Here is a 57671-nt window from a genome sequence, read left to right on the forward strand (position 1 = left end):
GCTCCGATGCGCGTCATCTGCACGCCCTAGATGTGGCAAAAATTCTGGATGCTATTGATTCACTGCCCGAGATACAAAGAGTCTGGCTGTATTACGCTTTCGCCAATCCAGATCTTAACTGGCTGAGCAAGCGAGATATTGAAAACTTTATAGCTAGCATCCATTCTAAATATTGTTACGTACTAGTTAGTAGCGGCAACATTCCAAGTGAAAAAGTTTTTGCAGGGGTGTACCGGGCTTTGCCAATGTTAATTGATAATTGTAGATCCAAGTATATCTCAGGAAGAGAAAAGTGGAGCGGTGCCGAAATCGTCACGGAGTGTGCACTTAGAACAAGGAATTTCAATAGAGACTACGGCAAACATATAGAAGTGATTGATTCAATTCTTCATGATGTTCATACAGCAGCTTCACTAAGGATTTTGCCACAGTTACCGGGCAATAAATCTGAAATGAAACAAATTGAAAAATAGCAAAACAGGCATAAATGTTGCTGTAGGTATATAATTAGGTAATAGTGACTCAATTTTAACCGCAATATTATGAGGGGGAGTGCATGAACAGGTTTAGGCAAGATTGTTCTGAAGCGCCTGAAGGTGCAACTCACTATAATGAGAATTACGCTTTCCCATTTGAAAAATGGGCAAACGGGGAAAGGTATGTTTTTTTGATGGGGCATTGGGACCGATTAAAAAAAGAGCGGGCAGGAACAAAAAAGATAACTCGAAATATGACAGGTGTTGATTCGCATTAATTTAGCTTTCGATGAAGTAAAAAACAGCCGCGCTTGAAAATTAGAAAGTGTTAAGGAAGACAAATTGAACAAAGAAGTAAATCAAACTAATCAAGTGATAAAAACCTACTCAGGTGAAAGAGTACAAAAAGCGGGCAAAGAACTTCGAAATTTGGAAAATTTGAATGCCGATGAATTTGAAGAAACTTTAAATGTCCTTTCTTATTGGCGCTCAATACACGAAGAGCCCCTTAATCAAGCCTTAGGCATCCTCCAAGACGTCACCAGAGAATTTGATAAGCATGCTTTATTTGCGAAAAGAATGAAGCGTGTTGACTCTATATATTTCAAATTGATGCGTTTTGAGACTATGGGGTTGCATAAGATGCAGGATATTGGCGGGTGCCGAGCGGTCGTTAAGAACAAGGCGGTCCTTTACAGGGTGTTGAATAAGCTCAAGCAAAGAGGTGAGTTCCAAATTAAAAGTGGGGGAGTTAAAATAAATGATTACATTACGGAGCCGAAAAACGATGGCTACAGAAGTGTTCATATCATTGGTAAGTTCCCAGATGCGCATGGAAAGTTAAGATTCATCGAGGTGCAGATTAGGACTCCAGTGCAGCATTATTGGGCAACCTCAGTCGAGATAGTCGATTTATTTACTAGGCAGTCGATTAAAACTAACCAGGGAGATAAAACCTGGACCGAATTTTTCAGGGTGATTGGAGATCACTTTTCAGTGATGGATGAAATTGCACTGTTTCCGACGTTGTTGCGGGAAAAGCAGTCAAAAGTTTACTTAAAACAGCTTATTAAAATGCACGGTGAAAAATTGTTAGATATCAGCACAGACGAATACAGGAGTCTTAGAAGATGCTATCAGTTGAGCGAAGAGCTAGAAGTTGTAACATTGATGGCGGGATTTGCATCGTCCTTGCAGTGGGTTGAAGAAGAGCATAGCAAGTCGGAAAAAGACGGATATGCATTAATAGTCATTAATATAAAGTCTGGCGAAATGACTATGACTATCTTTCCTCAAGAGGATCACGAGAACGCTGAAGCAGCTTATATTGAAGAGGAAAAGAACGCTTCGAAGAACGAAGTTGTTGTGGCGATGGTGGCTACGCCTAATGTTGGAGGATTAAAAGCTGCCTACCCAAACTTTTTCGCAGATTCAACGCACTTTTTAGAACAGTTGATGCATATCAAAACGGCTTTTTTGTTTTTTAGAACGGCCATACACAAACAATTGAATCCAAAAGAAATGCTTAAAAGATACAATCCAAAAAATATCAATTAGTATCGAAGTTTTTTAATTGATAATAGTTGAACAATATTATCTTTGGGGATAAAATAACCCTAAATATGTATTGTACCAGAAAGCCCTCTAGAGATAGCAGGGCTTTTTTTGTTGCCCGAAATAGACCTGCTCTGCTACCCACAAGAACAGCACCCTGCAGCGGGTCACTCAATAACAAAAAAACTATTTCCTTGTGACTTCAAGCCCCTTCATTGGGGCTTTTTTATTTCCGGAATCCCATGAAATTTAAACTATCCGCTACCAGCAAAAAGAGATTGGCAGGTGTGGATAGCGATTGCGTGCGCGTAATTCAAAGGGCTCTTGAAATAACCAAGGTAGATTTTGGCATTCCTGCATCTGGCGGCTTAAGAACGGTAGAGCAGCAACAAGCCCTGTATCGAGCGGGTAAGTCTCAATTAGATGGCGTTCGCCGCAAATCAAGACACCAATCAGGCGAGGCTTTTGACGTATTTGCATACGTGGACGGCAACGCAAGTTGGGCTGAGGATGATTTATTGCAAGTCGCTACTGCCATCCTGGCCGCAGCGAGTGAATTAGGCGTGCCGTTAGAGTGGGGTGGTCACTGGCGCAACTTCGTAGATATGCCGCATTTCCAGAAAAAGAGAATCAATGACTAGTCTGACATCTGAAAAAACCGCAGCAGCTTCCTATGTTGCAAGTGGTGGAAACGTTGCCTACGGCGCCGCTACTGCTCAAGAGATAGGTGTATATGTCGGTATAGGCATAGCTCTTCTGACCTACCTTACAACTCTGTATTTCAACAAAAAGAAAGAGCGTAGAGAGGCTGAATTCCAAAAGGAGCAGTTGGAAATGCAGCGCCGAAGAGACGAGCGCGAGCAGCAAATGCACGAAAAGCTCATGTCACAAGAATCATTCGACACGACAACGATAACCGAACTTGGAGAAACAGAATGAAAATTGCAAATGCAAAAGGCTTTATCACTTTGATGATTCTCGCTATTGCACTATCTGGCTGCGCCATGGTTCAGGAAAAATACGAGGCAATCAAAGCCAAGGTGGACGAGTACTGCGAACAAACACCTGACGAGCGAATTGCTCAACGCCTGGTAGCAACCGGCGCACTGAAAAAACTAGGTATTCACGATAGTGATGATTTAATCGATTACTGCGAAGAGCGAAAAGCCGTTCACTCACTAATCGGGGATTAACTCAGATGAAAACCGCTGTACTGGCCCACGGGTTTAATGTCCGTGACGGAGGAAAGGCAACCGTAGACAAGTTAAAGGGCTGTCTTTCTGGTTTGGAATTCCTTGAAGCTGATTACGGCTGGTTTGGTCCAATTTCTGTTCTACTGTATAACGACAACATTGCTCGCCTGGTTAAGGGCATGACACCCAAAGGCGTTGTCGGCATCGGTCATTCAAATGGTTGTGCGCTATTAGTAAAAGCCGCTCAGTATGGCGCACAGTTCGATACATTGATTCTGATTAATCCAGCATTAAGAACAGATGCTCAATTTCCCGATTCAATCAAGAAAGTCATCGTATTCCACAATAAGGGCGATATGGCTGTAAAAGCAGCCAAATGGTTTAACCGGATAATCCCCGGTAAAGAGTTTCTATGGGGAGAGATGGGCAACACTGGTTACCAGGGTAATGATACCAGGGTGACGAACATTAATACCTCATCATGGGCTCTCGGTCACAGTGCGGTATTTAAAAAAGAAACCATCTACCAATTGAGCCATATCATTAACAGCCGATTGCCTGGGTAAACATTTCAGTTTATCACATCTGAAAATAGCGCAACTGTTTAGTAAGCATAAAACCCCTTACTCAAAAAAAGGGGTTTATTTTTAAAATGAAAATTTGTGTGAACAATAGAGTATTCGCGGCTTGCGGATACCCGATGAAAAGAAAATAGAGCTTAATGCACCATAGGTGGTGCAACATAACAGCGACTTGCTTGCGCATTTCAAAATGTGTGTAAGATAAGTATCCGTAAACGAAAGTTGCGGATGCCAAGATTCTACTTTTACGGGTAATAACCCGCATAAAGAAAAATTAGTATCCGCTTGAACTAACTAAAGGCGGGTACTTATGGAATCACTTTCAGAAATTATCAAAACGACGATTGAGTTAACAGGCGTGTTTGGCGCAGTGGCAATTTTGCTATCTCTCGCGATGGTCTTTATTGCTATGCATCTCCCACAAAGCATTTCAGAAACAACAAAACTAGTTAAGGTTTTAAAAAAGAATGACCCAGACGCTGACAGCTAAACAATCCGCATTCGTTGAGGAGTACCTGATAGATCTGAATGCTAAGCAGGCTGCAATCAGGGTTGGTTATAGCGAGAAAACAGCAGAGCAGCAAGCTTCAAGATTGTTAAGCAATGTTAAGGTTCAAAATGCCATCTCAAAAGCCAAAGTTAAACGCTCAGAGCGCACACAGATTGACGCAGACTATGTATTAAAGCGTCACAAAGAAATAGACGAATTGGACGTGTTGGACATTTTCACTGAAAACATGACTGCAATTCGTCCAATCAGTGAATGGCCCAAAGCATGGCGTACATCGATAAGTGGCATTGATGTATCAGAGTTATTTGAATATCAGGACGGCACCAAAGAACTGTCCGGTTTACTGAAGAAAATCAAAATGCCCGACAAAATCCGAAATCTTGAGTTGCTAGGCAAACATGTGGATGTTGGCGCTTATAAAGAACAAATGCGGATGGAGGGCGAGGTAGACATGCTTTCTCCGTTACTTGCTGCAAGAAAACGATTAGAAAATGCAGGCAATTGAAAACCCGGAACAAGAGCTGGTAAATGATATTGCTCAGTTCTACGCGGATCCGCTTGGATACGTGTTATACGCATTCCCATGGGGAGAGAAAGGCGGTCCGTTAGAAAATGAATCGGGTCCCGATGACTGGCAACGTGAGCAACTGCAACGTGTAGGTGATGCTATCAAGGCTAACCCCGATGCGAATATTCAGGAGGCGATTGCTTCAGGCCACGGCATAGGAAAGTCAGCCGAAACCAGCTGGGTCATACTCTGGGCAATGAGCACAAGGCCGCATCTGGCCGGATGGGTTACAGCCAACACACAATCACAGCTCAAGTCCAAAACATGGCGTGAGCTAAGCGTGTGGCACAAGAGAGCCATTAACTCACATTGGTTTGAGTGGACAGCAACGCGATTTTTCCACGTTGAACATCAAACCACCTGGGGTTTAGATGCAATTCCATGGTCAGAACATAACTCTGAAGCCTTTGCGGGACTACATGCTGAGCACGTCCTGATGATCATGGACGAGGCCAGCGCCGTTGCAGATGTAATCTGGGAAGTGTCAGAGGGGGCAATGACCACCCCTCGGGCAATGTGGTTTGTTTACGGTAACCCCACGCGAAACACCGGGCGATTCCGTGAGTGTTTCCGCAAGTACCGTCACCGTTGGTCAGGCAGGAAGATTGATTCACGTACCTGCAAAATGACTAACAAAGGCAAGTTGAAAGAGTGGGAAGAAGATCACGGCGCTGATTCTGACTTTTTCCGTGTACGTGTACGTGGTGAGTTTCCCAACTCAGATGTAAATCAGTTGATTGATACCGGTGCAATAGAGCGAGCTTCAGAAAACAAAGAGCTTGCTATTGGCGATCTGATAGTCGGTGTTGACTGTGCGCGATTCGGTGATGATGAGATATCTATCATTCGCCGCCGAAATAGAGTGGCATACAAGCTCAAGACATGGCAAAAGCTTTCCACAATGGAGCTTGCCGGGATTGTCGTCAACATCATCAAAAACGAAAACCCCGCTCAGGTGGCAATAGATATTGGTGGTGTGGGCGCTGGAACCTACGACCGCCTGGTTGAATTAGGGTATGGCGATATTGTCGTAGCTGTGAATTTTGGTGCTACCGCAAATGACCCTGAGAAGTATTTCAACAAACGCTCCGAAATGTGGGGCGAGATCAAAGACTGGCTGGAAGACGAGAAATTGCCTGTGTCAATGGTCAATGACGACCAGTTAAAAACCGACCTTGAAACACCGCAATACCACTACGACTCCAAAGGGCGCATTGTCCTGGAGAAGAAAGAGGATATGAAAAAACGTGTCGGGAGAAGCCCGGACCGTGGTGATTCTCTGGCGTTAACTTTCGCCGAGCCAGTTAAGAAAAAGAAAAAGCCATTACTTGTTGATGACTCTGCCATCGCCGACACTGACGTAGGATATTAATGAACACATTACCCCCGCAACTGGCTGAAAACCTGTCTGGTTTCGCTGGCAAACTCTCACGTCTGGCGCAGGAGCAATCCAATGCGCGTTCTGATGTGGAATCTCGCTGGCTGGAAGATATGCGCCAGTACCATGGCAAGTACTCCAGTGCTGAGCAATCCCGGCTGGATAACAAAGAAAGCGGGTCAAAAATCTTTGTCAACATCACTCGCAACAAGACTAAGGCTGCTGAGGCGCGGGTTCAGGACATGTTATTCCCAACGGATGACAGAAGCTGGGCGATTAAACCAACTCCTGTACCCGAAGTCGATCCAAACTCTGTGGAAGCACAGGGGCGAGACGCTGAGGCTATTCGCCATTATCAGGAGCTGATTGCTAAAAAACGCTCCGAAAAAATGCAGGAGCAGATTGACGACCAACTAAAAGAGTCAAAGTATCAGGCGCAGGCCCGAGACGCCATACACGATATGGTGATGTTAGGTCCCGGCATTTTGAAAGGCCCGGTCATTGTCGGACGCAGCAAGAAGCGCTGGCAACAAACAGATGCAGGTTATGTGCTTGGTGTTGAGGAGTCACTGGCTCCCGCAGTTAACCGTGTTAATCCATGGAATTTCTTTCCTGACATGTCTGCCAGCTGTCTTGAGGATTGCGAATTTATCTTTGAGCGCCATTTATTCACGAAAAAGCAGTTGCGTGATTTTGCAAAACTTCCCGGTGTACTGCAAGACGGTGTGCGAGAAATCATCGCAGGCGGTTATGACGGTGCGGACAAGATAGCAAAGAACAATATTCAGGATATACGCGCTATCACAGGCGTGAATAACTTCGACACTCAAAATAAAGGTTTTGAAGTCTGGGAATATCACGGCCCTATCAGTAAGAGCGATTACATTGACGCCATGATGGGCGCTGGTGAAGAGCCTGGGCAGGAAGATATTGACGAGCTAAACGATGAAATAGAAGCCGTTGTGTTCTTCTCTGGCAATACCATTCTTAAAGTTGCCATTAATCCATTAGATACTGAAGAGCGTCCCTATAGTGTCGTGAACTGGGAAGAGGACGAGGTATGTATATTCGGGTTCGGTGTGCCTTATCTGATGCGTAACGCTCAGAAAATCATTAATGCATCATGGCGCATGATGATAGATAACGGCGGTCAGGCGGTTAGTGACCAGGTGGTTATCAATCAGGATAAAATCACCCCTGCAGATGGGAAATACACACTGGGCGGTAAAAAGCTCTGGTATCTCAATGATGCGAACACTCCCATTAACAATGTGTTCGCCACATTCGAAACCCGAAATCATCAGGCCGAATACGCCAATATTTTCCAACTGGCGCGTCAACATGCCGATGAAGAAACCAATATGCCACTCATTGCCCAGGGCGAGCAGGCGGCGCATGTAACAAGAACATCCAGCGGTATGGCGCTGTTAATGAACTCCTCTAACATCGTACTAAGAACAGCAATCAAAAATTGGGATGATGACATTACCAGTCCGCTGATCACCCGTTTCTATGACTGGAACATGCAATTCAACGAGGATAACGCCATTAAAGGCGATTATAGCGTGGACGCACGGGGTTCCTCTGCGCTCCTTGTCAGAGAGAAACAGCAAGAAAACCTGATGGTTCTGGCGAACCTCTCTGCATCGAATCCAGAGCTATCCATTCGTAGAGACTGGCAGGGGCTGGACAAGGAGATGGCGAAATCGCTTGAAGTTCCGTATGACAATATCACGCTCTCCGATGAAGAAATCGAGCAGAAGCGCCAGCAGATGGCCGCATCTGAACAGCCCCCTCAAGAACCGATGCTTGAATTCAGAAAGCAGGAATTGCAGTTGAAGCAGCAGGAGCTTGGACACAAGGCCAAAGTGGACGAGATAAACATTCAGCTGAAGTCAGCAAACGATGAACGAATGTTTATGCTCGAACAAGATAAAGCCATAAATGCCAAAGAGTTGAAACTGGCTGAGCTAAGCCAGAAAGGCGAGATTGAAAACAATAAGATTGCAACTAAGCTGCAAGCTGAACTGGCGAAAGATAAAACTACCAGGGAAACCGCTGCCGCCAATCTTAATCAGCGTCAAGCGCAACTGACATTGCAGGCGCAAAATCTCGTCAAAGGATTCGATACATTCTGATGATTGATACCAATAGCGATACATGGGCAGATATTAAAGCTGAGCTTGAGAAAAAAAGAGACGAGGCACTGTCAAAGCTTCTCAAATCCCGTGAAAACGATGACATGCACCGTGGCACCATCGCCCTTGCTGACCACATCCTAAAACTGCCTGAATCGCAGCGCAACCAGCCCGACATTCAGGTAACCGATAACTACATAGACTAAGCCGCCATTCAGGCCGCTGGAGAAACCTATGCCACAAGATGAGAATGCAGTTGATTCTGTAGAAGAAGATCTGCCCGCAGATAATAGCGAGCAAACGTTTGATGATGCTTTTGCTGAGTTTAACGGGGATAAACCTGAAGAGGTTAGCGAATCAGAATCTGATGACTCAGAAGAGCCAGAGGAAACTGCTGAAGAGGAGCAGGAAACAGAGCAGGCCAGCGAGTATGATGAATCAGCGGACGATGTTGAGAATAATACTGTTGATGACCAGGATGACTGGAAACACAAATATCATTCTAACCAAGGTCGTCTTTCTGCTGCCACTCGGGAAAATGAAGAGCTAAAGCGTAAGCTAAAAGAACTGCAGGAAAGCCCCCAAAAGCCTGAAATCAAAAATGAGAAGTTTCAGCAGATGCAGCAGGACTACCCCGATATAGCCGCAGCAATGCTGGAAATGATGGGTAATCTTGAGGGTACTAACCAGAATCGCTATGAAGAATTATCCCAAAAGCTGAACCCCTTACAGAGTACTGTCACCGATATAGAAGTTAACAGTCAACTTACACAATTGGCGAAAGCGCACCCGGATTACCAGAAGGTGTCACAGTCTCAGGAGTTTGGAGAGTGGATGGGACAACAGCACCCCTCTGTTCAGCAATTGGGCGGGTCGATGAATGCTTATGACAATATTTATCTGCTGGACCTGTACAAGAAAGGTCTGCAGCCTGAGTCCGCCAGCGCAGATACGCAAACGCTTGAACTGCAAAACAAAAGGCAAAAGCAGCTTCAAAGTGCGCAGACGTTAAATTCTAAAACCAGAAGCAAAGGTAACAACAACCCTGGCGCCGATGATTTTGACGCAGCCTGGGAACACTACACAAAAGACGAAAAATAGCCGCGTCAAGCCGCTTTTATAGTCAATATCTAACACCGAAACTGTCAGACGATACCGTGTCAGAAGGGCCGCCGCAGCCGCCTGAAATGGCATTCCATCCTCTGTAATTGGTTATCAGGTGCCATCACACTTTTTAATTAATTCACGGAGTTATTATGACTACCACTACTTATAGCGGTGTTTCACCGCGCACCAACGCATGGGCGGTTAAAAACCACCTGGACCACGCTGAGCCGATTATTGTGCTTGGCAAATACGGCATGACAAAAACCATGCCTAAAAACAAAACGAACACACTAAAGTTCAGACGGCCTGTTCCATTGCCGCTGGCAAAAACCGCGTTGACTGAAGGTGTTCCACCCACTGCTTTAGCGATGCAGTATGAAGATGTCACGGTCACTTTGCAGCAGCTCGGAAGTTACATCAAAATTACGGATGTAGTGAATGACATGGCAGAAGATCCGGTTTTGGCCGATGCCACCGAACTAAACGGTGAGCAAGCCGCTGAAACCACTGAGTCACTGCTTTGGGATACCGTGTCTGGCGGCTCAAATGTGTTCTACGCGAACGGGACAACCCGCGCGGGAGTTAACACTAAAATCTCGCTTGCTAAGCAGCGAGCCATTACCCGTCATCTGAAGAACGAGCGCGCTAAAAAGATGACAAAGAAAGTCGCTTCAACAGCCAATTATGGGACTGAACCGATTGATGCCGCTTTCCTGGGATTCTCACACACCAATATGGAAGCGGATATTCGAGACATGCCGGGATTTGTGCCAGTTGAAAAATACGGCTCAATGAAGGCATTACCTTATGAAATCGGTAAGGTAGAAGATGTGCGGTATATCTGCTCGCCCGTATTTGCACCAGTACTCGACGCAGGGGCGACGCCAACGGGTGTACTGTCTGATTCCGGTACTTCTGCAGATATCTATCCAGTGGTCTATGTTGCTAAGGATTCATTCGGTCACACCGTAATGAAAGGAAAAGAGTCAGTGCAGGTAATGGTAACGCAACCCGGTGTCGCGTCCAAATCAGACCCGTTAGGTCAGAACGGAACTGTAGGCTGGAAATGTTACTGGCAGGGCATGATCCTGAACGAGGCTTGGTTGTGCCGCCTCGAATGCGCAGCGTCAGAGCTGTAATTTAATAAACAGGGGCGAAAGCCCCTTTTCTTTTGGAGTAAACACATGAGTGAATCGCAAGTTAATGAACTGGAAGGAATGGACATTGACCAGTTAAAGCAACAGGCAGACGCTTTGGAGATTGACTATCGCAGTAATATTGGAAGACCTGCGCTACTAACCAAAATCAAGCACAAGATGGGGTTTGATCAAGGAAATACTGAAGAAGTTGCATCATCCGGTGATACTGACATGGTAAGCGTCATTGTTGGCATGGACGAAAATGACAAACAACCTGCTTATGCAGGATTGAATGGCAAAAGCTACAGAGCTGTCAGAGGCCAAAAAGTAACAGTGCCTCGTGCTGTAGTGGAGATATGGCAACGCGCCACGCGCCCCTCTGCTGTTACGGATAAGGAAGGGACAAGAGTTGTACAAGTTCCTAAGTATTCAATTCAGTTTTTCTAATGAACTACCTTGAATTGTGCCAGAAAGTCCGTGAAGAGGCGGGCGTTTCTGGCCGGGGGCCAACATCAGTTACAGACCAAGCTGGGATACTAGGGCGCATTGTGTCCTGGGTGAATCAGTCTGATCTGGAAATTCAAAACGAACCTGATCGGTGGTCGTTCTTATGGTCCCACGTTAGCAGTAGCTTTGTTTCGGGTAAGCAAAGTTATCTCCCGGCTGATTTGGGAATGAACTCCATTGCAAACCATCGTAATTTCGAATCTGTCATTGTTGGCGGGGAACAAATTGAAATCATTCCATGGCAAGCGTTTTACCAATACACACATGGTACGCAGCCTTTACAGGCTCATGGGGTGGATTATCTCTCTGTCGATCCGGCAAGAAATGTTCAGGTATACCCAACACCATCTCAAGCAGTGTCAGTAAATATCACGTATTACCGCCAGCCTGTGCCAATGGCGAGCAATACTGATGTGTCACCTATCCCGGTCGAACATCATTGGGTGATAGTCTGGAAAGCCATCATGCATTACGCAATCAACGAGGAAGATAATGCGTTATGGCAAAAGGCAAGTATTGAATACGCGCGTTGCTTCAAAAATCTGGCTCGTGATTGCTTGCCTCAGTTTCAGTTTGAAGGGAGCGCGTTTTAGTGGCTAACCAGCAAACCGTTCCGATTATATTCAGTGGTGGATTAAACCTTGCTGCCAGTGTACTTGAGTTAAATCCCGGCGAATGTATCCAACTTTTCAACTACGAAGTAAACACCCTCAGTCGCTACCAGCGAATATTGGGTTATGAACGCAGAGATGGTCAACCCGCACCAAGCGAAGTCGATCAAACACTATTGCCAGGCTATCCATTCCCAGATGATGAATCGCGCAACTTAGCCATAAAGACTGAAAGAGAAGCACGACGAGCCCTGATAACAGCATTGCCTGGTTCTGGTCCGGTACTTGGTGTTGTTATCTATCAGGGCGTGGTTTATGGCTTTCGAAACAATGCAGATTCAACCGCTTGCAATATGTATCGTTCAACCGTTACTGGTTGGGAGCAGGTTGCTACACCGGCGCTTGCGCCAGATGGTCGTTTTGAATTTCGCATTGCTAACTTTGGCGCCTCATCTTCGACAATAAAGCTCTATGGCGTTGACGGTCAAAATCCGCTATTCGAGTTTGATGGCACAACGTTTAACCAGATAACCGGACCAATCACAGGCAAGCACCCGACACATCTTGAAGTCCTTTCTTCCCAGGTGATGGTTAATGCCTATGAAGGCGGTACGTTTGTGTTCAGTAGTGTTGGCGATCCAGCTGATTTTAGTATCGGTGGTGGTGAGATAGGCGTAGGTGATGAAATCACGGCGCTTGACTTGCAGGCTAACAATGCAATGGCAGTGTTCTGTCGTAACCGTACTTACATTCTCTACGGCACGTCCAAGCAAGACTTCCAATTGCAGGATTTGTCCAAAACGACAGGCGCTACAGAATGGGCTGTGCAGTCTCTTGGGGACTCAATCTACCTTGATGATAGGGGGTTAACCAGGCTTAACCGCGTCCAGCAGTTTGGTAACTTTGACTCTGCAACAATCAGCCAGAAAGTAGAGCCCTTATTGCAGCGATATATCAGGCGCGTAACAGCCAGCTTTGTCATAAAGGAAAAGAACCAATTCCGTCTATGTTTTGATGATGGCACCGGCCTAATTGTTACGTTCTTTGGGGCAGAGGTTTCCGGTTTCTCGACCTTCGATTATGGCAAGGTGATCCGCTGCGCCTGGTCTGGTGAAGATGAAAATGGCCATGAAGTTGTCTTGTTTGGCAGTGATGATGGTTTTATCTATCAGGCTGAAAAAGGCTTCAGTTTTGATGGTGGAACGATCCCCCATGCTTGCAGGCCCGCCTACAACAATCTGGGGAATTCAGAAGTTAAAAAACGCTTCAGAAAAGTCGTATTGGAAATTGATGCACTGGATCAAGCGCAGCTATTTGTGATCCCAGAGTTCGATTATTCCGATCCGGACCAGCCTTACCACGCAGGTTTCGAGTTTACTGCAACAGGTGGTGGCGGATTTTGGGACCAGGCGGTATTTGATGTAACTGTCTGGAGCGCAGCACAAACCTATACCGCTGACATCTACATTGATGGGGTAGCCCGCAATATGAGTCCGGTGATCTCCGGTGACGCGGAAGAAGAACCCCCTCACATACTTAATTCCTTGATTGTTCATTTCTCTGTTAAGGGCAGGCGTCGATAATGTCTAATTCATTCTTTAACCATTCAGAACCTGTTGCTGCTGGCTCAACCATCCGCGCAGCAAAATACAACAGCGACTTTCAGGGAATTGAGACTGGCTTTGAAAATGTAGAATATTCGCTGGGTTATTGCATCAAGTTTCCCGCTTCTTTTACGGGTGAGAGCGCCATCCCGGAAAAAACGCTCACCAACAGCATGATTTACATTAACGTTGATGGAGACGTTGATGTTTATTCGATGGATGACTTTGACCAGAAGGTTCTGGATGTTGCTAACAATGCGCAGGCGGCACAGGATTCCGCGACTGACGCGCAAGATCAGGCCGTTCTATCGAACTCGTACAAGCAACAATCACAGCAATATGCCATTGCAGCTGGCGAGTCTGAAACAAATGCCGGGACAAGTGAGCAAAACGCGGCTCAAAGCGCACAGGACTCGCTTACTTATTCCCAAAACTCATACAACTCAAGTGTCGTGTCAGGTCAGGCTCGGGATGAGTCCATTACTGCCAAAGATGCGAGCGAAGCAGCCATGCTGGCCGCGATGCAAAGCGAAACGTTAACTGCTATTGATGCCGCAAGCACTGCAGAAGACAGGCAAGTCATAGAGTTGTTATACGATGAGTTAGGTGATCAGTACCTTGGCCCCAAAGATGAGGATCCGACCACGGATAATGATGGCGACCCTCTTCAGATAGGCGCGAACTACTGGCACATTACCCTGAAACAACGCCGCTTCTGGAACGGGGTGGCATTTGAATCGCCGGAAGCTACCGCTAGCCAGGCTGCTACAGCCGCGGTCAATGCGGCTCAGAGTGTCGCTATTGCAGAAGTGGAGGTAGAAAACGACAGGCAACAGGCGGAGACGGCGGCATTGACAAGTGGTAATCATGCTACAGACTCTGAAAACGCTCGACTGGCATCAGAGTCTGCCCGAAACGAATCAGTTGCAGCCAAGGACTATATTGAAGGCATTGATATTGATGCAAAAGTCACCCTGGCACAAGATGGAGCGGTCCGAGCACAGAACTCTGCCAATGATTCCTATTCAGAAAGATTACTATCAGAACAAGCCAGACAGGCGTCTGTGGACGCGCAGGAATTGAGTGAAACCGCCAGAGATGAAACGGTTACAATAGAAACCGCAGTGGCAAATCACGCTGCTCAAGTGGCGCTACATAGAACAGCGATAGAGGATTTCTTTAACCAGTATGGGGATAGATATCTTGGTGCAAAAAGTGCGGACCCAACGCTGGATAATGACAGTAATCCACTTCAGACTGGTATGGTTTACTACAATGATGTCGCCGATGAGTCGCGGGTCTGGAATGGTATTAGTTGGGAGTTACCGGATACAGCGGCAAGTACAGCAGCCAGTAATGCGTTACTGAGTGAACAAAATACGGCGCAGCATGAGCTAGATACCATTAACGCTAAAGAAGCGGCTGAGAGTGCCAGAGATGCTTCTCTCGATGCTCAAACAGCCACAGAAGATGTCAGGGATGAAGTTTTACAAACACAATCACTTGTTTCTGGACTCGCTTCACAAGTTGCATTTGATAAGCAAGCAGTTGATAACATATTTAATCAGTATCTGGACTTACATCTTGGGGCATTTACTGAGGATCCCGTTTTAAATAATGAAGGTGGGGCGCTAGTCTCCGGAAACTCATATTGGAATACGAACTACAATCAACTCAGGTTTTATAATGGCAGTGTCTGGGACAAGCCAGATGTCATTGCAACGCAGGCAGCTAACGATGCGGCATACAGTCAGGCTCAGTCAGCAAATCATGCAACCGCTTCTGAGGGTTTTTATCAGGCAGCTGAGTTAGCAAAAAATGCGGCTATTGTCGCACAAGAGGCCACAGAGGATGCGGCCACTCAGGTGGCAGAAGATAAGGCTCTAACTGAAAACTACAAGAATCAGACGATCGCCGCCTTATCTTCGGTTAGCGTCTCTACTATCACTCACACCAATCAGCCCGGTGGCACGGCTACCCGAACTGCACAAGAAGAACATTATGTTCATTCCAACGGTGTCGATGTAGCCTGGCAAATTGACAATAGCACCTTTTCAATCGGTGACAGGCAGATATTTTCAAACAGTGGCGATCAGCTCATCACGATCACGACATCAACCGGCAATATCTACCTCAATCAATCCAACTTCGACACTTCCGTTAGCTTTTCCCTGAAACTCCTTTTGGTTCTGGAGAAATCCGCAAACGATAGATGGGACGCGTTTTTAATTAAGGCGGCATAAAACATGACAGTAAACCTTAACGAACTTATTACCGATGCGACCAAGCAAGATTTAACGGACGCAGAAACGGCAATTCTTGATGAAATAGTACGGACCTCATCTGGCAGTTTATATCAACTGCTTCATAGCGCGTTGAGCTCTGTTATTTACAGCCGGGCTACACCCGAAAATATCACTGATGCTAAGACAAGCATTAATGGTAATGTGAGTGCAGAAGCTGAATCGACTCGCAATGAAATCATCAGAACAACCACCGGGAGCCTGTATGCTTTGCTGGTTGCCGCTATTACGGATGCCATAAATCAAATTACGGGAAACACTAATAGTAAGTCCAGTGATTTGACCAACCATGTGGACACTAAAACGGCAGAGGTAATAGCCGAGATACTGAAAACAGGCACGGGTAGCGCCCATAATCTACTGGTTGATGCGCTTTCTCCTTTAATCACGGCAAGAGCAACTCCGGCAAATGTGACAAATGCGCAAACTGCCATAGTCAATTCTGTTACATCAGAGGGGAGTGCTACGCGAGATGAAATCACCAGGACAACCACTGGTAGTTTATTCAATCTGCTTGAAGTTGTTGTCAATGATGCTAAAGACATTTTGAATGTATCTATCGGTAGTGAAAGCTCCAATATTCAAGATGCAATAACTGCTGCTAGAAACGTCCTTGAAGGTGTCGACAACAGGACGTTGACAGAGCTTTATGATTTAGTCGTTAGTCGCGCAACCCCTGCCCAAATCACAGCAGCGAAAACCGAAATTGAAACTGCCATCACAACTGCCCGTGAAGTGCTGGAGGGTACCAGCAACCGGGACTTAACAGATGTTTACGATCTGGTAAATGGTCGCGCAACCCCTGCCCAAATCACAGCAGCGCAGAACAACATTAACGGGCATACCGATACTGAGCGGGCAGTAATTATCAATGCAGTCAATGATGCTCGAGATGCGGTCAACGGTGAAATGATCCGGACAACTGCCGGTAGTCTTTTCGCGTTACTAAGCGCTGAAATAACCTCTGCAAGGGACTACATTCACAACAATCGGGAATTTACTGTCAGTAAGCCAATTCAGCGAGGCAGGCTGGTCACAACAATAGCGCAAAACGGTACGCGTGATCTGACTATTTCGGCAGTGGATATGAACAATGCAAAGCTGAATGTGCATTTAGGAGCGTATGCCGGCACAGCCTATTCATCCGATTTGAGCAATTGGATCACGTATGAACTGATTGACAGTACAACAGTCCGATTTTTCAACACGCATGGCGCATTTGACACAGTGCAATTAAGAGCATCTTGGGAGGTAGACGAAAATGTCTGAACGTTTTTACTATGCAGATTTACAACCAAATGAAAATGGTGTTTTGGTTGTTGAGGGGGAATCTCAGTTGGCCGGTGAGGTTGATGCGCCGAATATGGTCCGGGTTTCTGCCGATCTGTATGGCTCACTTATCGGTAAGCATTATGTGGATGGTCAATTTGTTGATGCACCTCAAGAGTAAGCGGAGTGAATATGAACATAACCACCACCAATCAAACATTTAACCCAAACGGTAAAAAGCCCAAGACACCACAAATCAGTCCCGGTTCAAGCGTAGAAAACCGCATTAGTGGATTAATGGATCCCAATCGGGATATCAACAAGCGTTTGAAGGTTCAGGCAATGAACTCCTCAGCACAAAGAGGGCTTCAATCATCGTCAATCGCCCAGGAAGGGGCGATGAACGCCATGTTTAATCATGCTATGCCAATCGCTCAACAAGACGCTGCACAATCATTCCAAATGGACCTGGATAATAAGCAACACAAAGACAAGGTTGGATTGATGAATCTGGAATCGTCAAACCGAATGAAAGAAAACAAGTTCAGCACGGATCAGAGTTTACGACTACAAGATGACTCACAAGCTTTTGAATCTGGGGAAAGAAAGCTAGATCGTGACCTGCAGACGTCTTTACAAAATAACCAGCAAAACTTTCAGGCCAGCCAAAACCAATTAGACCGAAATCAACAAACCACCTTACAAGATGATCAGCAAGCATTCGCCGGAAGCGAGTCCGCGAAAGACAGAGATTTTCAATCAACTCTGGAATCATCGCGACAAAAGCATGATTTAAATATGCTGGACTTAAGTACTGCGGGGCAACTGCAACTTCAAAACGATCAGCAAGCTTTCCAAGGGGAGCAAGCACAAAAAGACAGAGTGTTCGCTAAAGAACTGGAAGACCTGAAATTCAAACAATCTCTTGGGTTGTTGGATGCTGAAGGCCAGCAAAGATTAAGAGAGCTGGAAGCTCAAACTAATAGCTCTCTTCGTCTCCAAAACGATGCCCAAACACACCAGTCCAGTGAGTCGGCTTTAGACCGGCAATCACAAGAACGACAAGCAGAGCTGGATCGGGATCTGACCAAAGAGCTTGAAAACCTTCGTTATGCCAACTCTTTAGGGCTTATTGACGCGGAAGGCAAGCAGCGTCTTCAGGAGTTGGAAAGTCAGCAGCAATTTACAGCAGGGCAAAGTGCACTTGACCGCAAGCAGCAAACCGATATCCAGAAAAGAGATATTGCCGCTCAGAAAGAACTGGAAGACTTACGTGCTCAAAATCAGTCAGGCTTGTTAAGTCAGGAAGGAAAGCAACGCCTTCAGGAGTTGGAAAGCCAGCAGGAATTTTCTGCGGATCAAAGCGCACTTGACCGCACACAACAAACGAACCTTCAAAAAAGAGACATTGCCGCCCAGAAGGAGCTGGAAGACCTGCGCGCCCAAAATCAATCAGGTTTATTAAGCCAGGAAGGCAAGCAGCGTCTTCAGGAGTTGGAAAGTCAGCAGCAGTTCGCCGCAAATCAGCAGGAAGATGATCAGCAATTCAGAACTGAGTTTCAGGGGCAACAAGCCGAACTGGAAAAGCAGATGGAAATGTTGCGAGCGGAGAATCAACAAGGCTTATTAAGCCAAGAGGGAAGTCAAAGGCTTCAAGAGTTAGAGAAACAGCATCAACAGAACTCTGCACAAATTGAACGTAACGCGGTGATACAAAAAGACCGTGACGAACTCATTCAGGCGCTTGAAGAAAAAAATATCAACACTCAGTTTGCCAATCGCTTTCAGGAGATTGAAAAGCAAACGCTTGGCCAGATTGCCATTAATAACTCGACCAATGACTTTCAGGCCCAAATGGAGTACCGCAATAGTGTAAGCAATGCAGTATCGAACGCTATAGCTGCATTGGGTAATGCCATGGCAAACCCGGAGATGGATTCTGCCACATTTGGTAGTTATCAGCGACAAATGCAGCAATTTCTGACTCAGGAAATCAATAACTTTAATACTATTTACGGCTTTGATGTGGATGTGCCGGATGCGAACGTTAACCCCGGCAACACCGGGGCAGAAACGGGGACGACTACCGGAACAACTGCGCCGGGAGGTTCAGGCTCTGGCGGGGGGTATGGTGGAAGTTATCCCGGTAATCCTGGTACCGGCACAACGACTACACCGAGAAACGGTAATAGTAATGTCAGCGGCTTGATGTCTTGGGCTCCTGGTAAAGTCGCAACAAAAGATACACCTGTATTAGGTGGTCAATGGACGATTAAGGCAGGCGAAACGATGGCGGATTTCGAAAAAAGAATGAATTCTTCAGGTAAGGGGATCAATCCAGATGTATTCGCTGAGATGTTCGCCAAAGCAGGAGCGTTTAACTAATGGGAGTTCGCCTGGCAAAATTCGAAGATGTGAATGAGGCGCTTGAGATAGGGCGAGAAACATTGTCCCGCAGCACTTACGGCTCAACCCTAGATGATGCTGAAGCAAAAAAAGTCATGAGAAAGTTTATCAATGATAAACGGTGCATGATGTTGGTAGCGCTGCACAACGGGAAAATCGTGGGTTTCTTCATGGCCATGATTGATGCTCAGTGGTTTAGCAAGGATCTTTATGCTACCGATGTGTGCTTTTGCCTTGATCCTAAACATGGTAATTACGCTCCGCCCATGATCAAACGATTTGTGAAATGGGCTCGCGCGAATGAAAGGGTGAAGGATATTATGCTGGGCATATCGTCTGGTCTGGATAAGGATGAGCGAACAGGACGAATGTATCAAAACCTCGGATTTAGCAAAGTCGGGGGTATTTACTCCCTGCTACAAGACAACTCAGAAGCCCGCAATTAGCGGGCTTTTTTATTGGAGAAGACTATGAGTGGCATAGTGAAAAGCGTCAAAAAAGTATTCAAGAAAATCACCAAACCAATTAAGAAAGTTTTTAAAGCCGTGGGCAAAGGGCTTAAGAAAGTGATGAAGTCCAAATTGTTTAAAGGATTGCTAATTGGTGCCGCGGTGTTTTTTGGTGGTGCCGGCATTGCCTCAATGGCATCGGGAGGGAGCTTTGCAACCGGGGTGGGGTCAGCCTGGGGGACGTTATCTTCCGCCGGGAGTAGCTTACTATCTGGGAACTTAGGCACTGCAGCTTCAACATTTGGAAATGTCTGGAGTACTGCGGGCGCTGCAGGTGCTGCACAAGCTTCCGGGGCCATCGCTGGCGGTTTGAGCGCTGGCGCGTCATTTGCTGGTGTCGGTGGCTCCGCTTCTACGGCGGTTTCTTCTACCTTGGGTGCTACGCAGGCGGGGTATACCGGGCAGGCTATGCAAAACTTTGTCGCTACAAATGCTGGTGCTGCAACCCCCGCAATAAGTGCTGGTGCCAGTACTGGCACTATGGCGAGCATTGCCCCTAATGCCGGAGATGCATTACTGGCCTCGCACGGTGGTGGTTTAATGGGAGGAGCTGGTGCAGCAGCTAAAGCGGGCGCAGCAGCCGCGCCTGCCATGTCCACCGGAAAGGCAATGCTCTATGGTGCTGCAATTAATGCTGGTACCCAAATGATAGGCGGGTACATGTCAGCCAAAGCTCAGGAAGAAGCCGAAGAAGAGGCCCTGGAGCGAAGACGTCAAAACATGAGTGACCGACAGGTAAACTTTACCACAGACAATCTTGGTTTGATGAATCCCGCTCGCTCTCCCATTAACTCAGGGAACAGTCGTTTAAGACAGTTTATGGATTATCAATACACCCCTCCTATTGGCAACGCTTAAGGTTTAGTCATGCAAGAAGAAATCAACGCCAACATTAATTCCGAACCTGCCAATGAGCAGGAGCAAGCCCAATACGAAGAAGCGGTTCAGCTCGCCATGAAAACGATTCATGAAGGCAAGTCCGCTGATGCTATTTTCCAGAATGTCGTCAATGCTAAAACGCCAATAGAAGGGATTGCCAAAGCGGCTTTTGTTGTCATTCGGCGAGTTGAGGTATCCCAAAAGGGATTAGATGATGCGGTTAAGCTGGAGCTGGCAGAAGACATCATTGATGAGCTTATTGGGCTAATGATTGATTCTGAACGGTTGAGTCAAGGGGAAGTGGACGAGGCTTTCTATGAAAAGGTCATTGGCAGAACTTATGCCTTGTATCAGGAAGATGCTGAGCAGCGAGGAACGATTGACACCGATGTCGTTGAGGAAGATTTAAAAGCCCTCGGTATATCCCCGGAAAAGCCCCAGGGCATGAATGTGATGTCCAATCAGGAAGTGGAGCGCCGAGGACTAATGAATGTGGGAGGTCATCATGAGTAAAGCTGCTTTATATGCTGGATTAGGTAGAGGCTTGATGGCGCTGGGGCAAGGTGTCGGCAATGCCATTACACAAGAGGCGCTGGAGCGAATGAGACAACAAAGTCTCAATCAGCGCTGGGCAATGCAACAAGCCGAACGAAAAGAAGATAGAGACTTTCAGGCGCGGCAGTTGGACAAGCGTCTTGATGCTCAAAATGATGCAAGAGTAGATGACCAGAACTTCAAAAGGGACTTAGCTACGCAAGAACTTCAAGGTCGTAAGGATCTGGAAAATCTTCGTCATGAAAACAACTTGAAAGAGTTGGCGGCTAAACCGTTAAATAATGTCAATACCCCTGCAAAAGTAGCGGAAGTTAAACACATGGCGAAGGCTATGAATATAAGTGAGGGTGAGGCTTGGAATAGGACTTTGCAGGCCAAAACTGATCCCGAATTTAAGCAGAAAATGCGCTTTGACTATATAAATTCACAAATGGAAGGATTTATCAGCGAAGATCCAAAAGCAAGGGAAAAGCATCAAGAGTTACTTGGTCAAGAGTTTGAGCGATTATTCAATGGGGAAACACCTTCTGCTAATGATACCGAGACTAAAGGTGCAGAGGGAAATGCCCCTCAAGCTGCACTTGATGCCCTTGAGAAAGACCCCTCACGGATGCCTGAATTCGAAGCTAAATACGGCTACAGACCTTGGTAACAAAGCATGAGTAATTATTTTGATAAGTTCGACCAGCCTGAAACACAGAATTTCTTTGACCAGTTCGATCCCATCGAAGAGAGCCCGGTTGGTGCATTTGAAAATGCCTATCAAGGTGGGAAAGGCCTATTACTGAGCGCTGCCAAAGGTCTTACTGGCCTGATGAAAAGCGGCGGTCAGGCAATTGAGCGCCGCCATGGGTTAAACCCTGGTGGTTCAAGTAATCTTAGTGAGCAAGAAGCACAAATTCACGATGAAACAGTTGCCAGAAACGATCTGGCTGTAGCGGCTTTGCGTGGTGCTGCCCAGGAAGGAATCGACAATGCAACTGCAGAGCAGGCAAAGTTTGAGTTTGGGCAAGAGTCCTATGAAGACGTACATGACATTTCCTCCGCTGCTCAATATGTAGGTGAAAGGATTGTTACCTCATTGCCCTACATGGCTGCATCAGTGATCCCCGGTGGTGCTTTGGTCATGGGGGCTGGTTTATCTCAGCAGGCTTATGACGCGCAGCCCGAAGATAAGAAGGATCCTGCACGGGCAGTGGTGTCAGGTTTTGGCCAGTCTTACCTTGAAAAGCTGGGTACGCTTTCATCTGTCGGGAGAATGGCCACGCCCAAGAAAGGGCTTATGAAAATCCCTGCTGCTGCTATGGGGGAAGGGCTGACAGAAACCGGTCAAGAGGTGCTGTCTCGTTGGGGCGCAGGAAATGACCTTGACGATGCTAATACGTATCGTGATCTTGATGAGGCTTTTGTGGGCGGCGCAGCGGTCGGTGGCACAGTAAGAGGTGTTACCGCTGGGGTTGATAAAGTCGCTGATGGTTTGTTTAGCAATGCCTTTGACAAGTTAACAGGGCAAGCTGATGCAAGACGTCAGCAAGTAGCCGAACAGGGCGGAGATGCCCTTGAACAAACACTAGCCGCATCTGAAGAGTACACCCAGCTTGGCGAAGCGGTTAAAACACTAAATGCCCTGAATACTATCGCCGGACAAACTGCGCAGGACTGGCAACCAAATTGGGTAATGCCGGATGAGGCGCAACAACCTGTTATTCAAGATGGTGAGTTTCTCGGCCCGGAGGTAAATAGCGTTCCGCTTGGGCAACAATTGGAGTTTGACCCGGCCATCAACTCACTTGAGCCAGATCCATTCCCCCAAATTGGCAATACGATCCATGCGCCGGACATGCGTGAGTCACAGGCTGATATCGAGCAGGAGCCCGCACAAGCTATACCCGAAGGTGTGCGCGTAAAGCCTAACAATGAGCCATATCAAACTGAAAAGTCGATGCTCATCAGCAAGTCCTATCGAGACGCACTAAACAACGGATTGAACCCGCAAGCGATTGAAGTGCCTGGGGGGTACGGTTTTACAACAAGTTCAATAGTGGATAATGCGGCTGATCCATCTGTGCCAGTTCAACAGGAAGTAAAACCGCAAGAAATTGAAACTCCAGAAAGCTCGATGTTCGATGTTAGTGAAGCGATTAATGCACCGGTTATCGGAACGGCACAAACCGAAATTCTTGAGCGGCCAGATTCAACCAGAGTTGATTTAATTGAATCGGAAGGAACTCTGACTAATCTGCAACAGTATGACAATCTCTGGGAAAGAGTAGAAAAAGGTGATGAAGCACTTTCGGTCAATGAACTACGAACTCAGTTTGAGTTGCTTAAGTCTCAAGAAAACCAGGTAAAGGAAGAGCTCAGCAAGCTAACTAAAGACGAATTGATTCGGAAGTATTATAACGGTTACCGCGACAATACTATGCGCAAGAGTGACCTTGTAGAAGCGTCTTATGACGACATCATGAAAAGCTACAGGTATCTCGCAACCAAAAACGATTTTATTACGGAAACCATCGATCCGTTTGCTAAGCGGGATCCGGCTATGCGTTTCTCTTCGGTTGAGCGAGATTTAAATAGTCTGACAGATGAGTCCTTACAGGATGTTATTCAGACCAGAAAAGCAAAAAATGATGAAGCCTTAGCAAAACGTGATCAAAAAATCGAAGGAATGAAGTCTCCCAAAACACTTGAGGACTTCAGAAACGCTACCCGATACGGGCTTTCGTCAAAGTTCACCAATGATCAGTGGTTGGAGTACGACCGACTTCATGCTAATGACCGGCTCGAAAAGCTGACACAGCGCAACACCAGGAAAGTTGAGGCTTTTGATGGGGATGCGAAATACACCCTAAACCAAACTACTCATTCTCAAAAAGGGCATGAGTTATTTATTGTTTCCTTAGATGAACGTTTGGACAGGGAACAGTATCGAGAATTAAACACTAAGGCAAAAGCACTCGGTGGTTATTATTCTTCGTACAGCAAACAGGGTGCAATTCCTGGGTTCCAGTTTAAGACGGAAGAGTCTCGACAAGAATTCCTCAAAGTGATTAACGGAGACGATGTAGAGAAAACGAAAGAGCGTAAAGATAAAACCGACACATTGATTGAAGTGGCGGATAGATTGGAAGCCAAGGCCAATGAATCGCTTAATCAAGATCGGAAAACCAATACTGCACGACGAGCAGGTATGGCGGCTGGTGCTATTGCGAATGCAGAAAATGACCTTCATGTTGCAAGTGAGCTTAAAACTATTGCCACCGCAATCAAAGACGGAAAAACCAAATACCTGTCAAACCTCAAAACCAAAACTGAGCGCGACCTCATAGCCAGTCTCTGGAACGATTTATTTTATAAAGCAAAAAGAGACAAAGGGACACGTGAAAATCTTATTGAAGAAGATGGTCGTGGCGATTGGGGTAAAAACTACAAATGGAAGGCAGATGTCTCAACATCGGATAAAGTGCGCCTCGCTGAATACCCGCTAACATCTATGAGTGAACATCAGCTTTCTGAAATATCAAAAGGAATGTTAAACACCAAGGGTTATGCCCTGGCAGGCAAAGCATTTGCTAAGCTGGCTGACAAAGCTGCAAATTCGAAGCAAAAAGTTTATGTCAAAGATAATAAGTATTTTGACAAAATGATTGAATTTGTCCGGCGCCACAGTGATAGAGAATACATTCAGGAAGTTGCCAAGGATTTCCAACGACTGCAAAGAATGGGGATAGAATCGCTCCCCATGCTTCGCGCTGCCCTTGCTGAGTATGACCAGATCAAGTCTACGGTAAAGGTAGAAAAAACCAACAACGCGACAACAGAAAAGCTTAAATATGCTGAACTAATGGGCAAGCACAAGGATAGTGATTTTTTCAACTCCACGAAAGTGGTTGTGGATCAGGTTCTAGAATACGCGAACCTCGATAAAGGCATGAAAGTACTTGAACCCAGCGCTGGTGTTGGCCACTTGGCAGATGGTGCAGCAAGTGTTGTGGGAAAATCTAATGTAGATACCGGCGAACTAAAACATGAGCTTCAGGGCTTTTTGAAGGATAAGGGCTACAACGTATCGGGTGGTGACTTTTTGGAAAGAGCCCCTGAGCCCATTTATGATTCAGTAATAATGAATCCGCCTTTCTCAAAGGATCAAGAAATCACTCATGTAGAACACGCTTATAAATTTCTGAAGCCCGGTGGCAGATTGGTTGCTGTCACTTCTAACATGGCAGGGCAACGCTCTAATCGTCGAAATCAAGACTTTAGGAATTGGCTGGACGAATTAGGGGCTGAAGAGGTGAACTTACCAGAAGGTGCGTTTAAGGACGCTATTAACCCGACATCTGTTAACGCCAAAATAATCATTATTGATAAACCCACCGAATCGCCTCTCTTCAACAAGACCGACAAAAAGGTTTTAGGTAAAGGTGTTCCACTTGAAAAAGCACAGCAGATGCATGATGATTTCATCAAACAGTTTAAAGGCTTGGATGATGGAATTTATCAAGCGGTTGTTACGAATAAGAACCCCTCAGACTTCTTCGGAGAGAAAGCGGCCGATCTCAATCGCAGTATCAAAGGAGGATTCGACCCCGGTAGAAACCGTGGATATTTCTTCGCTCAAAATCACAAAAGTGAAGCTGACCTCAGAGCCACAATAAACGAAGAGTTGCTTGTTCATAAAGGGCTGGGTATTTACTCAGAGTCCGAAGTAAACGAATTACTCTCGTCTATCAGTGATACGCGTAACTCTAAAAGCAAAAAAATCCAATCTATCTGGGACAATATCGACCGCAACTATGATGGTGAAACCGACCTTGTAAAAGCGGAAGAGTTTCTTGGTAAAGTTTCTCATGAGCAGTTGAACGTACCTGATAAGTATTTCAGAAAAGTGGTATCTACCATCCAGTCTATTCTCCAGAAACTCGGTATTGTCAAAGACTCAATTACTTATTCCCAGATGCGCAATGAGGTTTACAAAATAGCTGATGCGCTTAAGCGGGGCGAAACCGCGAGAAGGGATTTAAGCGGCACCTCAAGACAAAACCATGTTTTTCTGAGAACAGAGCATGGCAAAAAAATACAGCTCAATGATGAGGGGAGATTCGAGCGCTACCAGCGGAAATTTCAGGACCGCTTCAATCGTGTAAAGGCCACTCAAAAAGCGGTTGAAGAGGCAGGCGGAGATATCAATAACGATACTGATACTTACCTGGCGGAAGAACTCTACTACGGTAAAACGGAAGAAGATCTGCGGGTTATCGAAGATGAGTTTTTCAAGCCTCTTGAGAAGAAGCTGGCAGAAAGTGACATTGAGCGTGAAGAGTTGGATTTATTCTTGTATGCCAAACATGCTGAGGAGCGAAACAAGCACATAGCCTCGAAGCGAGAAGATATGCCGGACGGTGGTTCAGGCATGAAAACTGCAGAGGCAAATCGAATCCTTGCGCAGTTCGAGTCCGAGGGAAAAGCCGCAAAACTGGAAGAAGTAGCAGAGCTTGTCTACAGCATGACCAATCGCCGTCAGAATCTTTTGAAAGAAGCCGGTTTGAGCAATGACATCAAGGACTTTGACGGGGTAGAGGATTCCAACTTTGAATACTATGTTCCGCTAAAAGGCTTTGCTCATGATCCAGAGGGGGAGCAGAAAGCCCGAACTGGTCAAGGTTTTAGTATTCGTGGGCGTGAAGATATGCGCGCAATGGGTCGCCGCACAATGGCTGAATCACCAACGCTTCACGCAATGCAGGATTTGTCTGCCTCTGCTATACGAGCCAGAAAAAATGAGGTCGGTCAAACATTCCTCAAAATGGTAGAGGAGAACCCAGAACCGGCAATGTGGCAGGTGTTTACCGACAAAAGTCCAGACACCCAGAAAGTGGAAGTTGATGGAAAGATAGTAGACAGGCCGGTTAGCATGAAGCGCCACCAGGATTACTTCGCTGTGAAGCGTGGCGGAACTCAACACTATATTAAAATTTCTGATACTCGCTTGCGCGAAGCCTTGCAGAATACCGGTGCGGAAGCGCAGCAGTCTATGATTAACGGCATTGGTAAATACACCCGCTGGTTGGCTAAGGTAAATACAAGCCTTAATCCGGTATTTATGGCAACTAACTTTGTGCGAGACTTGCAAACGGCTTACCTCAACGCCAAAGCAGAGCAAAGCATTGAAGGTGGAAAAATTAAGGGTGCCGATATTGCAGGCAAGATGGTAAAGGGAACACCTGCAGCCATTCTCACTGTCAGAGATTTTTACCGGGACGGGAAATTGAGAACTGATGCCGAAAAAGAAAGAATGCGGTATTTCAAAGAATTCCTCGCAGATGGTGCAAAGACCGGATATTTTGACAGTAAAACCGTTGAGCAAATAGCCAAAGAGATGGCGAACAACCTGGACATTGAAAAGGGCTCCCTAAAAGGCAAAGCGCTTAAAGTCAGGAAAAATATCAGTGATTTCATTGAACACTACAATACAGCGGTAGAGAACGGTGTCAGATTATCAGCCTATATCGAAGCCAGAAAATCAGGCGTTGACCGCAAGCAGGCATCATCATTTGCCAAAAACCTTACTGTTAACTTTAATCGCAAGGGGGAACTAAGTAACGGTCTAAACTCGCTGTTTATGTTCTTCAATGCCTCTGTACAGGGTACGGCTAACTTTTCCAGGACTATGGTTACCCCGAAATCGGGAGATATTTCCGATTGGAAAAGCCTTAATAGACTGCGAGAGGCGGGGCTTAGTGATGCGCAGAAAGTGGCGGGTGGTATTATGGGATCAGCGTTTGCGTTGGCCCTGTTAAATCGGGAAGCTGCCGGAGAAGATGAAGACGGCGTAAACTATTATGACAAGGTGCCCTCCTATGTTCGTGAGCGCAACCTGGTAGTGATGAAGTCATTACTTGGTATTGGCGAGCCAGGAGAGTATTTTACGTTTCCTCTTCCTTATGGTTACAACATCTTCTATAACATGGGTGATGCCGCAGAAGCTTTTGCGCAAAGTGATTTTAACAAGCGTAAGGCCGCTATCCCCATAGAGTTTGTTAAAGCTCTGGCAACCTCGTTTACACCCTTTGGAGTCCACGGAAGTGATAGTGTTTTTGACTCTGCGCTGTTTGCCGCTTCTCCCTCAGTGTTATTACCCATAGCTGAAATAGCGACAAACACCAATCACTTTGGTGGTCGTATATATCGTGAAAACTATGATCATGGCCCACAAAAAGCCGAAGCTAATCTTGCAATGCGCTCTACCAAAGAACCATACAAACACCTTGCAAGCTGGCTGAATGAATTTACAGGCGGCAGTGAGTACCAGGAAGGGTTAATAAACATTAGTCCTGATAAGCTAGAACACATGATGGAGTTTGGACTTGGTGGCCTTTACCGTACTGGTGACAGAACCATTGATACCATAACCAAGAGAATTCAGGGTAGTGAAGTTGAGGCCTCAGAACATCCTCTCAGAAGGGTTGTGGAAGGCGAGGTGAAGCACTACGAAGATGTGCAGCAATTCTACGAAGCTCGTCAGGAAATAATCGACATTAACGCAGAATTAAAGACTCTGAGGGGGGAAGAGCGGAAAGCATTCCTGAAAGAATTTAATCCTAAGCGAATGTTAAGAACAAAAATGGAGAGGATTTACGACCGCCTCCGCACTCTCAACAAAAGGCGAGATCGAATTGAAAGTGACGATACACTGAGTGAGGCTGAAAAGGAAAAAAGGCTCGACGCAATAGAGGAGAAAAAAGCGTCACTGGTCATGCAGTTCAATAAACGCTGGTATCAGGTGGAATAAAGAAGGTTCCATACAAGGTGGTAGAGCAGTGGAAAAGAACCGAGCGCTATAAGCACTATCCACCCGTAGGCATACCACCAGTCCTGAAACTTATCCCAGCTTGTCGATTTTCTCATTCAGTTACCCTTAAACAGATTAACGACATTGTTCGCTGTAGGCGGCTCATAGTTTGGGTCGCGCACAAAAAGGGGTAAGTCGTTCAACTCAACGAGCCACGGTTTACCGTCTTTAAGCACACCTTTAACTTTATTTCCTACACAATATCCAACGAGACTACTATTTTTACCAGTTTCAATCCAGTCAAACATTCCGGCGCTTTCTAATTTGTACGCGCCGCCGCCTTTGAAGCAGGCAAAGAAACTGTTTTCGGTTTGGGTAGCCAATGCTTCTTCAAGTTCAATAAACCCCATCCAGTAGAAATGCTCCCAATTTGATTTATTGAGTTGTACAGCGCAAGTCTCCCTGGAATGCTGAGAGTGTATTTTGTGACTTGCTGAGTAGGCGAGGCGGTATTGGTACACTACACTTCGGCTTCTTTACTGTCACCTGATGATTTACTTTCGGGATGAGCTTCTATCTCGTCCACCATTGTTCTGGTTGGCCTAATTGACAATGCCCGTTGAATAGCCCGAAAGTGCTCAATATTGCTGTCGCTAACACTTCTTAGATATGCCAATTGTGTTTCGTCAGTGTTTCTATTAAGAGTTTTCAATTTTTCTATCTGTGCTTCAATAAGTTCAACTTCGGAAAGCTCTGAAGGTGATACTGACGATTCTCTTTTGTCTGATATATCACTATCTTCTATTTTGCGGGCGCTTTGGTGTTGTTCCAGCGTTTTAGAGAAAATGAACTTGTCATAAAAATAGAATACTAGGCCACCTAACCCTACCGAAGTAAAGAAAATAAAATATTCAATTGCCATAAGTTTCTAACTTTTCCTCGTAATAGGCTAGACGTTCTGTATATGCAAACCCAAGAAACCCAAAAAGCACTATCAAAAAAATCAAGGCTCCGATAGCTGCCGATGAAACAGGCTCTGTACGAAAAATGAACTGTACAATTGCTGCGACTGAAAATCCAGCGCTTATTGTTCTAAATAGCTCGTACAAGCATTTCATTAGGTTTTGCCTTTTCCTTATCTGCAGCCGATCCATTTACCTTCCTTATCTCTCAAACGAACAGCTGCTCAATGTATCCAGAATAAAATCATGCTCCTTCTTATCCATAGATAACCCCCATTCAGCCTTAATGCCTGTCCATGTTATCACGTAGGCACAGTGAAATTGTTCATTGGGTGGCATCCACTCAGCAGGGTCTTTAAAGCCTTTGCTGGCATTAGTGCCGCCGCGAACCGCGATAAGATGGCCGTAATTAGTCATGTCGTTGGCAAACTTAACTCGCTGTGCTTTGGTCCAATCTTTGGCTCCAGATTGCCACGCTTCTTTTAAAGGAACGATGTGGTCTATCTGGAGAACGGCATATTTAGAGCCCGGACGATTAGGGTAGGTGAAATTTTTTCCGGTAAATGGGTCATACCAGAAACCACTCACAACCTTATCACCATCATAGGTTACCGGTATTAGAGATTCCTGTTCTAATACTTCCTGCCTGGTACTAAAGCCATCGTTATCCTCATCGGTCCAATCCCCAAAATGTGAATCTCTGTCGTAATCATCACCGACTATCTCATCTTTAATCGTTATCTTGGCCAGCAAGTCCTCGATTGAGGCATTGGCAACCGCTGGAAGTGCCAGCAATGATAGTAAAGCTAAACGTTTCATATCCATGTCCTGTGTTGACTTTATGCGATAAGTAGGTAAAAAATAGCGTCAAGAAGTACACTTATCAAGCAAATAAGAAAGGATATCTTTAAATGAAATACTTAGTTTACTTTGTATCCGTTGTGACTGTATGTTTTATGTTGGCTGGAGAGCGGCCCACTGGACCAAGACCTGATAGTCATGACACTGCCACAAAGCCGAGAGGAACGGATTGGAATGCTATAGGGACTCGTCCTAAGCCGGGTGAATGGTAACGCTAAAACCCAAAATAATGATTAATAGATGCCTTGAAAGAGGCTTGGGTTTGCGGCTTGGCCTTATGCCGTGTTTCTCCCCACCAGGCAAAGACTGTTTTCAGCTTTAAAAAATCAACATGGCTCGCATACGCATTTTCTATCGCGCTGATATCTGACCGGTCCCATCCCAAATAATCCGCTAGTTCTTGTTGAGTTAGGTTGTTATCCTTTCTCAGAGAGCCTAATGCACTACAGATAGCAATTAACTTTTTGTCAGTTGTTTTCAATCCTCTTGGCATACTTCACCTCTTGCCAGCCTGCGTGAAAAATACACAATCCGGTCAGATGCAACAATTAGACATTGGGTTGAGAAAAGAAAGGATCGGGTAAGAAAAATTAATGGTTAAAGTAGACTATTAAGCGTCCCAATATACAGTAGTTTGAATTTCCAAGTTATTGATTTGCCTATTCTTTATTTTCCCGAAATGCGCAAGTTTCCATAAATTTTCAAACAGGAAATACCGCAGTAAAGTATTGTTTTATATAGATGTTTCGATAATTTAAGCCGTTATCTTGACATGGTAGAGGTCCCCTGTTCGAGTCAGGGTAGACGCACCAATATTTTTCTTTTGCATTTCTTGTTTTTGAACATCTATAACATCATTTAAATCGGCTTTGACCCCAATTATTCCGCTATAATTTCTTTCGTTTCAAGCGTCACAATGTGTGTAACATCAAGAAGTCTTGAGAACGTTTCCGGCAGTGGGGACACCTCAGGGTCAGAGCCCTTTTAAATTATTAAAATCATATAACAAGGAAATTTAATGAAAAAACTAAATTTGACAGCACTGTTTTTATTGTTTTTTTCAGGCTTTACTCATGCAGATGTGGGGTGCTCCGGGACAATTCAAGATATATACAAATGGGATACATTTCAGACATTTTCAATTCGCTTAAAGTTGCCTGATGGCAATACCAGTAATTGGTTAAGTTTACCGACAAATTCCGACGAATCAATGGCGTTGTTAGCTTTTGCTAGTAATAGAAATGTTTATCTTTATTATGTTGGTGAACAAATTACTACTTGCTTTGGCGAGGGTAACTGGGGGCAAAATGCACGTTTGACAGGATACTTTTTGTTAAAGGCTGACTAGCCAAATAAAACTAAATGAGGTCAGCGTTAAATTAAATGCCGTTAAAATCTTTTACCCATTCTTTTAGCGCTGCAAAAAATTCTTTGCATTATAAAGAACAATAATAAAAAGGCCCGAATCGATTGATTTCGGGCCTCTTTGGGATTTGGAAATAAAAATAAATGGGGTCAAAAATAAATGGGGTCAAAGTCAAATTAAATGCCGTTAAGCTCTTTTATCCATTCTTTTAGCGCTGCAAAAAATTCTTTGAATTGAAAATAGTAAAAAGGCCCGAATCGATTGATTTTAGGGCCTCTTGGGGATTTGAAGTTATAAGACTTATTTTTATCGAGCTTGCGAGGGACTGGTTCGATTGTCCTGTTTCGGCTTTTTCTGCCACGGACTGTTATTGCCCTGTTTATTTCCACCGGTTTCAGTCTTAGCCTTATTCGGGCGGCGGCGTTTTCTCGCTGAAGGTGAGGCTTTAGCTGCCTGATTGCCATTTTTCCCATTAGGTTTGGTATTTTTCGAAGGACTGGCAGGTAACGCTTGGCCGGGCTCGAAGCCTTCTATCACTTGCTTCGGTATTCTTAGTTTAATGAAGCGCTCAATGGCGTGCAGTTGGTCGTTTTCAGCATGGCACACGAAAGAGATAGCGCGACCGTTTTTACCGGCGCGTCCGGTTCTGCCAATGCGGTGCACATAGTCTTCACAGACATTAGGTAGGTCGTAATTAACCACGTGAGGTAACTCAGCGATATCAATACCTCGGGCGGCGATATCGGTGGCCACCAAGACTTGTATTTTGTTGTCTTTAAACTGGGCCAGCGCTTTGGTTCTTGCGCCCTGGCTCTTGTTACCGTGGATAGCCGCTGCTGGAATGCCTTTTTTCACCAGATCAGTGGTCAGGCGGTTAGCACCGTGCTTGGTACGGCAGAATACCAGCACCTGAAACCAGTTTTCACTTTTTACCAAGTGTACCAATAACCGTGTTTTTTTGTTTTTGTCCACCGGGTGAACACATTGTTCGATTCTGTCTACAGTAGAGTTTTCTGCCGCGACAGACACTTCAACGGGGTTATTCACCAGGCGTTTTGCCAGCTCTCGGATTTCTTTGGAAAAGGTGGCTGAAAACAACAGGTTTTGACGTTTCTTAGGCAGTAACGCCAGTATCTTTTTAATATCGTGAATGAAACCCATATCCAGCATGCGGTCCGCTTCATCTAACACCAGGGTTTCTAGTTGTTGAAACTTGATGGCATTTTGTTGATAAAGGTCCAGTAAACGGCCCGGTGTTGCGATAAGCACGTCTGTACCTTTGCGCAACTTCATCATTTGCGGATTAATTTTAACGCCGCCGAACACGACGTTGTAGTTCAAGTCCAGTTGCTTACCGTATTTCATGACATTGTCGGCAACCTGGGCGGCGAGCTCGCGCGTTGGTGTAAGTACCAAGGCTCTCACCTGATTGTGGCTGGCACGCTTTTTACTGCGGGATAAATTGTGCAATAAAGGCAAGGTAAATGCCGCCGTTTTTCCCGTTCCGGTTTGAGCCGCTGCCATCACATCTTTGCCTTCCAATACCGCAGGAATAGCCTGTTGCTGAATTTCTGAAGGCGTTTTATAACCGTGTTGCTTGAGAGCTGAGAGGAGCGGGGGGCAAAGTGCCAGTGAATCAAATGTCATTATATAAGTATCTAACCAAGGTAAATGAACCAAAATTGTTTTGGTACCGTCGCAACGTGCGAAGGGCCGGGGAGAATACAGGAGTCAGCACATAAAAGCGAATTATTGTTTAATATTTCGGCAAATAATTGCATGGGCTGCAAGTATTGCTCTCACTAACCAACGACAAAACTGCTATCATTGGTCATTGTGTTCGTTATCCGGAATTAAAGCGTGAGTATATTGATACGTAATTTGCCAAAAACTTTTACAGAGGCTGAGTTAGAAGCTCTGTTCACGCCCTATGGTGAGATTAGCAAGTGTGACCTGGTCATGGATAAGGTGACTGGCCAAACCAAAGGCTTTGGCTTTGTTGAGATGGCAGATGCTGACGCAACGGATAAAGCGATAGCAGCGCTTAATGCCACTGAGATAGATGGCCAACGCATCCGTGTTAAATGGTCGAATCAGGAAAAGAAAAATGCAACAGAAGGTCAAGAAGAACCAGCTGAAAACACGGTGGTAAAAGATTACAGCAGTGTTTGGGAAAATGCCAAAAGCAGAGTGAATATTGAGGATAACAATGAGCAGTAATGACCCGTTACATGGGGTTACGCTAAAGATGATGTTAGAAGAGTTGCATCAGTCTTTGGGCTGGGATGGCTTAAGTGCTCGCATCAATATTAATTGTTTTAAAAGTAATCCCAGTATCAAGTCCAGTCTTACCTTTTTGCGCCGTACGCCTTGGGCGCGAGAAAAGGTGGAAAGCCTGTATCTCAAAAGCAAAGGTGCGAAAACGAAGCAGAGCAAATCCTCACATCACACCGCGACGGCAGATCCTTGGGCGAAAGCCAAACAAGCCATCACTAAATAAAACAAGTGCTGATTGTCTAATCAGTGTTGCGGCATCCATTACTACAACGGCCGCTTTAGTGGTGATTATTTCTGATTTTATGAAGATTGATGAATTTCCCTGAAACCAACAATCGTACTGAGCATCAGTATTTTAGGTGAGCATCTTGCAAATTAATCGCCGGATTGCTTGATGAATTATCTAAGTCATTGAATTAAAGCATTAAATCTTATTTGAAATGTGTGTTTTTATCTGCATTTTTTCATGATGTTTCATGTGTCTCCAGTCATTTAAGATCATCTTTTTTTTCCCCGATTTTGGCCCGTTGACTGACTGATTAGCTGTCCCATAATGCCTTGAAAAGCCATCAAGGATTTTGGGTTATGTCACATTTTCAGAAAGTCAGCATAGATGATCTACAAACCGGTATGTTTGTAGAGGCTGTTGTTCGCCAAACTGGCAATCTGAAAATAACCAGTCAGGGCACCATCAAAAGTGCCAGTGTTGTACAGTGGCTCAAAGACAAAGGCATTTTGGAAGTGGTGGTTGATACCAGCAAATGTATTCGCCAAAACAATTCCTATGTAGCCAATGATGAGGTGGAAGATTCAGAGCCTCAAACAGCTTCAAATGGTCCTGTCGATTTCAAACTAGAAATCAAACGGGCATCATCTTTATATAAAAACGCCAAAAATATTCAAAAACGTCTTTTCTCTGCAATCGATAAAGGCCTTGAATACAACCTCAACGCTACCCAGAAAATTGTATCTGCTGTCAGCGACTCACTTGATCGCAATGCTAACGCTTTATTGTGCATGACTCAGATGCGAGAAAAGGGCAGTTATTTATATGAGCACTCCGTAAATTGTGGGGTGTTGATGGCGGCTTTTGCCAAAGCAATGGGCTTTGATTCAAAACTTGTTCAGGACCTTACACTAGCCGGTTTATTGCACGATGTTGGTATGGTGAAAATTCCCTCTAAGATCATAAACAAAGAAGGCAAGTTAAGCGCGGCAGAGCAAAAAGTGGTGCAGCAGCACGTTAAAGTTTCAGTCGCTTTATTGTGCCCGTTTAAAGAAGTCAACGAAACGGTGCTTGATACCATACGATCTCACCATGAACGCATGGATGGTTCAGGTTATCCCCTGGGGTTACATGGCGAAAAAATCAATTTATACAGTCGCATGCTAGCGATTGTTGATGCTTATGATGCTATGGTTTCTGAGCGTGCTCATAAGAGGCCCATTCTGGCCGCCAACGCCTTAAAATTGTTGCTTAAGTACTCTGAGTCTAAGTATGACAGGGAATTAGTGTGCAAGTTTATTAAGTGCATAGGTGTTTACCCTATAGGTTCACTGGTAAAATTAAAAAGTGAAAAAATTGCGGTAATCACGGACCTCAATAGTGATATGGTTTTCAGACCCAAAGTCACGGCTTTTTACTCTACGCGTTCCAACCATTTTTTGGCCAAAAAATATATTGATCTTGGTTTACATCGTTCCGAAGAAATTTCAGAGCCCACCTCTGCTCGAACTTATCGCATTGATTACGAAAGATTTTTTGTAGAGCAGCTGCAAGCAGTCTAATTTAACAGGTAAGTTTTCAATACAAATAAAAATCATTGATGTTGTTGCCCAACCATAACTGGGTCCTTGTGAAACAAAATATCCATGTCCTGAGTACAAATTGTTACGCAATATTTATTCTTTAAAATCAAATAAATATCTCATGTACAGGCTTTAAAAAGTACAGTTATCCCTAATTGCTAGTGCAATCCTTAACAAAGCGAGCTAATATTGGTGCTCGTAAGTTGTAGCGGGGGCGAAAGTTATGGCAGTCATGGATGAAACAAAACAAGATGAAGTGCTCTATCGCGAATATATTAAAACCCTATCTGTTGGCACTGCGCTAAACAATTACCTTAAAGCACTTTTCTATGAGCCACTCAGCCTTGTACACGTAGGCTTCGTGTTGCTGATCAAAACTCCATTAATGTTATCAGTGCCAGGCAAAGTTGCCTTATCATGGCAAGTCTACTGTATGGGGGTTAAAGCGCTCCCAATGAGTTATTCGGTAGCAAGAAAAGAGCTATTTCTGAAACTTTTTAAACGCTGGTAACTCGCTTTCTGTAATCCAGCGACTATCGCTTCATATATAGTGGTTCAAGAGTCACTTTAATAGAAAATAAAGGACTCATTGTCTTCCTGAAGTAATTGCTCAGTTTTATTGGTAGCCGCTATTTTGCAATAAAAAAGCCTGATTTTAACCAGCGCACTTTTACTTCACTTTGCCACGATTGATAAACTTTGCCGTAAGGTTCTCCGGTCAATCGACTGATATGCTTTAAGGAGTCTGATATTGAACTTGATTCCTGAAACTTTTGCAGAAATTCAAAATGGACTTGGGTAAGCGGATAAGTTGTTACATAGAAGTCTTTCCGCACAAGTACAACCCAGGAGTGTTCTTTAGCCGGAAAAGCACAATCAGGGGCTTGTTTGCAGTTGTGATAGTACCAACCTACCGGATATTGGTAATGGGCTAATGCCAGGCAGGGTTGCAAAATCAGCTTTTCGTCTGGTGTATCTTCTGCTGGCCAGTCTTTTCCTTCATGTCCGGGGGCGTCAAATAAGCTAAAGTGCAACTGTTCATATCTGGCCAGTTCCACCATAAAGTCAATCCAGCTTTCCTTTTCCGTTTGCTCCTTATCTGGTCGATTCGCTTCCAGAAACAATGAAAAGCGTTTTCCTAAATCGTAAAGCGTGTAGCTATTGGAGGGGTACTCTTTTAAAAACAGTTGGGCGAATTGCTGGAACAATGATTCACCTAATGCGGTATTGAGGGCTGGAAATTGCTCAGCAAGACATTTTGTTAATCGGGTAATGTAACCATTTTGATAAATACCCAAACATTGAGCCGGGCTTAAATTGGCCCCTGAGGCTATTAGACGTTCTGTTTCACCAGGAGAATTGGCATCTGGATGAATGAGTGCTTTTAGCATCCACTGCTGTAACGCAGAATTCACTGTGGAGTTATTTGAGTTCACATCCTACCTATGAAGCTTCGTAGTGACTTTGTGTTCTGATTTCCTCTACCAGAAAATCCACTGGGTTGGAGAGAGCACTCTCGGACACTGAGCTGGTATCAGACAAGCAATCTTCTCTGATCTCGCCTTGCATGAAGGCTTTCGCTTTGTTGATTTCATTATGCACAACCTCAAACCCGGGCACATCGCCATCCCATTCTAAGAGGGTAGAGGTCCCTTGTGTTTGTTGCCATGCGTAACGAAACAATTCCCAAACCTGAGCTGAAACCGGTTTGTCGTGTGTATCTATGATATGCGTACCACAGTGTTGGTGACCTGCAAGGTGGAGTTGCACAACACGTTCAAATGGAAAAGCGGATAAGTATTCTAGTGCTGAGTTTCCGGCATTAAAACAACTTACGTAAACGTTATTCACATCCAGAAGTAATCCGCATCCCGTTTGCTCGGTTAGCGCCCGTAAAAAGTCCGGCTCACTCATCGTCGAATCTTTGAAGCGCAAATAGGTGCTTGGGTTTTCAAGGATTAGCGGTCTTTCAAGCATATCCTGCACCTGCAAAACTCTTTGAGTAATATATTTGAGGGAGTCTTCATTTAACGGCACTGGTAAAAGGTCATGGCTGTTAATGCCTAGCGTGCCAGTCCAGCACAAATGGTCACTGACCCAAACGGCATTGACCTCATTAGCTAGTTTTTTTAACTTTTTCAGATAAGTCAGATTTAATGGATCGCTGCTACCGATAGACATGGATACGCCGTGCAGTACCACCGGGTACCGTTCGGCAATTTGCTTGAGCACATATCCGGGACGTCCACCAGAATCCATGAAGTTTTCTGAAATCGCTTCAAACCAGTCCACATCTGGCCAATGCTGAGTTATGTGGTTGAAGTGACTGGAGCGCAGGCCTACGCCCAGCCCCAGTTTTGGTAAATGCTCAACGGTCGCGCCTTTCACTAAGCGCAACTCCCCGCACCACTCATACCACTCGCGCCACAGGCGGTCATACCTGCACCGTCGTTGTCATACTCTATCCAACCTATGGTTGGCCCTTGGGCAAATAGGTTTGGATTACTGTATGGGCCTTTTACCTTTGGTAGTTCAGCGGGTAAATCTGGGTTTTGTGCCCTTAAATCTGGCCACACTTTTTCTTTAAACACTTCGCGTGCTTGCATCCAAACACTTTTACCGCGATTGTCACCGTCAGTGAGAAAGCGCTCTGCATTAATTGGCGTTGCGCAGGAGCCTTGCGATTGGCAATCGTTGTGTCCTGGTTCTGCCAATTCTGCTTCAGTTCCATATAAGCCGCAGCCCCCTTGATTGCGACAATCATTTTTCACGTGACAAGTGTGATCATAGCTGTTGCCTTCAAAGGGATTGGCCGGGTTATAGGCTTGTGCCGTTGAGCAATAACCTTGCCCTGCACAGTCGTTGCTTAGCGTTCTACCCTGATTTTTACAACTGTTAAGGCCCATGCAAGCATGCCTTACGGCACCTTCAGGTAGCTCTGCGCTACTTGGTGGGTTTTGCGGCCACAATGGCGTTCCGGCGAAGGGGCCTGCGTACACCATAGGGGTGGCAGGCGATGGTGTATCAGCGTTGCTGCCAAGTCCTTGTAAATCATCTGGCGTGGAGAGATAAATCGGCTCTTCAGTGCAGCCTGTTGCGCGCCAGTATTGGCTCACATCTGGTAAGTTGAGTATATCATTGAGGTAACTTTCGATGTCACTATTCATCCAGCTGGCTTTAGTATCACTGGCATTCCAATAAACCTGTTGAAAGTTAATGACCATTTGGCACATAGTGCCATAAGCCTCATCCCTTGCACCCAAGTCAATATTGGAGAAGGTTGGGCAAAGACTGTATTTGCCGTCTTCTGAAGAAACTTCGCGCATCGCCTGAAACAGTTTATCCATCACCCAAATCATGGATTGGTGCATGGTGCGGTAAAAGTATATCTTTTGTTTTTGAGCTGGTATTTTATAAATGGTTTCAGTCATGACCAGCATGTATTGAAACAGGGCATCGGCAATATTGACGAGATCTTGTCGGCCTTCACCACCGAACTGTTTAACCTTCGGATTAACAGGGGTAGAGTAGACGAACTTAGCAAGGTCTTTTGCACTAAATTGTTCCGCCGGTTGATTGGGTGCCTCAGGCGAGGGAGCCACATTGTTAAATCCAAGCTTCCCCATCTCTTTATACACATCGGTGTAGCCTTCCAACTGACTTAACAAGGTCAAAAATTTATAATAATGAGAAAGCTCTTCGCCACTGTCATCATCATATTTACTTTGGGCAAAGCCTTCTCCCTGAAAGCAAATAGTCGTGATTGCCTGGATAGCGGTTTTCTTATCGATTATTTGCATTAATTGGGTTTGACCCACATGGCTGTCTTCGTCACTGCCATAACCTGCTACGGCTGCCGCAGAACCCGGTTGCTCTGCGGGAATGGGGTTTTGATAATTAAAACCGCTTTTGGCGTAAACCGTATCAATGTTATTTGGAGAATATTCTCCTGAGGATAGTTGCTGACCGTTATTATTGGCTTTATTGAAATCGTTGTCTGAAATCCAGTTTGATTCAATGAGACAGCGTACATAGGAATAGATCTGACCTATGGTATCCCAGTCATCACTTTCAGGCATAGCATCGGCGGTTTCAGGGTACTCAATGGCTAAAAAGTGACTCAGTTGATCAAAGGAAAAACCCGCAAGAGGAATAGGTTGATTGCGGCTATTATCTTTTGGGTTATCTGCCTGATTTGCTCTGTGGCCGGGTAGTGCCGCGGGATAACTATCAGGCGCATGCTTGTATAGTAGTGGTGGCTCATTACTCACAGCGAACAGGACGTTGCAGGCCAGTGACATGTGCAGCATTTCTTCCACGGCGACACTCATGATCAAGGCACCAGCCTCATTAGCGTAGCGGCTTAAATCCGTTTTGGGAAAGGCATGGGGTAATCCTGGATTGTCTTTCCCGGGAGTGCGATTGATTGTGTAATAAGCACCCAGGTAAATGGGGATAGTAGCGAGTTCGACTTCTGCGGCGGTTTGCAGTGTTTGTTGCAAAATTTTCAGAGCCTTACCGCCACCGTAGGTTTGTTCATCTTTGTTGATTTTATCTATCGTGGCGATTTCATTTGGGGTTAACGCGGGAACCTTATATTGCACTTTCATCAGGGATTTCCTTTTGGCAGAAGTCTTACCGTGGAATGTTAGCTATGGAGCGTTCATTGCCACAATTACACTAGATTACACTGCACGGCTAACGACTGCGGCTCAGTGTGACATTGAAGGTAATAAAAATGCTTATGTTCCGCAGTGAAGAAAATTACCTTCGGGTAAAAGCTAGGTAAGAAAATTTAAATCGTCAAATGAAAACATGAAAAATAATTTGCGCATTTTGAAAAGAAGGAACTCGGTAAACAGGATGTCTTAACCGAACTCTGGATACGTATTCATGGTTTGATACAGCAGTTTTAAACAATAGTTTGAAAATTGTTGTTTCAAGCATTGTCCAGGGAATGCAATGTCTGCTAACTTAAGCGCTATATAACCACAATGAAGCGATTAATCATGCCTTTTGCCCTACGCGTTGTACTCTACAAGTTTGTCATGGTGATGTTAAAACTTGTCACTGTCTTTATCCCAGCCCCGAAACCTACGATTTATTCTGGTTCGGGCTCTTCATTAAAGTTGTGTGAATCCCTTAAATTTATGGGCGTCACGCGAATATTGATTGTCACTGATGAAATGCTGTCCAAGATGGGCTTACTGGATGCGGTCAAAAAGCAGCTAGAAGAGCTCAATATTGGTTATGTGGTTTTTGATAAAGTGGTACCGGATCCGGGCTATCAAATTGTGGAGGATGGTGTCACGCTGGGACAGGATGAGCATTGTGATGCAGTCTTGGGCTTTGGTGGAGGCTCGTCTTTAGATGCCGCCAAAGTGATAGCGGCCAGAATGACTAACGCGGTAAGTATAAAAAAATTGGTAGGCGTACTAAAAGTCAAAAATCCCCCGGTTCCTATTTTTACGATTCCCACCACGGCTGGAACGGGATCTGAAACCACGATTGCTGCGGTGGTATCGGATCCAGATACCAATCAAAAAACACCGGTAATCGATCCAAAGTTAGTGCCCGTAGCAGCTTCACTGGATCCTGATCTAATGACAGGGTTACCACCGCACATAACCGCGGCTACTGGGATGGACGCACTTACCCATGCAATTGAATCCTACATTTCTCGACACGCTGCACCAGATACGGATGTTTATGCATTGAGTGCGGTAAAAATGATCATGAAGTATTTGCCTGTAGCATACGAAGATGGTGCAAACCTTGAAGCTCGAGAGGCAATGGCGCTGGCTTCATTTTATGCGGGGGCGGCATTTACCAAAGCCAATCTAGGTTATGTTCATGCTATCGCCCATCAATTTGGCGCTTTTTATCACACTCCACACGGCCTTGCTAATGCGATTGTATTACCGAAAGTACTCGATTACTCCTTACCTGCGGCGAGCGAGCGTTTAGCCCAGTTAGCCAAAGCGACTGGTTTGGGCAGTGATTCAGACAACGAGCAAGCGTTGGCACGCAAGTTTGTAGATTCAGTGAAAGAACTTAATCAGAAAATTGGTATTCCGGTTACCCTTGATAAACTCAAGCAAGAGGATATTCCGGCTATTGCAAAAGGCGCTTTGAAAGAGGCTCACTATCTTTACCCCGTACCAAGATATATGAACTTTAACCAGTGTACACAGATGGTGTCTAAAATGTTGCAGCAATAAGTTTAAGCTATTTGCATTATTTGATATAAAGCCTCGCTAATTGAGGCTTTTTTTATGGCGAAGAAAACGATTTGGGCATGGCACATGGAAAATCCAAGGTAACGTTGAATGGCGATATTATCGAGGTTAAGCTTTCAGGAACTTTTAATAAGGAAGGTATCCTCAAGTATTGTGAGCAAGTAAAGTCGCTGGTGATTTCCTTAAAGGATAAGCCTTTTGCGATGCTGGTTGACGATACCAAGGTAGAAGGTGGCACGCCCGAGGCGTATGAAGTGTTACAACAATACAACTTGTGGCTGAGCGGCCAGCCGATAATTGCCAAAGCCATTGTAATAGATGATGTCGTCACGGAGTCTATACTCAAACAACGTACGCCGGAATTAGCGAAACAAAACACCCGTTATTTTAACCATATCGAAGAAGCCAGAGATTGGTTGATAAACTCTCTTAACCTGATTCGAAAACCCATTTAGACTAAAGAATGAGGGGACTGAGGTTTATCAGGCGGGATGCATTGTGTTATTTTGCTAACGAGAGCTTAATGGACACCGAGTATTCCTGGCCGTGAAAAGAAATTCCACCATTAACCACACTATTGTTTTCTGCTTCGGCACACTGCTGGCGGCAATCGCCAACTATTTTCCTATCGATTTTTTCACTGGCTCTCAGCTTATTCTCGGCAATATTATTGTGGTTGCACTAACCCTGTTATTAGGTCTGCGTTATGGCCTGCTGGCTTGTATTATATCAGGGGCCGTTACCTGGCTTAACTGGCAACACTTCTATGTTTTATTGCCCTTTATCGGTGAAGTTTGCATTACGGCCTGGGCCAGGGAGAAAAACAAAAACGCCTTTCTGTACGGTATCCGATACTGGTTATCCATTGGCTGGGTGATTGTCGCCATACAGTATTTTAGTTTTAGCGATTATTTCGCCATCACTAAATTCGCCATCACGGTTAAGTATGTGGTTAATGGCGTAGTGAATGTCATGTTTGGTTATATCCTGGCTTACTTATGCCGCCCCTATATCGTTAGCAGCTGGCGAGAAACAATCAACTTTAGTCGCATTATCGCCATTGCAATATTCATATCTCTAACTAGTGGCTTGCTGCTCAATACGTTTTATTGGTTAAAGCGTTATCAGTCAGAATCATTGACTTTCTTACAAGAAGAGCTGCGCCTGGAAAGTGAGATCGCTGCTTCGGATCTACAAGATTATCTCAATGAACATGTTAAAGCCTTGCAACTGGCGGCAAAGTTTAATCATAACGATAACAGCCAATGGTTTTCATCTTTGAACCATCTCGGTGTGAATTACCCAGATATCCTGACGTTATTGGCAACTGATGCACAAGGCGATATTAAAGCGACTTATCCCGAATCGTTGATGGCAACGGTGTCTAAAAATGATGAAGCGTTTAGTGTCGCTGACCGACCATATTTTTATGAAGTGAAACGAACAAATCAACCCTATGTGTCGGATGTGTTTCAAGGGCGGGGGTTTGGGAATGATCCTATTGTCGCGTTATCGGTGCCTAAATCAGATGACTCTGGGTTTGTGGGTATAGCTGAAGCATCTCTAAATTTAAACCGCTTTGCCAGTTTAGACAGAAAGAAAATGAATTCGGAGCAGGAACTACTTATTCTGGATGGCAGGTCACGGGTGATTTTTGCCTCTGACAAAGAGCAGTATCCCTTTCTAAAAAATGTTGCGGGTTCTGCTATTCTGGACTTTCTTGAAAACCGTCCATTTTATTCCTTCGTCAATGAAAATGGTGCCTATCAATTGGCGGAGAGCAGTCTGGTAGAAGGTGCTGGATGGCGAGTGATCAGCATTTTGCCTCGCAGTCATTACGATCAAAAGATCGCGATGGATTTGGTGTGGTCTTTGTCTATCTTAGCCCTGGTATTGCTATTGTGTTTCTGGGGGGTGGAAAAACTCGCGCGATTAATCAGTCAACCTATTGTTGGCTTTTCGCGTGCGCTGGCAAAGATCAGTGACTCGGGCGATTTTCAAAGTCTGAAGGACATAAAGACCAGCTCTAACGTCGAAGAGTTCCAGCGAATTGTGCCAATCGTCAGACGATTTGCCATTAAATTGCAAAACAGTTTAGAGGAATTGGAAACCGTCAGCAAAAAAGCGGTATTGGCTAACAAGGAACTTGAGGAGCTTAATCGCAGCCTTGAGGATGTGGTTTTTGAACAAACCAGCGAACTTAAAATCGCTTTAAAAGAAGCGCAACAAGCAAATAAAACCAAGTCTGAGTTTCTCGCCACCATGAGTCATGAGATTCGAACACCGATGAATGGCGTGCTGGGCATGCTGGAATTATTAGAGCTCACCCCACTGAATCAAGAGCAAATAAGCAGGTTGAGAGTGGCGCGCTCAAGCGCGGAATCACTAATTAGTTTGATTAACGATATCCTAGACTTTTCCAAGGTGGATGCCGGTAAAATAGAATTCGAAAACATTGAGTTTGATATGGTGAAGCTGCTCAGTGATGTCACCGAAGCAATGGCCGTTACTGCCGTCAATAAGAACAATCAATTGGCAATGGCTGCTCACCAATTAAAACACGATTGGGTTGTCGGTGATCCCGGCAGGATACGGCAGGTGTTAACCAATATTTTAGGCAATGCCAATAAATTCACAGACGACGGTGACGTTTACGTTATTGCGAGCAGTGAAGCAGTCGATGGCAATGCCATGTTTACAATTACTATACAAGATAGTGGCATAGGGATCCCCGAAGACAAATTGAAAACGCTTTTTGACCCTTTCACACAGGCCGATGCCAGTACCACGCGCAAATTTGGCGGAACAGGCCTTGGGTTGTCTATTTCCAAAAAGTTGTGCCAGATGATGGGCGGAGACATCCGCGTAGAAAGCGAAATTGGCAAAGGCAGTAGGTTTATCATTGATATGCCCTTATCAATGGCAAAATCACCTGAAGAAGGATTGGACTTATCGTTACTTTATGAGCGAGTCATTTATCTTCACGATAAAGTCAAAACCCCATTTTTACTGGAGTATATAAGTTCTCTCAATGGCAAAGTTTTAGCGGCAAAACCAGCCATGCTGGAAAAAGCACTGGCAAAAGTCAGAGAGCTTGCACAGAGTGATTCTGGTCTGCTGATCCTGGTAGATGAAATGGCCATAACCGAGCAAACGGTTGACATACTCAAAACCGCAAATGATAGTGGTGATCAAGTAGTATTGCTCAGTTCTATTGCCGCGACCAAGTCTTCCAGAGCGGCACTGCCATTCGAAGTAGACAGGTGTGTTAAACCTATAACCCCCATCAATTTTAAAAATGCTGTCTTGGGTATAGAAAGCATTCTTGCTGACGATGCCCCCGGTATTAGCCAGCAGATTGATATATCCGATAAACGAGCATTATTGGTGGAGGATAACCCCATCAATCAAGACATAGCCATTTATATGCTGCAGGAGCTTAATCAGTCTGTGGAAGTTGCCAACAATGGCCTTGAGGCTATAGAAAAACTGAGTAACTCTGCAGTGCGCTACGACTACGTATTAATGGATTGTCAAATGCCGGTAATGGATGGCTTTGAAGCTACGCGGAAGATAAGAGAAGGCGAGGCAGGGGAGCGCTATCTTGATGTGCCTATCATTGCCTTAACCGCAAATGCCATGAAGGGAGATAAAGAGAAATGTCTCGCTGCGGGAATGACGGACTATCTGTCAAAACCTATCTCACTGGATGCCTTAAAAGCCAAAATCTGGACGGTAGCAGAGCACGCTGAAGTTTGGGATGAATTTTGAGTTGTGAATTTTAATGCTTTCTAATTTGGACGGTAATGTAATAACTCACCTTACTTCTGCCGGTGTTGAACTTGATCAAAAACAACAGCTTGTAGTGGTGAACGGCAAGATTTTGAAGTTACCGTTTTTGAGCTTCAAAGTGTTACAGCTGTTATTTCTCAACGCACCTCATGCCGTTTCCATTGATGAGCTGATAAAACAGTGTTGGAGTGGTCAGGTGGTGGCAGACGAAACGGTAGTACAGCGAATTGCATTACTTCGGAAGTCGCTGAGCAGTGCTGGCGTTGCTGAAAACTGCATTGAAAATCGTCGCGGCGAGGGTTATCGCTGGATGTTTGAAGTTGTCGAGTTACCCAAAGCTAAGCAAAAAAATCACTTTACCATTGTTGCCTGTGGAGGATTGGCACTTTTAGTTTTGCTGCTTTACTTAGCGTTACAGCCCTTCAAAAATAACATCGAAACATTAGCGTTTCAATCTGAATCATTGCAAAAAGCACATCAATATCGGCAGCAGTTTACTGAACGCTCGTTGCAACATGCCGCAGAACTTTATCGTGAGTTATTACTGGTGCATCCAGACAATGTACCGGCTTTGGCGGGTTTAGCTATGACCTTGGCACATCAGGTCTCCAAGTTTGCAGCCGACGATTCTTTATTGGATATAGCAGCAAAGCACGCTCAACATGCACTTGAGCTGGCACCGGATGATCCGTTTACATTGCAAGCAACAGGATTAGTTCAGGATGTCTCTGGAGATATCTCTGGGGCCTTACAGTTCTATCGAGAAGCATTGCAATACAGCGATAGTGAACTATCGCTGTACGGTGATATTGCTTATTTGCTGACAATCCGCGGTGAGCTCGTAGAAGCTGCTGATTATCATTTACGCAGTCTACAGGGCAACCACGAGTTTCGATATTCGCAACTTGCACTATGGTATGATTTGCTGGGAATGTCGGCTAATGCAGAGCTTTGGTTTAAGCAAGCTGTTTTATTAAACCCGCACAACCTGACTGAGCAATTCGCTTATGTCGATTGGCTTATAAAGCAACAGCGGTTTCAGCATGCGCAGACGCAGTTAGAGCAAATTGCCTCGTGGTCTGAGCAGTCTTGTTCAAGTTTCCTGTACCAGATAGTTTTAGCCATACAAACTGGCACACAGGTTTCTCAAAGTCAGGTACACAGTTTTTGTCGCGACAATCAACCAGAATATTTACTGGCACTGCTTTGGATAAACCAGCAAGCTGTGCAGAAGCCGGAGCAAATTTCGCATCAAATGCGCATAATTGAATTTAAACAGTGGCACTGGCCCAATGATTATGTACTGCTTGCACTGGGCGATTTTGCATTGTCTGGGGAAGCCTACCCTAATTATCTCAAGCAGGCCTTGATTACTGGATATCGCGATAGTGAGAAGCTAAGCTTTTTAATAAAGAGCGGGCTTCTACCTGATAACCAGCATACCAAGGCAATTTTAAAAGAACTGCAGATAAGTCAAGCTCAGGCCCTCAATGAACTGAGAGCTTCATCGGCTTTTGAACAATTGCAGGCGATTAGTCAGAAGCGTCAGTGACAAGAGATGACATCTTGAGCAAATGGTCGCTAAAAATCGCCTGGCTCTGTCGGTGCATGTAGGGTTGATTGAATGCCGTGCTGGTGATCACCGCGGTGAGGTTGAGTGAGGGCACAATCCATAAATAGTTTCCCCCGTTGCCTGATGCAGCCCAAGCCGTTATGGTTCTACCTTCTAAATTAAACTGGTAGATCCAAAGCAAATAACCATATTGAATATTACGCTCGATATCGATGTCGGCGCGCGGCTGCATCATTTTCTCAACCCATTGTTGAGACACCAATTGTTGGCCTTTCCAGCTACCTTGATCCAATAGTAATTGCCCAATTTTAAGCAGGTCTCGAGAAGTAATGCGCACACCACCACCTGTTTGGGCGTGTCCTTTGGGTGAATAGTGCCAACGCAAGTTGTCGATTTTCATTTTTTTAAACAGATGCTCCTGCAAATAAATATCTGCTCGTTTACCCGTGATGTTTTCCAGGGCTTTGCCCACCAGAAATACACCACCTGTACAGTAAGAGAAAGCTATTTGATTAAAGCGCTCTGCTAATTTGGATTCCCAAGGAGGAATGCCTCTTTCAGGTAAATTGAGCATAAACTCCGTCCAGTCAGCCCGCAAATACATGCGCTCCTCATTGCCGGCTGAAAAACTGTTCCAGTCGTTGCACTCCATGGGGGGATTCATGGTCAACAAGTTTGCATAAGTCATTTCTTGCTTGCCTTTGAAATTATGCTGTTGCACTTGATAAGGAGATAAGTGCGGCATTATTTTTGTGTGCTCAGAAGCTAATAAAGCATTGTCAATTGCCAGTCCTACCGCTAAGGAAGTAAAGGTTTTACTGGCAGAGCGAATATCATGCAGGCTATCGGCATTAATTTGATTGCCATAGTATTCATAAATACGTCGGTCATTAACCTGAACCAGGATACTGGTAATTTGTTTGAAGTGGTCGTTGCTGAGCTTTTTCTCAAGTTCTTTTAGTGGTGACTGACTGGTCGTTGTTGAATAGGCATTATACGAAATCAGGCACAGTAGTATTAGTAGAAGTTTGTTCATGTGTTGCTGCTCTTAATTAACATAGCTCCGTTATATCGCAGCCAGACTGAAGCAACCTGAATTTGCAAAAAACTTTAATAAATATAAATAAAGCTAAGCATAACAGATGGTTACATGTTTATATTGAGGGGAATGTTGAATTTCTGACTCTGCGTCAGTTGCCTGGCACCATATCACAGCGCTTGAAAAACACCTGCCACCGGGCAACGTGGTCCTTTATTGCGAAGACAAAATGTTTGTGTAGTGATTTGTTTAGCGTGTTGTCTTCATGCTCGGTAATATCCAACGCATCAAAAATCACAGAAAGTTGATAATACCAGTCGTTTATTTTGCCTGCTTGTGGTTGGATTTCCTGAATAAAAAACAAGTTAAATACATTGCGTAAATACTCTGCTTTGATTTTGTCACCGGGATTGGATTCACAATTGAGTCGCGTCATATTTGCCTCCAGGTAAGTTGTAATTTGAGGCAGGGTGGAGATGAGCATCTGCATGTCGTTACGCAATTTAGCTGGAGTTTTAAATTTGCTGATGGATTGCAGTAAGATTTCCAGCGAGCTTTCATTTGCTAATTGATAACGTTTTTCTTTTAATTCTGGTGGTGAATATCGCAACAGAGAATGCCAGTTTTGGATGGCTGAGCGGTGGTCTTCTTTTTTATCGAAATGAGCCGAATTATTAAAGCGCGCACTGTTGATTTCATCACTGTTAAAAATCAGATTATTCCAACTCTCCACTACGACTTGCTCTTTACGGCTGATTATTGAACGCAATTGCTGCTGCGACTCGTCATCAACTATCAACATACATTGATATAATGCGCCCAACAAACGAGCTTCATACAAATAGCGTTGTGATGGTGCCTGCAGTTTTCCGAGGGTAGTGTTGCGCTGGGCAATAATGGGTTTAATACCGCAGTCGGGTAAGTTGTAAAATTCTCTTAGTTTTATGTTAAGTGGCCCGGCGCTGCTCTGTGGGTAATAGACCTGCTTCGGTGTCGCGGAAATCACTGTCGAAGCAATTAACGAGGGCGGATCTACTTCCAGGATATTGGCAAGTCTGGACTGATACTCCTCTAAGGTATTGTGTAACCAAGGCTTTTGAGCGCATGCAGCCAAACCCAGCCACAGGCATACAAGTGCTGTTAAAAAAATATAGGTTGGCGCTTTGCGTTTTCTAATAAATCTGTTCGTTATCTGAGCTAACACTGAGCTCCAATGTTCTATTGATTTCATTTAAATGCAAGTTTAAATGAATGGGGTTGCAGCAATTGGCGCAATCTTCAATATAGTCCTGATCGCCATTGCTGCAATCTAAATCAAGGTGAACCGGATGCCCGCAGTGAGGGCAGTTTATGTCGGTGTGTTTTAATGTATGGTCGTTAAACATGTTAAGCCTCGTTTGATAAATATCAGATTAGTTCCTCTTTGGTGTGCTCTGTTAGTGCTTTTGTATTTGTTTTAATGTTGCCTTTGCTGAGTCCATATAATGGCCGCCAAACATCAGGGCATGGTTTAAAATGTGGTACAGCTGATATATGGTTTTGCGCTGTTGGTAGCCGTCTGGGAGTGGCCAAACAGCTTCATATCCTTGATAAAACGGTTTTGGAAATGCCCCGAATAGCTCGCTCATGGCAAGATCGGTTTCCCTGTCTCCAAAATAACTGGCTGGATCAAAAATAACCGGCGCATGTTTGAAAAAAGCCACATTACCCCGCCACAAATCGCCGTGTAATAATGAGGCTTTGGGTTGGTAGCCTTTCAATAGAGTATAGATTTGCTCTCTGGCTTTATCGATATTTACAAAGTGGATCCCCTGGCTTGCCATCAGCTGCAGTAATTTAGCAATTCTAAATTCGCTGAAAAAGCCTGCCCAATCATCAGTCCAGGAGTTAACCTGAACGGTTTTGCCAATATAGTTATTGAAATGGCAGCCATAGTGTTGCTCGGTGTGCAGGTGCAGCTTTGCCAGTTGTTTACCCATTTCATACCAATCTGTGCTCTCACCATCACTCAAGTTGAGATGCTCCAATACCAGATAACTGTTGTTATTGGCTATGCCGCTACAGATTACTCTAGGGATTTTGACATCGGCAGCATTTTGCAAAAGTGCCAGGCTTCTTGCTTCAGCTTCGAAATGGGAGAGAGAGGACTCGTTGTCTATTTTTACAAAGAAGCGCTTACGGCCATCGGATATTTTGAAGGCGCGATGAGAATCTCCACCGGATACTTCTCTTATGTCGTCACAGATGAAGTCATGATGGATGCAGTCACTAATCTTTTCACTAATAAAGTGCCACATTTTTGCTTACTCAAATCGATCAGTTGATTGCCGCATTACTGACCAGCTTGTCCTGCCCACGCCCATTTAAACAGGAAGTGAGTGTTTTAATTATGACGAAAAATCCACTTATTTTTAGTCTTGTTTCAGCATTTTTACTGGGATAATAGATAAGCTGATGGTTTGTCTTGATATTTTTTTTCCGAAATTTTGTCCCTAAGTGCAATAAAGGTGCGATAGGTGGACTTCTTCATCTCAGATCTGGCTAGCCAGCTGGGAATGTTGCCACCGGGCTTCGCTGTACCAGTCCAAATAATTTTGCTCTCATTCTGGTTTATTTTTGTTGCCTGCCAAACGCCTTCCACGTCTTCCATCGCAACTAATTTTACATCTGAGAAAAGTGCAGGGTGCTGCACAACCTCAATGCTGAGAGAGGTTTGTATTGTGTCAAAGTTTAACGTTGAGCGGGTACTCATCATGCGATTGCGAAACGGCCACGGAGCGTAAAATTCGGTGTGCACCAGATCGACAAATGGATCTGACTGGGGTACTACCTTGACTGCAATCACATTGTCTATCCAGGCCACAGCGCTATCCGTGTCTCGTAACAAATTCAACAAACTCCACCAAGAGGCATTCACCACTGTTTCGGCTTTAACCCATTGGTTATTATTATCATCCCGAGCAGTCCAAACCTTGACTTCATGCTTGTCAAATTCGATGCGCCATTCCAACTCCGGGCTGGTTGCCAAGGCTATGTTTGATGCAATCAATAAGATGATTGAGCAGCAAAGCAAGAATAGTTTTTTAAAAAAGTTTGGCGTTGCTGGATTTGTCCGGCTCAAACTGATACTCCAGGGTGGAAAATTGTCTAGGCAGTTGGTAGACTCGCGACGCGTTCTGACAACTTCTGATGGATGTCGTTATTTCATAGAGTGAGACAGAATGCAAAACTTACTATTAAACTGAAATCGCAAGTGGCGTTTGGTAGGCGTCACCACTGTAAAAGGAAATCTCATGCCAGTTATTACTCTTCCCGACGGAAGTCAGCGTCAATTTGATAATCCACTTTCCATTTTAGATGTCGCTAACGATATCGGTCCCGGTTTAGCCAAAGCCACCATTGCAGGTGCAATTAATGGTGAACTGGCCGATGCCAGCGATATGATCACCGAAGACGCGGATTTACGCATTATTACCGCCAAAGATGACGAAGGCTTAGAAATCATCCGTCACTCTTGTGCACACTTATTGGGGCATGCGATTAAGCAATTGTGGCCAGATACGAAAATGGCGATTGGCCCGGTTATCGACAACGGTTTTTATTACGATGTGGATATGGAGCATTCTCTGAGCCAGGAAGACCTGGATAAACTTGAGAAGAGAATGTTGGAGCTGGCCAAAACCAATTACGACGTCATCAAGAAAAAAGTTGACTGGCAAACTGCAAGAGACACTTTTGAAGGTCGCGGTGAAAGCTACAAAACCACGATACTTGATGAGAACATCGAAAAAGACGACAAGCCCGGTTTGTATCACCACGAAGAATACATCGATATGTGTCGTGGTCCGCACGTACCCAACATGCGTTTTTGCCATAACTTCAAGATTATGAAGGTGGCCGGGGCCTATTGGCGCGGTGATAGCGACAATAAAATGCTGCAACGTATCTACGGCACAGCATGGGCTGATAAAAAGCAATTAAAAGGCTATTTGAAACGCCTGGAAGAAGCTGAAAAGCGTGACCATCGTAAAATTGGTAAAGCGCTGGACTTGTGGCATTGGCAAGAAGAAGCACCAGGCATGGTGTTCTGGCACAACGATGGTTGGGCTATCTACAAAGAATTAGAAAAGTATGTTCGCGAGATGTTGGTGGACTACGTTTACGACGAGGTTAAAGGTCCTTTAATGATGGACCGCTCGTTGTGGGAAAAATCCGGTCACTGGGATAAATATGCAGAAAACATGTTTACCACCCAGTCAGAAAACCGTGAATACGCTGTTAAGCCTATGAACTGTCCGGGGCACGTTCAGATCTTTAATCAGGGATTGAAGTCTTATCGTGACTTACCACTGCGTATGGCGGAATTTGGTAGCTGTCATCGCAACGAACCCTCGGGTGCCTTACATGGCCTGATGCGCGTACGTGGCTTTACCCAAGATGATGCTCACATCTTTTGTACAGAAGAGCAGATCCTGGATGAAGTAAGCGGTTGTATTAAAATGGTATACGAAGCCTATAAGACCTTTGGCTTTGAAAACATTGTTGTGAAGTTGTCTACACGCCCTGAAAAGCGTGTTGGCGATGATGAAATGTGGGACAAAGCGGAGAAAGGCCTGGCAGATGCCCTGACCGCAAACGACATCGAATACGAAGTGCTTCCCGGTGAAGGCGCTTTCTACGGACCTAAGATAGAGTTTACGTTATACGATTGCCTGGAAAGGGCATGGCAGTGCGGTACTATTCAGTTAGACTTTTCAATGCCGGGCCGTTTAGGCTCAACTTATGTAGCTGAAGATGGCGAGCGTAAAGTACCGGTAATGATCCACCGTGCTATTTTGGGTTCACTGGAGCGTTTTATCGGAATTTTAACCGAAGAATACGCAGGACAATTCCCAACCTGGTTGTCTCCAACTCAGGCGGTTGTACTGAATATTACCGATAATCAGGCGGATTATGTGAAAAAAGTGACTGAAAAGTTACAAAAACATGGAATTAGAGCCAAGTCTGACTTGAGAAATGAGAAGATAGGCTTTAAAATCCGCGAGCACACAATAAGGCGTGTTCCGTACATGCTGGTTATTGGTGATAAAGAGGTGGAAGCTGGAGAAGTGGCTGTCCGCACTCGAAAAGGTGAAGATTTGGGTAAATTTGCAATAGATGACTTCATCAGCAAAATATCCGAAGAAATACACCAGAAAAAGATTTGCTAATTTTCTCGGAGGAATAACCTATTAAAAGAGGTAACAATAGAGCGGACAGCAGTAAAGAGCGTATTAATAACGAAATTACTGCAAATGAAGTTCGTCTGATTGGAGCTGACGGAAGTCAGGCGGGGATAGTTTCCCTAAACGAAGCTTTGGATAAAGCTGCGGAAGCGAATTTGGATTTGGTTGAAATCAGTCCAAATGCTGAGCCGCCTGTCTGTAAAGTAATGGATTACGGGAAGTTTATCTTCGAGAAAAGTAAAGCTCAAAAAGAGCAAAAGAAAAAGCAGAAACAAATTCAGGTCAAGGAGATTAAATTTCGCCCTGGCACTGATATAGGCGACTACCAGGTAAAACTGCGCAACCTGCGTCGCTTTTTAGAAGGTGGTGACAAGGCTAAAGTAACTATCCGTTTTCGCGGACGTGAAATGGCCCACCAAGAGATCGGAATCGATCTTCTTAAACGGGTTAGAACCGATTTAGAAGATATCGCTGTGTGCGAGTCCTTCCCCAATAGGGTGGAAGGTCGACAGATGATCATGGTGTTAGCACCTAAAAAGTAGAGGTTGTAAGGCCTGCAAGTAATTCACCGGGTTTTCCCGGAGGGTTCGCCTTGCGACTATGTAGTAAATTGCTGTTACGCATTTAAATGTTTTAGCGTAATCAGCCTAAAAATGCGGAGTATGTAATCATGCCCAAAATTAAAACTAATCGCGGTGCCGCGAAGCGTTTTAGAAAAACCGCTTCCGGCCGCTTTAAAAGCAAACAGTCTCACCTGCGTCACATTCTGACTAAGAAGAGCTCTAAGCGTAAACGTCACTTGCGTGGCAAAAAGCTAGCTCATGATGCAGATACTGCGTTGATCCAACGCATGTTACCTTACGTGTAAGAGAGGAGACTGAATAATGGCAAGAGTAAAACGCGGTACTATCGCACGTGCTCGTCACAAAAAAGTATTAAAAGCTGCAAAAGGTTATTACGGTGCACGTTCACGTGTATATCGCGTAGCCTTCCAGGCGGTTACAAAAGCAGGTCAATATGCTTATCGTGACCGTCGTCAGCGCAAGCGTCAATTCCGTCAATTGTGGATTGCACGTATCAACGCTGCAGCACGTTCTAACGGTATGTCGTACAGCCGTTTTATTAATGGTCTGAAAAAAGCTTCTGTAGAAATCGATCGCAAAATTTTGGCGGATATTGCGGTACACGATAAAGCAGCTTTCACAGCATTAGTAAACGCCGCTAAAGGCGCATTAGCTTAATTTTTTAACAAATTTAGCTTAAGTTCTTATATGGGAAACGGGATGCAGGATGCATCCCGTTTTTCTTTTTGGGCTGATAAAACTTTAGTATAAGTCGATACAAATCCGCTTGTGTTTTCTGCTTCCCTGTTTAAAACTCGGGGTATGCTTTCTTTTCAAGTCAATCCTTTCTCTGTATCCAGCAAAGTTGTATTGAAATTACATCTTCTGCTGTTTGTCTGTTATTTCGCGTTTCCTGTTTATTCCGATACCACACCTCATCCTCTAAAGGTTGGTGTTATCGATGTTACCTTTAAACCCTACCACATGGTTGATGATGGCCATGCCAGTGGCCCTGATATAGACGTTATTCGCGCTGTACTAAAGCGCATAGGTGTAGACTTTACCGTTTTGCTACTGCCACAGAAGCGTGCCACCGAATACTTATTTAAGGGGCGGATAGATATAGGTGTGTTGTTTAAGATGCCGCGCTATGCACCTTATGTAGTGTTTGGCGAACAGCCTTTACACGCATCAACTTATCGGCTGGCTGTACGCCGCGATAGTGAATTTCACTTTGATTCGATTGAAGATTTATACGGTCAAGGGCACATTGGGGTGGTCTATGGCAATTCCATCGGGCAAGCGTTTGATAATGCAGTTTCATCTGGTGATATCGTGCCTGTGCAGGTTAGTGAAATAAAGCAGTTAACTGATTTGTTGCTGCTTGGACGCGTTCAGGCCGTTGCGGCAAATCAACGTATATTTTACTATTATCTGAGTCAATCAGAGCAGGCAGACAGTGTTAAGTTTCTACCAAAACCGCTCAGTGACAAACGTTTTTTCCACATGGCGATTTCACGCAGAGTGAAGGGCATAGAGTCTGAAGTCTTGGCATCTAAACTGGATAAAGCATTAAGGGAGATGCTCAACAGTGGTGAACTGGCAAAAATTTACCAATCCTATGGTTTATCAATGCATTACTACGATCCCGACTGGAGCTCTGCCTCTAACCAATACTGATTTATTCTACAAAATAAAATAAATCTTGTGCTTTTGCTAATATCCTCTACATTATAGATGAAATGGTGTGGAGCGCTTATTGGTGAGTGAACAAAAATATCTCGGTGAATTTGAGCAAGTCATATTATTAGCTGTGATGCGTTTGGGCACTGATGCCTATGGAAAGACCATCAGAGAGTTATTGTCCGAGCAACTAAACCGAGATGTTACCGTGGGCGCTTTATACGCGACACTGGAACGACTCGAAGTTAAAGGCATGGTTTCATCCACTATGGGTGAGCCTACCAAAGAGCGGGGCGGACGTGCCAAGAAGTACTTCAAAATTACTGCTAAAGGGCAACAAGCGCTAAAACGCAGTAAAGATGCATTGACGCTCATGTGGCAAGGCTTGTCCTTGAGAGGCAGTCTAATGGAGGTTAGCCATGGATCTTAATCCGCAGTCTTTAGTGGCTCAACCACCAAGATTATCAGAGCGATTTTTAACCTGGTGTCTGCCTGCTTCACTTAAAGAGCCGATAGTCGGGGATTTGGCGGAAGAATATCAGCAAAAAATCGAGTATGAGAATGTATTTACAGCCATCATCTGGTATCAACGCCAGGCGTTTAAAACAGCCATTCGTTATTTATGGCAAACCAAACGAGGTGTACTGATGTTTATTTTGGGACTACTGACTTTCATAGCAACACTGACAATGGCTTTATTTTGGAGCGGTGAATTCAGCATGTTTATCAATGTGCCTTCATTTTTATTAGTCATACCGCCCGCTGTATTCCTCACCCTAGGTATTTGTTCTGCGCAAACCTGCAAAACAGCCTTCAGGTTACTTTTTGACAATGAATTGAAATTAACAGTCACAGAGCTCCAGGCCGCCAAGCACGTTTACGCCATATTAGGCAGTAGTTGTTTGTGGCTCGGGTGGTTGGGATTACTCATTGGAGCAGTTGCTGTAGCTATAGATGTAAATGAAATCATTATGGATAAAATGCTGGGGCAAGCAATGGGCATCTGTTTTCTAACCCTGTTGTATGGAGTGATACCTAAGGTGTTTTGCTACATCGGCGAGCAAAAAATCCAGCACCTCATGATACGTAGCGGCGAATAAAGATCTCGCACTCAAAGCCAAAAGGTTGCACGCAATGTGCAACCTAAACTGCTCTTTACTACTTAATTCCTGTGTTTTGTGAATTCTTTCACGTTAAAG

55 protein-coding genes (1 of these 55 running past the window's edge) are annotated in these 57671 nt (G+C 44.8%); 42 read left to right on the plus strand and 13 right to left on the minus strand.

From position 1 onward, the window contains the following. The 25 genes from ACXAGP_RS08260 to ACXAGP_RS08380 all read left to right on the plus strand — a co-directional run. Positions 1–473 carry the 3' portion of an OmpH family outer membrane protein gene (locus ACXAGP_RS08260; protein ID WP_475260703.1) on the plus strand. The gene continues 352 nt to the left of window position 1, outside the view, so only the last 473 of its 825 coding nucleotides appear in the window; the start codon falls outside the window, past its left edge; it ends in the stop codon at positions 471–473. A gap of 345 nt (positions 474–818) precedes the next feature. After that, complete coding sequence (locus tag ACXAGP_RS08265; RefSeq protein WP_475260704.1) at positions 819–2033, plus strand: RelA/SpoT domain-containing protein; 1215 nt, start codon at positions 819–821, stop codon at positions 2031–2033. A 239-nt stretch (positions 2034–2272) separates the two neighbouring features. Further along, complete coding sequence (locus ACXAGP_RS08270) at positions 2273–2671, plus strand: M15 family metallopeptidase (protein ID WP_475260706.1); 399 nt, start codon at positions 2273–2275, stop codon at positions 2669–2671. Beyond that, complete coding sequence (locus ACXAGP_RS08275; RefSeq protein ID WP_475260708.1) at positions 2664–2969, plus strand: phage holin family protein; 306 nt, start codon at positions 2664–2666, stop codon at positions 2967–2969. Before ACXAGP_RS08270 ends, ACXAGP_RS08275 begins: the two co-directional genes overlap by 8 nt. After that, positions 2966–3223, plus strand: coding sequence for a hypothetical protein (locus tag ACXAGP_RS08280; RefSeq protein WP_475260710.1), 258 nt, complete (start codon positions 2966–2968; stop codon positions 3221–3223). The genes ACXAGP_RS08275 and ACXAGP_RS08280 overlap by 4 nt, the downstream gene beginning before the upstream one ends. A gap of 5 nt (positions 3224–3228) precedes the next feature. Beyond that, a complete protein-coding gene (locus tag ACXAGP_RS08285; protein ID WP_475260712.1) occupies positions 3229–3789 on the plus strand; it encodes a hypothetical protein in 561 nt (186 codons plus the stop codon). Between the two features lie 325 nt (positions 3790–4114). Beyond that, positions 4115–4294 (plus strand): hypothetical protein, encoded by a 180-nt coding sequence (locus ACXAGP_RS08290; protein ID WP_475260713.1) that lies wholly within the window; start codon positions 4115–4117, stop codon positions 4292–4294. Further along, a complete protein-coding gene (locus ACXAGP_RS08295; RefSeq protein ID WP_475260715.1) occupies positions 4272–4820 on the plus strand; it encodes a terminase small subunit in 549 nt (182 codons plus the stop codon). The genes ACXAGP_RS08290 and ACXAGP_RS08295 overlap by 23 nt, the downstream gene beginning before the upstream one ends. Continuing rightward, positions 4807–6255 (plus strand): hypothetical protein, encoded by a 1449-nt coding sequence (locus ACXAGP_RS08300; RefSeq protein WP_475260716.1) that lies wholly within the window; start codon positions 4807–4809, stop codon positions 6253–6255. Before ACXAGP_RS08295 ends, ACXAGP_RS08300 begins: the two co-directional genes overlap by 14 nt. Then, positions 6255–8399 carry a portal protein gene (locus ACXAGP_RS08305; protein WP_475260717.1) on the plus strand — a complete coding sequence of 715 codons (2145 nt, stop codon included), beginning with the start codon at positions 6255–6257 and terminating at the stop codon, positions 8397–8399. Before ACXAGP_RS08300 ends, ACXAGP_RS08305 begins: the two co-directional genes overlap by 1 nt. Next, complete coding sequence (locus ACXAGP_RS08310; RefSeq protein ID WP_475260719.1) at positions 8399–8605, plus strand: hypothetical protein; 207 nt, start codon at positions 8399–8401, stop codon at positions 8603–8605. Before ACXAGP_RS08305 ends, ACXAGP_RS08310 begins: the two co-directional genes overlap by 1 nt. A 28-nt stretch (positions 8606–8633) precedes the next feature. Then, positions 8634–9500: a hypothetical protein gene (locus ACXAGP_RS08315; protein WP_475260720.1), complete on the plus strand. Its 867-nt coding sequence runs from the start codon at positions 8634–8636 to the stop codon at positions 9498–9500. Positions 9501–9655: 155 nt separating this feature from the next. Further along, complete coding sequence (locus tag ACXAGP_RS08320; RefSeq protein ID WP_475260721.1) at positions 9656–10645, plus strand: N4-gp56 family major capsid protein; 990 nt, start codon at positions 9656–9658, stop codon at positions 10643–10645. Between the two features lie 45 nt (positions 10646–10690). After that, the gene (locus tag ACXAGP_RS08325; RefSeq protein WP_475260722.1) at positions 10691–11092 is read left to right on the plus strand and encodes a hypothetical protein; all 402 of its coding nucleotides are present in this window, start codon (positions 10691–10693) and stop codon (positions 11090–11092) included. After that, positions 11092–11745, plus strand: coding sequence for a phage adaptor protein (locus tag ACXAGP_RS08330; RefSeq protein WP_475260724.1), 654 nt, complete (start codon positions 11092–11094; stop codon positions 11743–11745). Before ACXAGP_RS08325 ends, ACXAGP_RS08330 begins: the two co-directional genes overlap by 1 nt. Continuing rightward, positions 11745–13346, plus strand: coding sequence for a hypothetical protein (locus ACXAGP_RS08335; protein WP_475260725.1), 1602 nt, complete (start codon positions 11745–11747; stop codon positions 13344–13346). Before ACXAGP_RS08330 ends, ACXAGP_RS08335 begins: the two co-directional genes overlap by 1 nt. After that, a complete protein-coding gene (locus tag ACXAGP_RS08340; RefSeq protein WP_475260726.1) occupies positions 13346–15610 on the plus strand; it encodes a hypothetical protein in 2265 nt (754 codons plus the stop codon). Before ACXAGP_RS08335 ends, ACXAGP_RS08340 begins: the two co-directional genes overlap by 1 nt. A gap of 3 nt (positions 15611–15613) precedes the next feature. Then, a complete protein-coding gene (locus ACXAGP_RS08345; RefSeq protein ID WP_475260727.1) occupies positions 15614–16939 on the plus strand; it encodes a hypothetical protein in 1326 nt (441 codons plus the stop codon). Beyond that, positions 16932–17120, plus strand: coding sequence for a hypothetical protein (locus ACXAGP_RS08350; RefSeq protein ID WP_475260729.1), 189 nt, complete (start codon positions 16932–16934; stop codon positions 17118–17120). Before ACXAGP_RS08345 ends, ACXAGP_RS08350 begins: the two co-directional genes overlap by 8 nt. Positions 17121–17131: 11 nt before the next feature. After that, on the plus strand, positions 17132–19324 hold the full coding sequence (locus tag ACXAGP_RS08355; protein ID WP_475260731.1) for a hypothetical protein: 2193 nt from the start codon (positions 17132–17134) through the stop codon (positions 19322–19324). Beyond that, positions 19324–19791, plus strand: coding sequence for a GNAT family N-acetyltransferase (locus tag ACXAGP_RS08360; RefSeq protein WP_475260732.1), 468 nt, complete (start codon positions 19324–19326; stop codon positions 19789–19791). Before ACXAGP_RS08355 ends, ACXAGP_RS08360 begins: the two co-directional genes overlap by 1 nt. Before the next feature lie 24 nt (positions 19792–19815). Beyond that, a complete protein-coding gene (locus ACXAGP_RS08365) occupies positions 19816–20712 on the plus strand; it encodes a hypothetical protein (protein WP_475260733.1) in 897 nt (298 codons plus the stop codon). A gap of 9 nt (positions 20713–20721) precedes the next feature. Next, positions 20722–21246, plus strand: a complete 525-nt coding sequence (locus tag ACXAGP_RS08370) for a hypothetical protein (RefSeq protein ID WP_475260734.1) — start codon at positions 20722–20724, stop codon at positions 21244–21246. Beyond that, positions 21239–21940 (plus strand): hypothetical protein, encoded by a 702-nt coding sequence (locus ACXAGP_RS08375; protein WP_475260735.1) that lies wholly within the window; start codon positions 21239–21241, stop codon positions 21938–21940. Before ACXAGP_RS08370 ends, ACXAGP_RS08375 begins: the two co-directional genes overlap by 8 nt. A gap of 6 nt (positions 21941–21946) precedes the next feature. Continuing rightward, entirely contained in the window at positions 21947–29083 is a 7137-nt protein-coding gene (locus ACXAGP_RS08380; protein WP_475260736.1) for an LPD38 domain-containing protein, read from the plus strand. Positions 29084–29199: 116 nt separating this feature from the next. Here ACXAGP_RS08380 and ACXAGP_RS08385 read toward each other — a convergent pair whose 3' ends face one another. The 3 genes from ACXAGP_RS08385 to ACXAGP_RS08395 all read right to left on the minus strand — a co-directional run bounded on the left by ACXAGP_RS08385 (position 29200) and on the right by ACXAGP_RS08395 (position 30864). Continuing rightward, positions 29200–29493 (minus strand): hypothetical protein, encoded by a 294-nt coding sequence (locus tag ACXAGP_RS08385; RefSeq protein ID WP_475260737.1) that lies wholly within the window; start codon positions 29491–29493, stop codon positions 29200–29202. 110 nt (positions 29494–29603) lie between these two features. After that, positions 29604–30005 carry a hypothetical protein gene (locus ACXAGP_RS08390; protein ID WP_475260738.1) on the minus strand — a complete coding sequence of 134 codons (402 nt, stop codon included), beginning with the start codon at positions 30003–30005 and terminating at the stop codon, positions 29604–29606. Positions 30006–30246: 241 nt separating this feature from the next. Further along, positions 30247–30864: an HNH endonuclease family protein gene (locus ACXAGP_RS08395; RefSeq protein WP_475260739.1), complete on the minus strand. Its 618-nt coding sequence runs from the start codon at positions 30862–30864 to the stop codon at positions 30247–30249. 92 nt (positions 30865–30956) lie between these two features. On the opposite strand from ACXAGP_RS08395, the gene ACXAGP_RS08400 reads away from it, so the two are divergent. Further along, positions 30957–31118 carry a hypothetical protein gene (locus ACXAGP_RS08400; protein ID WP_475260740.1) on the plus strand — a complete coding sequence of 54 codons (162 nt, stop codon included), beginning with the start codon at positions 30957–30959 and terminating at the stop codon, positions 31116–31118. A 2-nt stretch (positions 31119–31120) separates the two neighbouring features. On the opposite strand, the gene ACXAGP_RS08405 is transcribed toward ACXAGP_RS08400, so the two are convergent. Beyond that, on the minus strand, positions 31121–31399 hold the full coding sequence (locus ACXAGP_RS08405) for a helix-turn-helix domain-containing protein (RefSeq protein WP_475260741.1): 279 nt from the start codon (positions 31397–31399) through the stop codon (positions 31121–31123). Positions 31400–31924: 525 nt separating this feature from the next. On the opposite strand from ACXAGP_RS08405, the gene ACXAGP_RS08410 reads away from it, so the two are divergent. Beyond that, positions 31925–32254: a hypothetical protein gene (locus ACXAGP_RS08410; protein ID WP_475260742.1), complete on the plus strand. Its 330-nt coding sequence runs from the start codon at positions 31925–31927 to the stop codon at positions 32252–32254. A 324-nt stretch (positions 32255–32578) separates the two neighbouring features. Here the strand turns inward: ACXAGP_RS08410 and ACXAGP_RS08415 are convergent, their stop codons facing one another. After that, positions 32579–33919: a DEAD/DEAH box helicase gene (locus ACXAGP_RS08415; protein WP_475260743.1), complete on the minus strand. Its 1341-nt coding sequence runs from the start codon at positions 33917–33919 to the stop codon at positions 32579–32581. Positions 33920–34132: 213 nt separating this feature from the next. Between ACXAGP_RS08415 and ACXAGP_RS08420 the strand changes: the two genes are divergently transcribed. The 4 genes from ACXAGP_RS08420 to ACXAGP_RS08435 all read left to right on the plus strand — a co-directional run bounded on the left by ACXAGP_RS08420 (position 34133) and on the right by ACXAGP_RS08435 (position 36869). Next, complete coding sequence (locus ACXAGP_RS08420) at positions 34133–34492, plus strand: RNA recognition motif domain-containing protein (protein WP_475260745.1); 360 nt, start codon at positions 34133–34135, stop codon at positions 34490–34492. Continuing rightward, entirely contained in the window at positions 34482–34772 is a 291-nt protein-coding gene (locus ACXAGP_RS08425; protein ID WP_475260746.1) for a VF530 family protein, read from the plus strand. The genes ACXAGP_RS08420 and ACXAGP_RS08425 overlap by 11 nt, the downstream gene beginning before the upstream one ends. Before the next feature lie 362 nt (positions 34773–35134). Then, positions 35135–36337, plus strand: a complete 1203-nt coding sequence (locus ACXAGP_RS08430; protein ID WP_475260748.1) for an HD-GYP domain-containing protein — start codon at positions 35135–35137, stop codon at positions 36335–36337. A 244-nt stretch (positions 36338–36581) separates the two neighbouring features. After that, entirely contained in the window at positions 36582–36869 is a 288-nt protein-coding gene (locus ACXAGP_RS08435; RefSeq protein ID WP_475260750.1) for a hypothetical protein, read from the plus strand. Between the two features lie 118 nt (positions 36870–36987). Here ACXAGP_RS08435 and ACXAGP_RS08440 read toward each other — a convergent pair whose 3' ends face one another. From ACXAGP_RS08440 to ACXAGP_RS08450, 3 genes are read right to left on the minus strand one after another with little or no spacing between them, the layout of a single operon-like run. Beyond that, the gene (locus ACXAGP_RS08440) at positions 36988–37794 is read right to left on the minus strand and encodes an HvfC/BufC family peptide modification chaperone (RefSeq protein WP_475260751.1); all 807 of its coding nucleotides are present in this window, start codon (positions 37792–37794) and stop codon (positions 36988–36990) included. A 7-nt stretch (positions 37795–37801) separates the two neighbouring features. After that, positions 37802–38746: an MNIO family bufferin maturase gene (gene bufB / locus ACXAGP_RS08445; RefSeq protein ID WP_475260752.1), complete on the minus strand. Its 945-nt coding sequence runs from the start codon at positions 38744–38746 to the stop codon at positions 37802–37804. Then, complete coding sequence (locus ACXAGP_RS08450; protein ID WP_475260753.1) at positions 38746–40968, minus strand: ferritin-like domain-containing protein; 2223 nt, start codon at positions 40966–40968, stop codon at positions 38746–38748. Before ACXAGP_RS08450 ends, bufB begins: the two co-directional genes overlap by 1 nt. Positions 40969–41352: 384 nt before the next feature. Here ACXAGP_RS08450 and ACXAGP_RS08455 point away from each other — a divergent pair, with 384 nt between their 5' ends. The 4 genes from ACXAGP_RS08455 to ACXAGP_RS08470 all read left to right on the plus strand — a co-directional run bounded on the left by ACXAGP_RS08455 (position 41353) and on the right by ACXAGP_RS08470 (position 47941). After that, positions 41353–42579 carry an iron-containing alcohol dehydrogenase gene (locus tag ACXAGP_RS08455; RefSeq protein ID WP_475260754.1) on the plus strand — a complete coding sequence of 409 codons (1227 nt, stop codon included), beginning with the start codon at positions 41353–41355 and terminating at the stop codon, positions 42577–42579. A 77-nt stretch (positions 42580–42656) separates the two neighbouring features. Continuing rightward, entirely contained in the window at positions 42657–43052 is a 396-nt protein-coding gene (locus tag ACXAGP_RS08460) for a SpoIIAA family protein (protein WP_475260755.1), read from the plus strand. Positions 43053–43143: 91 nt separating this feature from the next. Beyond that, the gene (locus ACXAGP_RS08465) at positions 43144–46368 is read left to right on the plus strand and encodes an ATP-binding protein (RefSeq protein WP_475260756.1); all 3225 of its coding nucleotides are present in this window, start codon (positions 43144–43146) and stop codon (positions 46366–46368) included. A gap of 13 nt (positions 46369–46381) precedes the next feature. Further along, positions 46382–47941: a winged helix-turn-helix domain-containing protein gene (locus ACXAGP_RS08470; protein ID WP_475260758.1), complete on the plus strand. Its 1560-nt coding sequence runs from the start codon at positions 46382–46384 to the stop codon at positions 47939–47941. On the opposite strand, the gene ACXAGP_RS08475 is transcribed toward ACXAGP_RS08470, so the two are convergent. From ACXAGP_RS08475 to ACXAGP_RS08495, 5 genes are all read right to left on the minus strand, one after another. Next, positions 47922–48998, minus strand: a complete 1077-nt coding sequence (locus ACXAGP_RS08475; protein WP_475260760.1) for a serine hydrolase domain-containing protein — start codon at positions 48996–48998, stop codon at positions 47922–47924. The two genes, ACXAGP_RS08470 and ACXAGP_RS08475, sit on opposite strands and share 20 nt — an antisense overlap. A 154-nt stretch (positions 48999–49152) precedes the next feature. Beyond that, the gene (locus ACXAGP_RS08480; protein ID WP_475260761.1) at positions 49153–50115 is read right to left on the minus strand and encodes a DUF3080 family protein; all 963 of its coding nucleotides are present in this window, start codon (positions 50113–50115) and stop codon (positions 49153–49155) included. A gap of 58 nt (positions 50116–50173) precedes the next feature. Next, positions 50174–50386 carry a CPXCG motif-containing cysteine-rich protein gene (locus ACXAGP_RS08485; RefSeq protein WP_475260762.1) on the minus strand — a complete coding sequence of 71 codons (213 nt, stop codon included), beginning with the start codon at positions 50384–50386 and terminating at the stop codon, positions 50174–50176. A gap of 51 nt (positions 50387–50437) precedes the next feature. After that, complete coding sequence (locus ACXAGP_RS08490; RefSeq protein ID WP_475260763.1) at positions 50438–51298, minus strand: fructosamine kinase family protein; 861 nt, start codon at positions 51296–51298, stop codon at positions 50438–50440. Positions 51299–51432: 134 nt separating this feature from the next. Beyond that, positions 51433–52122 (minus strand): SRPBCC family protein, encoded by a 690-nt coding sequence (locus ACXAGP_RS08495; RefSeq protein ID WP_475260764.1) that lies wholly within the window; start codon positions 52120–52122, stop codon positions 51433–51435. Positions 52123–52294: 172 nt separating this feature from the next. On the opposite strand from ACXAGP_RS08495, the gene thrS reads away from it, so the two are divergent. From thrS to ACXAGP_RS08530, 7 genes are all read left to right on the plus strand, one after another. Further along, the gene (thrS, locus tag ACXAGP_RS08500; RefSeq protein ID WP_475260765.1) at positions 52295–54211 is read left to right on the plus strand and encodes a threonine--tRNA ligase; all 1917 of its coding nucleotides are present in this window, start codon (positions 52295–52297) and stop codon (positions 54209–54211) included. Between the two features lie 20 nt (positions 54212–54231). Further along, positions 54232–54768: a translation initiation factor IF-3 gene (infC, locus tag ACXAGP_RS08505; RefSeq protein ID WP_475260953.1), complete on the plus strand. Its 537-nt coding sequence runs from the start codon at positions 54232–54234 to the stop codon at positions 54766–54768. 128 nt (positions 54769–54896) lie between these two features. Next, a complete protein-coding gene (gene rpmI, locus ACXAGP_RS08510; protein ID WP_229527659.1) occupies positions 54897–55094 on the plus strand; it encodes a 50S ribosomal protein L35 in 198 nt (65 codons plus the stop codon). Between the two features lie 16 nt (positions 55095–55110). Continuing rightward, entirely contained in the window at positions 55111–55467 is a 357-nt protein-coding gene (rplT, locus tag ACXAGP_RS08515) for a 50S ribosomal protein L20 (protein WP_229527658.1), read from the plus strand. Positions 55468–55659: 192 nt separating this feature from the next. After that, the gene (locus ACXAGP_RS08520) at positions 55660–56469 is read left to right on the plus strand and encodes a substrate-binding periplasmic protein (protein ID WP_475260767.1); all 810 of its coding nucleotides are present in this window, start codon (positions 55660–55662) and stop codon (positions 56467–56469) included. 82 nt (positions 56470–56551) lie between these two features. Next, positions 56552–56902 carry a PadR family transcriptional regulator gene (locus ACXAGP_RS08525; RefSeq protein WP_475260768.1) on the plus strand — a complete coding sequence of 117 codons (351 nt, stop codon included), beginning with the start codon at positions 56552–56554 and terminating at the stop codon, positions 56900–56902. After that, on the plus strand, positions 56892–57572 hold the full coding sequence (locus tag ACXAGP_RS08530) for a hypothetical protein (RefSeq protein WP_475260769.1): 681 nt from the start codon (positions 56892–56894) through the stop codon (positions 57570–57572). Before ACXAGP_RS08525 ends, ACXAGP_RS08530 begins: the two co-directional genes overlap by 11 nt. Positions 57573–57671: the final 99 nt, after the last annotated feature.

The organism is Planctobacterium sp. AWM4_229, from assembly GCF_056160305.1.

Coding starts and splice junctions, on each gene's coding strand:
- ACXAGP_RS08385 (WP_475260737.1), bottom strand. CDS start 29,493: ATGGGGTTTATTGAACTTGAAGAAGCATTGGCTACCCAAACCGAAAAC.
- ACXAGP_RS08350 (WP_475260729.1), top strand. CDS start 16,932: ATGTCTGAACGTTTTTACTATGCAGATTTACAACCAAATGAAAATGGT.
- ACXAGP_RS08430 (WP_475260748.1), top strand. CDS start 35,135: ATGTCACATTTTCAGAAAGTCAGCATAGATGATCTACAAACCGGTATG.
- ACXAGP_RS08285 (WP_475260712.1), top strand. CDS start 3,229: ATGAAAACCGCTGTACTGGCCCACGGGTTTAATGTCCGTGACGGAGGA.
- ACXAGP_RS08390 (WP_475260738.1), bottom strand. CDS start 30,005: ATGGCAATTGAATATTTTATTTTCTTTACTTCGGTAGGGTTAGGTGGC.
- ACXAGP_RS08295 (WP_475260715.1), top strand. CDS start 4,272: ATGACCCAGACGCTGACAGCTAAACAATCCGCATTCGTTGAGGAGTAC.
- ACXAGP_RS08530 (WP_475260769.1), top strand. CDS start 56,892: ATGGATCTTAATCCGCAGTCTTTAGTGGCTCAACCACCAAGATTATCA.
- ACXAGP_RS08315 (WP_475260720.1), top strand. CDS start 8,634: ATGCCACAAGATGAGAATGCAGTTGATTCTGTAGAAGAAGATCTGCCC.
- thrS (WP_475260765.1), top strand. CDS start 52,295: ATGCCAGTTATTACTCTTCCCGACGGAAGTCAGCGTCAATTTGATAAT.
- ACXAGP_RS08370 (WP_475260734.1), top strand. CDS start 20,722: ATGCAAGAAGAAATCAACGCCAACATTAATTCCGAACCTGCCAATGAG.
- ACXAGP_RS08455 (WP_475260754.1), top strand. CDS start 41,353: ATGAAGCGATTAATCATGCCTTTTGCCCTACGCGTTGTACTCTACAAG.
- ACXAGP_RS08395 (WP_475260739.1), bottom strand. CDS start 30,864: ATGAAACGTTTAGCTTTACTATCATTGCTGGCACTTCCAGCGGTTGCC.
- ACXAGP_RS08355 (WP_475260731.1), top strand. CDS start 17,132: ATGAACATAACCACCACCAATCAAACATTTAACCCAAACGGTAAAAAG.
- rpmI (WP_229527659.1), top strand. CDS start 54,897: ATGCCCAAAATTAAAACTAATCGCGGTGCCGCGAAGCGTTTTAGAAAA.
- ACXAGP_RS08400 (WP_475260740.1), top strand. CDS start 30,957: ATGAAATACTTAGTTTACTTTGTATCCGTTGTGACTGTATGTTTTATG.
- ACXAGP_RS08275 (WP_475260708.1), top strand. CDS start 2,664: ATGACTAGTCTGACATCTGAAAAAACCGCAGCAGCTTCCTATGTTGCA.
- ACXAGP_RS08365 (WP_475260733.1), top strand. CDS start 19,816: ATGAGTGGCATAGTGAAAAGCGTCAAAAAAGTATTCAAGAAAATCACC.
- ACXAGP_RS08405 (WP_475260741.1), bottom strand. CDS start 31,399: ATGCCAAGAGGATTGAAAACAACTGACAAAAAGTTAATTGCTATCTGT.
- ACXAGP_RS08450 (WP_475260753.1), bottom strand. CDS start 40,968: ATGAAAGTGCAATATAAGGTTCCCGCGTTAACCCCAAATGAAATCGCC.
- ACXAGP_RS08470 (WP_475260758.1), top strand. CDS start 46,382: ATGCTTTCTAATTTGGACGGTAATGTAATAACTCACCTTACTTCTGCC.
- ACXAGP_RS08410 (WP_475260742.1), top strand. CDS start 31,925: ATGAAAAAACTAAATTTGACAGCACTGTTTTTATTGTTTTTTTCAGGC.
- ACXAGP_RS08475 (WP_475260760.1), bottom strand. CDS start 48,998: ATGAACAAACTTCTACTAATACTACTGTGCCTGATTTCGTATAATGCC.
- ACXAGP_RS08325 (WP_475260722.1), top strand. CDS start 10,691: ATGAGTGAATCGCAAGTTAATGAACTGGAAGGAATGGACATTGACCAG.
- ACXAGP_RS08375 (WP_475260735.1), top strand. CDS start 21,239: ATGAGTAAAGCTGCTTTATATGCTGGATTAGGTAGAGGCTTGATGGCG.
- ACXAGP_RS08425 (WP_475260746.1), top strand. CDS start 34,482: ATGAGCAGTAATGACCCGTTACATGGGGTTACGCTAAAGATGATGTTA.
- ACXAGP_RS08340 (WP_475260726.1), top strand. CDS start 13,346: ATGTCTAATTCATTCTTTAACCATTCAGAACCTGTTGCTGCTGGCTCA.
- ACXAGP_RS08415 (WP_475260743.1), bottom strand. CDS start 33,919: ATGACATTTGATTCACTGGCACTTTGCCCCCCGCTCCTCTCAGCTCTC.
- ACXAGP_RS08360 (WP_475260732.1), top strand. CDS start 19,324: ATGGGAGTTCGCCTGGCAAAATTCGAAGATGTGAATGAGGCGCTTGAG.
- ACXAGP_RS08270 (WP_475260706.1), top strand. CDS start 2,273: ATGAAATTTAAACTATCCGCTACCAGCAAAAAGAGATTGGCAGGTGTG.
- ACXAGP_RS08280 (WP_475260710.1), top strand. CDS start 2,966: ATGAAAATTGCAAATGCAAAAGGCTTTATCACTTTGATGATTCTCGCT.
- ACXAGP_RS08460 (WP_475260755.1), top strand. CDS start 42,657: ATGGCACATGGAAAATCCAAGGTAACGTTGAATGGCGATATTATCGAG.
- ACXAGP_RS08490 (WP_475260763.1), bottom strand. CDS start 51,298: ATGTGGCACTTTATTAGTGAAAAGATTAGTGACTGCATCCATCATGAC.
- ACXAGP_RS08380 (WP_475260736.1), top strand. CDS start 21,947: ATGAGTAATTATTTTGATAAGTTCGACCAGCCTGAAACACAGAATTTC.
- rplT (WP_229527658.1), top strand. CDS start 55,111: ATGGCAAGAGTAAAACGCGGTACTATCGCACGTGCTCGTCACAAAAAA.
- ACXAGP_RS08330 (WP_475260724.1), top strand. CDS start 11,092: ATGAACTACCTTGAATTGTGCCAGAAAGTCCGTGAAGAGGCGGGCGTT.
- ACXAGP_RS08310 (WP_475260719.1), top strand. CDS start 8,399: ATGATTGATACCAATAGCGATACATGGGCAGATATTAAAGCTGAGCTT.
- ACXAGP_RS08320 (WP_475260721.1), top strand. CDS start 9,656: ATGACTACCACTACTTATAGCGGTGTTTCACCGCGCACCAACGCATGG.
- ACXAGP_RS08435 (WP_475260750.1), top strand. CDS start 36,582: ATGGCAGTCATGGATGAAACAAAACAAGATGAAGTGCTCTATCGCGAA.
- ACXAGP_RS08345 (WP_475260727.1), top strand. CDS start 15,614: ATGACAGTAAACCTTAACGAACTTATTACCGATGCGACCAAGCAAGAT.
- ACXAGP_RS08300 (WP_475260716.1), top strand. CDS start 4,807: ATGCAGGCAATTGAAAACCCGGAACAAGAGCTGGTAAATGATATTGCT.
- ACXAGP_RS08290 (WP_475260713.1), top strand. CDS start 4,115: ATGGAATCACTTTCAGAAATTATCAAAACGACGATTGAGTTAACAGGC.
- ACXAGP_RS08485 (WP_475260762.1), bottom strand. CDS start 50,386: ATGTTTAACGACCATACATTAAAACACACCGACATAAACTGCCCTCAC.
- ACXAGP_RS08305 (WP_475260717.1), top strand. CDS start 6,255: ATGAACACATTACCCCCGCAACTGGCTGAAAACCTGTCTGGTTTCGCT.